Raw genomic sequence first — 57,671 nt, forward strand, 5'->3', positions numbered from 1 at the left:
TGGACATTTATTAAGGATTTTATAAGGAGTTAATTATGTATAAAAAATTTGAAGGCAAATTAGATGGGAAAGGCTTAAAGATTTCAATAGTCGTTTCCCGTTTTAACAGTTTTATTACTGAAAAATTATTAGACGGTGCAATTGATTGTCTCACAAGACATAATGTGGATCAAGAAAATGTTGAGGTCTTCTGGGTTCCTGGAGCTTATGAGATTCCTGCAATGGCTAAAAAGATTTCTTCTTTAAAAAAATCTGATGCAATAATTTGTCTTGGGTGCGTGATCAGAGGTGAAACTCCGCATTTTGATTATATAGCTGCAGAAGTTTCGAAAGGTGTTGCTCAAGTATCACTTGAATCTGGAGTACCGGTAATCTTCGGAGTTTTAACAACAGATACAATTGAACAAGCAATTGAGCGAGCTGGTACTAAAGCAGGTAATAAAGGTTTTGATGCTGCATTGAGTGCAATTGAAATGGCAAATTTGTTTAAGTTGGTTGAGCAAAAAAATTAATTTTAATTTGATAAAGAAAATCTAATCGATTAAATTTGTATCGCAATTTCTTTGAAATGCTGCCGGGGTGGCGGAATTGGTAGACGCACAGGACTTAAAATCCTGTGGCCCCTCGGGGCCGTGCCGGTTCGAGTCCGGCCCTCGGTACTTGAAATTCTGATGGGCTCGTGGCGCAGTTGGTTAGCGCGCTTCCTTGACATGGAAGAGGTCACAAGTTCGAATCTTGTCGAGCCCACTCCTTTTATTTTTGAAAGTTGAAGCAATTATTTAATAAAAAAATTGAATACCTCCCTTTAATTTTCTATTTTTGCAATGTTTTATAAGAATTAAAAATTTGAAATGGATAAGTATATTAAAATAAAATTTCCTGATGGCTCAGAAAAAGAATTTCCTTCCGGAATTACTGGAGAGGAAATTGCTAAGTCAATCAGTCACAAATTAGCTGATGAAGCACTTGCTATAAAAATTAACGGCAAAATTAAAGAATTATACACTCCAATTACCGAAGATGCCGAAATAAAAATTCTGACCTTTGATGATGAAGAAGGTAAAGAAGTTTACTGGCATTCTTCATCTCATTTAATGGCTCACGCAATTGAAAAATTATTTCCTGGGGCAAAGTTTGGTGTCGGTCCAGCAATTGAAAACGGTTTTTATTACGATGTTGATGTTGATAGAAAAATTACCCCCGAAGATTTAATTGAAATTGAAAAGAAGATGGCTGAGCTTGCAAAAGAAGCTAAGCCATTTCTCCGAAAAGAATGCTCAATTGATGAAGCTATTAGTTTCTTCAAGCAAAAAGGTGATGAATATAAACTTGAACTTCTTAACGATATTGATAGCCGTGATGAACAGGTAAGTATGTATGAGGAAGGTGATTTTGTTGATTTATGTCGAGGCCCTCATTTGCCTCATGCTGGTAAAATAAAATACTTTAAACTTCTATCAGTTGCTGGTTCTTTTTGGAAGGGCGACCCTAAAAATAAACCGATGCAAAGAGTTTATGGAATTTCTTTTCCTAAGAAAAAACTATTGGATGATTACCTCGTTCAACTTGAAGAAGCAAAGAAAAGAGATCATAGAAAATTAGGGAAAGAACTTGAACTTTTCTTCTTCCATGAAATTGCGCCGGCTGCACCTTTCTGGCTTCCAAAAGGAATGATTATTTTCCGTGAGCTCGAGAAATTTTTAAGAGAAACACTCGATAAACAAGGATATCAAGAAATTTCCACACCTATTCTTGTTAAGAAAACTTTATGGGAAAGATCTGGACACTGGGACCATTACAAAGAAAATATGTTTATCCTTGAAGTTGATGATGAAATTTACAGCTTAAAGCCAATGAATTGTCCTGAAAGTACCATTGTTTATAAGTCAAAGTTAAGAAGTTATAGAGATTTACCATTAAGACTTTCGGAAATTGGCAGGCTTCATCGGAATGAAATTTCTGGTGCCCTCGGTGGAATGTTAAGAGTTCGTCAAATTACAATGGACGATGCGCATCTTTTTGTTAGACCCGATCAGATTCTAGATGAAATTACGAAGTTATTAAAACTTATTAATGACTTTTACACTTTGTTTGGCTTCTCGCCAAGTTACAATCTTTCAACTCGTCCAGAGAAAGCAATGGGCAACTTAGAGTTATGGAATCAGGCTGAGAATTCTTTGAAACAAGCTCTGGAATCAAATGGAATTCAATATAAATTAAAAGAAGGCGAAGGTGCTTTCTACGGACCAAAGATTGACATTCAAATTAAAGATGCAATCGGTCGTTCCTGGCAAACAGCAACTATTCAATTAGATTTTCAAATGCCAGAAAGATTTGAGCTTGAGTATATCGATGAGAATGATGAACGTAAAAGACCTGTAATGATTCACCGAGCAATCTTTGGAAGTTTTGAAAGATTTATTGGAATTTTAACAGAACATTTTGCAGGATATTTCCCAACCTGGCTTTCTCCAATTCAGGTAGTAATATTACCGATTTCAGAAAATTATCTTGACTATGCATCAAAGGTCTATCAAATTTTATTTGATAACAATATCAGAGTTGAATTAGACAAGCGGAACGAAAAAGTTGGTTATAAGATTCGTGAGTGGGAAAATCAAAAAGTCCCCTATATGCTTATCGTTGGCGAAAAAGAAATGCAAAACAATTCAGTGAGTGTTCGAAAACATAAAAAAGGCGATCTGGGTTCATTTGATTTAAATCAATTCTTACAATTAATTTTAGACGAAATAACAACTAAAAAATTACACAACTAAATAGGAGATAGGTTATAAGCGCAAAAGATTCAAACCGTGAGTTAAGAATTAACGAGCAAATAAGAGTTCCCCAAATTAGAGTAATTGATACCGATGGAACTCAACTCGGAATTATGTCACCGAGAGAAGCTCTTAAAATTGCTGAGTCAAAAGGATTAGATTTAGTAGAAATAGTTCCACAAGCTAAGCCTCCAGTTTGTAAGATTATTGATTATGGTAAATATCGATACGAAGTACAAAAGAAAGAGAAAACTCAGAGAAAGAAACAGGCAGTTGTTGAAGTCAAAGAAATCAGGTTTCATCCAAATACTGATGAACATGATTTCGAATTTAAGGCAAGGCATTGTAGACAATTTCTACTTGATGGTTATAAGGTAAAAGCGACTGTGATTTATAAAGGACGTGAATTGATTTATCCTGAAAAAGGTGAAGAATTATTAAACAAATTAATTGAGAAAGTAAGCGACATTGCTCGAGTTGAAAGCCCTCCAAAATTCGAAGGGCGCTCAATGACGGCAATATTAATTCTTGATAAAAGTAAGGTTAAAAAATCAAATTGAGGTGATTTAAATGCCCAAGATGAAAACTAACAAAAGTGCAGCTAAATCATTTAGAAGAACTGCCACTGGTAAATTTAAAAGATCAAAAGCTTACAGAAGCCATATTCTAACAAAAAAATCTTCTAAGAGAAAAAGAAAACTTAGAAAACCGACATTGGTCTCAAAAGCTGATCAAAAACGTATCAAAGTTATGATCCAACAATAATTGATGAGGAAATAGACTATGCCAAGATCAAAAAATAAAGTTGCTTCGCATCGAAGAAGAAAGAAAATTTTAGAGCAAGCGAAAGGATATTGGGGAAGAAGAAGCAAAGTTTATACAATTGCAAAAAATTCAGTCGAAAAAGCTTTGCTTCATTCGTATGTTGGTCGAAAATTAAAGAAACGACAATTTCGTTCTCTCTGGATTACGAGAATTAATGCAGCTGCTCGGATGAATGGAACGACTTATTCAAAGTTAATTTCAGCCTTGAAAAAGAAACAGGTTGGAATAGATCGTAAACTCCTCGCAAGCATTGCATACGAAAATCCTCAAGCATTCTCTGAAATTGTAAAATTTGCAATGAATTAATTGGATTCCCTACCTATTGGTAGGGAATTTCATTTTAAAAAACTATGGAAAATCTGGAATCAATTAAATCGGTAGCAGAAGAAGCTCAAAAAGATTTTGAAAAAGTTTCTTCTTATCAGGATGTTGAAAATTTTAGAATTAAATATTTAGCCCGCAAAGGGTTAATTGCTAATCTATTTGATAAACTAAAAGAGATACCAAAAGAATTAAAACCACAATTTGGAAAAGAACTTAATCTTCTTAAAAAAGATCTGGAAGAAAAATACGAGCTTCTTCTTCAAAAATTTCCAAAGAAAAAAGAAGTCGAACTGAAAGAAGATCTTACCTTACCCGGTATTAAACCGAGAATTGGTGCAAAGCATATTATTACAAAAACTCTGGACGAGATTAAAGAAATTTTTAAATCGTTTGGCTTTGTAATTGCGGAAGGACCGGAGTTAGAAACTGACTACTACAATTTTTCTGCTCTTAATTTCCCTGAAGACCATCCCGCACGCGACATGCAGGATACATTTTTCATCTCTAAAGATTTACTCCTAAGAACTCATACTTCTCCAGTACAAATCAGGTATATGGAAAGTCATAAGCCACCAATTAGAATAATTGCACCTGGAAGAGTTTTTAGGAATGAAGCAATCTCAGCTCGAAGTCATTGTATCTTCCATCAGGTAGAAGGACTTTATGTTGATAAGAATGTAACATTTGCAGAGCTAAAAGGGACTTTGATCAATTTTGCAAAATTGTTTTATGGTTCTGATGTGGCAATTCGTTTCCGTCCAAGTTTTTTCCCTTTTACTGAACCAAGTGCAGAAATGGATGTAAGTTGTATTATTTGTAAAGGGAAAGGATGCAGATTATGTAAGTATACAGGTTGGCTTGAAATCCTCGGTTGTGGAATGGTCGATCCGAATGTTTTTAAGTCTGTGAATTATGATTCAGAACTCTACACCGGTTATGCTTTCGGAATGGGTATTGAACGAATTGCAATGTTAAAATATGGAATTGATGATATCCGAATTTTATTCGAAAATGATTTAAGATTTTTAAAACAGTTTAGAAGCTTATGAGAGTATCACTTAATTGGTTAAAAAATTACATCGATATTTCAAATTACTCGCCGATTGATTTAAAAAACATTCTTACAAACTCAGGCCTTGAAGTAGAGGCAATTGAGGAAATTGGTAAATCTTTGGAAGGTTTTGTTGTTGGTGAAGTCATTTCGAAAGAAAAACATCCCAATGCTGATAAACTTTCCGTTTGTAAGGTAAATGACGGAAAAGAAATTTATCAAGTAATTTGTGGTGCACCAAATGTTGAAGCTGGACAAAAAATTGTTTTTGCTCCTCTCGGTGTAATTATTCCAGGCACTGGTGAGAAGTTGAAGAAAGCAAAAATTCGAGGTGTCGAATCATTTGGAATGATTTGCAGCGAAATGGAACTCGGGCTCGGCGATGATCACACTGGTATTGTGGTTCTTGATAATAATGCCCCGATTGGTATGCCAATAAACGAATATCTAGGATTAAATGATTATGTCTTAGAAATTGGTATTACACCTAATAGACCTGATGCATTAAGTCATGTTGGTATTGCACGTGAGCTTTCTGCATTAACTAAAAAGAAATTTGTCTTTCCAAAAATTGATTTTGACGAAGTTGAGGATAGAATTGAAAAGTATTTGAAAGTCGAAATTGAAAATGAAATCGATTGTCCTCGATATTGTGCAAGGATGGTTAGAAATGTTAAAGTAAAAGAATCACCACAATGGTTAAAAAATTATCTAACCAATGTCGGTATAAGACCAATTAACAACATAGTTGATGTGTCCAATTTCGTTATGCTTGAACTTGGTCAACCGCTTCACACATTTGATGCTCGATTAATTGAAGGTGGTAAGATAATTGTTAAGAATGCAGATGAAAATGAAAAGTTTGTTACGCTTGATGGTAAAGAGCGTATTCTCGATTCTTCAATGCTGATGATTTGCGATGCTGTCAAAAAAATTGCAATCGCGGGTGTAATGGGTGGTGCAAATTCTGAAATTTCTGAAAATACTAAAGATGTAATAATTGAAAGTGCATATTTTAATCCTAAAAGCATTCGAAGAACGAGCAAAAAACTTGGATTGTCAACTGAATCATCATATAGATTTGAAAGAGGAGTAGATTATAAAAATACTTTAGTTGCTGCTAATCGAGCAGCACAATTGATTGCAGAACTGGCAGGAGGCGAAATAATTGGCGGATATATCGATGAAAATCCAGTTAAGTTTGATGATGTCGAAGTTGAGCTTCGTGTTTCTAGAACTAATAAGATTTTAGGTATAGAATTAACACGCGATGAAATAGTTGATATCCTTCAGAGATTAAATATTCAGGTGCAAAAATCAAATGGAGATATTTTAATTTGCACAATTCCATCCTTCAGACCAGATTTAACGAGGGAAATTGATTTAATTGAAGAAGTTGCACGGATTTACGGTTATGATAAAATCCCGGGCGACTCAAGAATAAATTTTGAGATATCAATTGAGAAGATTCAGCCTAGACTGGAAGATAAAATTAGAGAAATTTTAACTGGCTATGGGTTGTACGAAGTAATGAATAATACTTTATTAAGCGAAGATGAAGCTCATTTTGATAATTTAAAGAGTGTAAAAATTCTTAATCCAATCAGTCAGGAACTTTCTCATTTAAGAACAAGCTTAATTCCCGGTTTGTTGAAGACAGTTTCGTTGAATCATCGTTTTAGTGAATTTGACCTTCAACTTTATGAGATTGGCAGAGTAATGATTGCAAAAAAAGAAAATGTAGTTGGTGTTGATGATTATGTAGAGCTTGAAAAACTTGGAATTTGTTTAACTGGTAAATTAATCGATAAGAATTGGAAAGAAAACGCGATAGTTAGTGATATATTTTACTTGAAAGGAATAGTCGAAGCATTGCTGGAAAAACTTTCGCTTGACAATATTAATTTCACTTCTTATTATGCTTCCGAAAATGCGTTCTATTCTATTGAAATTAAAGTGTTTATTGGAAAAACTTATATTGGTTCTTTATATAAAATGACAGAAGATTATTTGAAAAAATTTGATATCGAAAAACCCGTTTACATCGCCGAGTTTGATCTTGGATTATTAAAGACTTTACCGAAATCTTCTATTGTATTCAAAAAGCTTTCAAATTACCCGAAGGTTGAAAGAGATATAAGTTTCTTTGTAGATAATGATATTGCTTACGAGAAAATTGAAAAAGTTATCTGGAGTGCTGCAGATAGACTTTTGGTGAATGTTTATTTGTTTGATTTATATTTTGACCCTAAAAAATCAGATAAGAAAAGTCTTGCCATAAGATTAGAATTTCAATCTTATGAAAAGACTTTGACAGCAGAAGAAGTTGAAGCAAGAGTTAACAAAATAACCTCATCTCTTGAAAAAGAATTAAACATTCAACTCAGGAAATTGAATTAATGAGCAACGAAAATCGGACAAAATTTTTTGAGGCACTTTCAAAACTTGAAGAAAATCTGCAAAAATTTATTGTCCGATTTAATGAGGTAAAAAAAGAGAATTCAGAATTAAAACTTGAATTGTTAAATTTGAAAGGACAGCTGGAAGAATTAAATAACGCTTTGGTTGAAAAAGATAAAGAAATTGAAAATTTGAAAATTCAGCTGGAAAAAGCCAGAAATACGGTAATTATTTCTGAAAAAGAAAGACAAAACCTGAAAAACCGTATTTCTGAAATTCTGGAGAGGATAGAAGTATACTTAAATAATTAACTTAATTAACTAAAGTTCTGGAAATGTCTTCAAACAAGAAATTGAAAATTAAAATATTTGACCGTGAATATTCATTAGTGGTGGATAACGAAGAGCGTGCACGGAATGTAAGTGAATATGTAAACTCGCTAATGAATGATCTGAATGTGGATATGAATGGTCAACCTCCACATACAATCGCAATAGTTGCAGCTCTGAATATCGCAAATGATTATTTTATTGAGAAAGAAAACTCGGCTAAAGATTTAAAGGAAGCAACTGATCGATTGAATAAGTTAAACCTCCTTCTTGAAGACATTTCCAGCTAAGTTTCACTTCTAACCGCTCCAGACTTCTAAAGAAAAAAATTGAGGACTAACACCCAAAACAAAGGGAGTTAGACTTCAAAAGCGTATTACAGGCCTCACTCGCTTTTAGCGAGATGCTAAGTGAAATTGTTGTGAAAACAATCACTTAGCACGGTGGAAGTAAAAAGCTTTTGAGCTAACACCCACTGTGCATAGATAGGTTCTCAATCCTATCTTGAAGTTCTGGAGCGGTAATTATTTATAACTAAAGAGAGATGATACTATGGAACTTTATATTTTAATACCTTTGATTGTGATTTTCAGCGTTGCGTTGTTTTTTATTGGATGGACTTTAAACTCGCAAGTCGGAAAACAAAGCATTGCATCTGCTGAAAAACAAGCTAAAAAAATTATTGAAGAAGCCGAACGAGAAGCAAACAACATAAAAAGAGAAAAGCTTCTTGAAGTTAAAGATGAGTGGTTCAAGAAAAAACAGGCTTTCGAACAGGAAGTCACCAACAAGAAAAATAATCTCCAAAATTATGAACGTCAGCTTAAAATTCGTGAAGAAGCAATTGATAAAAAGACCGAACTTTTAGAAAAGAAAGAAAAACAAATTCAGGATCTTGAGGCAAAATTAAATGAAAAGATTTCTGAATATGAGCAGAAAACTCAACAATTAAATGCGCTCATTGAAGAACAAACTCATCGCCTTGAAAAGATTGCAGGACTCACTCAAGATGAAGCTAAGAAAATGTTGGTTGAAAATTTAATTAATGAAGCCAAAACTGAAGCTGCTCAAATGATCAAGCAAATTCGTGATGAAGCAAAAGCAGAAGCGAAGAAAGAAGCTCGAAATATTATTGTTCAAGCAATTCAAAGATCTGCTGCTGATCATTCTGTTGAGACAACTGTTAGCGTCATTCAGATTCAAAATGAAGAGATGAAGGGTAGAATAATAGGCAAGGAAGGAAGAAACATCAGAGCATTTGAAGCCGCAACTGGTGTAGATGTGATAGTTGATGACACACCTGAAGCAGTCATCTTATCAGCATTTGATCCATTTAGAAGAGAAGTTGCGAAAGTAGCTCTTGAAAGATTAATTGCCGATGGAAGAATTCATCCAGCAAGAATTGAAGAAGTTGTTGAAAAAGTGAAAATAGATCTCGAAGATCAGATTATCGAAGATGGTGAAAATACATTAATCGAACTTGGGATTCATGGGATGCATCCTGAACTCGTTCGTTTAATTGGTAAAATGAAATATCGTCAAAGCTATGGACAGAATCTTTTGGTGCATAGTAAAGAAACAGCAATACTGGCTGGAATTATGGCAGCAGAACTTGGTTTAGATCCAGTATTAGCAAAGCGTGGTGCAATACTTCATGACATTGGAAAAGTTTTGGATAGAAACACCGAAGGTCCTCATGCGCTTATTGGTGCCGAAATTGCAAAAAAATATAATGAACATCCAATTGTTGTAAACGCTATTGCATCTCACCATGAGGATGTTGAAATGGAACATCCAATTGCAGCTATTGTCCAGGCTGCAGATGCAATAAGTGGAGCAAGACCAGGTGCCAGAAGAGAACCGCTTGAAACTTATATAAAGAGACTAGAAAAATTAGAAGCACTTGCAAAGTCTTTCGAAGGTGTTGCTAAAACTTACGCAATTCAAGCTGGACGAGAGGTTAGAGTTGTTGTTGAACATGAAAAAATTGATGATTTAAATGCTGAAAAATTAGCGCAAGAAATTGCTGCAAGAATTCAGGAAGAAATGGAATTTCCAGGACAAATCAAAGTTGTAGTTATTCGAGAAGTTCGCAAAATTGCATTTGCGAAATAACATTTTGATTTAATGCCGAAAAATAAATTTTTGATTGCTATAACTGGCGGACTTGGAACAGGTAAATCACTCTTTGCTAAATACCTGTTAGATAAAAATGAAGTCGTCATTAATTCTGATGCAATTGCAAAAAAATTAATGACGACTAAACCTTTAATTATTGATCAAATCAAAAAACTTCTTGGGAACGAAGCCTACCTTTCTGAAAATGAGCTGAATACTAAATTTATTGCCAATCAAATTTTCTCAAATCCTGATTTACACAAAAAGCTTACTAAGATAGTTCATCCACCAACAATTGTTGAAATTCAGAGGCTGGCTCAAAAAGAGTTTAATAAAAGAAATCGTAAAAGAGTTTTTGTTGAATCTGCACTTGTTTTTGAAGCAGGTATTGAAAAGAAATTTGATTACATAGTTTTGATTAAATCGGATTTGAATTTACGTCTCCAAAGAACAATCGAAAGAGATAAAATAACTCCTGATGAATTTTTTCAGAGGATTCAATACCAAATTGATCCCGATGAAGCAGAAGAACATTCTCATTTTGTAATTTATAATAATGGTTCGCTTGAAGAACTTTACTCAAAATTTGATTTCGTCTACAATTTGATAAAAACACTTACAGAACCAAAAAAGAAATAAGTTGGAGAGAACTTGTGAGATTTCTAAATTCAGCAATCATTAAATTAGTTGAGCTCTTCCCAAAATCTTTTATTTATCTTTTCGCATCTCGATACATTGCTGGTGAGCGCCTCGAAGATGCAGTAAAGTTAGTTCGAGAATTAAACTCTAAAAATATTTTAGCCACAATGGATGTGCTTGGTGAAGATACGACAAATGTGGAAGAAGCAAATGCAGCAGTTGAGGAAGCAATTAAAGTATTGGAAACGATTAATAAGGAAAAATTAAACTCAACTCTTTCCATAAAATTAACTCAAATTGGTTTGAAGTTAGATTATAATTTGTGTCTTGAGAATATGAAAAGAATTTTGACAAAAGCAAGAGAGCTGAATAATTATATAGAAATTGATATGGAAGATTCATCGTGTACAGTTGATACAATTAATCTTTTCAAACAACTTCGAAAAGAATTTTCGAATTGCGGTATGGTTATGCAGGCTTATTTGAGAAAAGGCGAAGAATATTTGAAAGATACAATCGATTATTTAAGAGGCAGCAGCGTCAGGCTTTGCAAAGGAATTTATAATGAACCTCCTGAAATTGCTTTTAAAGGAAAACAAGAAATTAGAGATAATTATCTGAAACTACTTGATTACCTTTTCAAAGAAAACATTTATGTTGGAATTGCTACTCACGATATAAAATTAATAAATGGTGCAAAAGAACTAATTAAAAAATACAACAAAACCAATAATGATTTTGAATTTCAAATGCTTCTGGGTGTAAAAGTAGATTTACGAGATAAATTAGCTCAAGAAGGATTTAAAGTTAGAGTTTATGTTCCTTACGGAACTCATTGGTATCGATATTCAATTCGAAGAATGAAAGAAAATCCGGAATTACCAATCGCAATAATTAAAAATATTTTTGCAAAAAGAGGATGATAGTTTTAGGAATTGAGACCTCGTGCGATGAAACTTCAATTGGGATAATTCAAGACAACAGGATCATCACCAATGAAATTTATTCACAAAAAATTCATTCTGAGTTTGGTGGTGTTGTTCCAGAAATTGCGAGCAGAGCTCATCTTCAAAAAATTCTACCACTATTAAAGGATGCATTAAAATCAGCATCTATAGATTTAAATGATATTGATTTAATTGCTGCTACAGCAGGTCCAGGTTTAATTGGTGCATTGATCGTTGGTTATTGCTTTGCAAATGGTTTGAGTCTTTCATTAAATATTCCTTTTGTGCCGGTTAATCACATTGATGGACATCTGTATTCAGTCTTTTTAGAAAATCCCGATATCAATTTTCCATACATTGCATTGCTTGTTTCGGGTGGAAATACAGCTTTATATTTGATTGAAGATTTTTATCAAGTAAAACTTTTAGGAAACACAATTGATGATGCAGCCGGTGAAGCTTTTGATAAAGTTGGTAAACTTCTTGGACTGAAATACCCAGCAGGTGCAGATATCGAAAAACTGGCAAATGAAGGGGATGAAAATTTTCACAATTTTCCAATTGCTGAACTAAATGGTAAATATGATTTTAGTTTTAGTGGTTTGAAAACATCGGTGTTGAGATTTATCGAAAAAAATTATCCTGGTGGAATAGGTGAAGTTTCAAAGAAAAATATCGCTGCATCTTTTCAAAAAGCAGTCATTGAAGCATTGGTGAAAAAAACAATCGCTGCAGTAGAAGAATTTAATGTTAAGAATGTTGCAGTTGTTGGAGGAGTTGCATCAAATAAATACCTTCAAAAACAATTAAGTGAAAAATTACCATCAGGTACAAATTTATTTGTGCCTTCGCCAAAACTTTGTACAGATAATGGTGCAATGATTGCATTTGCCGGCTTGAAGTCGTACCAGACCAATTATTATCTCCAGTCAAAAATTACTCAACCTTTTCCTAATTGATTAATATGCAAAAAGTTAAACTTATCAAAGTTCTTACCACAGAAGATTGGTTAATTGTTTTAGCTACATTCATATTAGTATTAATGTTTGGATTAAATTGGTTCTTTAACAACAATGATCTTGTTCAAAATGAACCAATTAAAATCTACATTAAGAAGGGGATGAATTTTTCACAGATTGCTGACACTTTGAAGAAGTATAAGATTATCAATTCTAAAATGGCTTTTATTGCGACTGGTAAATTTCTTGGTGCTGAAACAAAAATTAAAAGTGGTTACCATTTATTGAAATATGGACTATCTAATTATGATTATTTGAATTTACTGGTGACTGGTAAAAATTTGGTGAATGTTCGAGTAACTATTCCGGAAGGATTAACTCTGAAAGAAATTGCCCGAATATTTGAACAGACCTTTGATTTTAGTTCCGATGATTTTTTAAAAATTGCATCAAATCAAGAATTACTTAAAAGATACGAAGTTGAGCATACTTCATTCGAAGGGTATTTAATGCCTGATACTTATGAATTTGCTGAACTGGATAATCCCGAAATAGTATTAACAAGGTTAGCAGACGAATTCAAAAAATTTTATGATGAGAAGATTAAACCAAAAGAACGGGATGTTGGTTTATCTAAAAATCAAATTGTAACCTTGGCTTCTATTATTGAAGGAGAAACTAATTTTGTTGATGAGATGCCTCGTATTGCTGGGGTATATTTAAATCGATTGAAAAGAAATATGAAATTACAAGCTGATCCGACTGTAGCCTATGCCAGCGGAGATAAACCAAATAGAATTACTTATAATCATTTGAAGAATAATTCACCTTACAACACATATATTGTTTATGGGCTTCCTCCAGGTCCAATTAATTGTCCAGGTAAAGATGCATTGATTGCAGCTGTCAATCCTGAGAAGCATAACTTTTTATATTTTGTTGCATCAGGTGATGGTAAAAGTCATATTTTTGCCAGAACCTACTCAGAACATTTGAAAAATGTATCTAGATACAGAAGGTTGATGAGATGAGAAAATTGATCTTATTGTGCAGCACAGTTCTTTTAATATTTTCTGGTTGTGCAAATCAATTACCGCCGGGTGGTGGACCTGTTGATAGAGAAAGTCCAGAGGTTATTCGCACCTTCCCTGAAAATGGAACAATTAATTTTAATAAAAACTATGTTGAGTTTGAGTTTAGCGAATACATAAATAAAAGAAGTTTGATGAATTCTATTTTTATCTCACCTTACCTTAGCGATGAAGTTGAACAAAAATGGTCTGGCAGAAAATTAAGATTAATCTTCCCTGAAAAACTAAAAGAGAACCAAACTTATGTAATTTCTCTTGGCACTGATATAACAGATTTAAGGGGGAATAAACTAAATGAAACTTTTACTTTAACTTTTTCAACCGGCTTAAAGATTGATCAGGGGATTATTTCAGGGAGAGTCTACGACAAAAAACCCGACGGAATTATGATTTATTTTTATTTAATCGATACTTTGAAACAATTTGTGGACTATACTCAGAAAAAACCCGATTTTATTTGTCAAACTTCAAAAGATGGCAGCTTTATTCTCTCAGGATTGCCGAACGGTTTATATCGAATAATTGCTGTAAGAGAACAAATGAAAAATCTTATTTATGATATTAATGAAGATGAAATTGGATTACCTTATAAAGATTTTGAATTAAATGATACTTCAAGAATTATTCGAAATGTTCAATTTGAAATGATAAAGATTGATACTATTAAACCAACACTCAATTCAGTTCGCTTTATAGATTTAAATCATTTGTTATTAAATTTTAGTGAGCCTATTGATACTTCTTCATTTAATATTGAAAATTGTTTTATTTACGATTCACTGGAAAATGAAAAGTTTAATCCGCTTGGCTTTTTCTTAAGTGATAAAAATTCAATTATGTTAGTTACGCCAAAAATGAAGAGTAATTATGATTATGTCTTAAGTCTGAAAGGATTAAAAGATTTATCTGGCAATGAATTGGATTCGATCCAAAGTACTTTTTATTCAGAAATGATTTCTGACACAATACCTGTAACAATCAAATCAATACAAGGTAATTTTTCATCATCATCTTTGGAATTTTTTAATCCAGAAATTTCAATCAATTTTAATGATTTAGTTTATTATGACAATTTTTTAGAAGCCTTATTGATTTCGGATACAGCAGGTAATAAAATCAGATTTGAATTAACCCGTCAGGACAGCGCAAACTTTAAAATTAAATTAGAACCTCAGAAGCAAAAAGAGAGAGTTTTAATTAGAATCAATTTAAGCTTCTTAGAAGATTTCTCAGGCAAGAAGCTGGATTCAATTTACACTAAAATATTTGAGACAAATAGTGAAGCAGATTATGGTACTATTTCTGGACGTTTGGAAAACAGAAAAGAGCCTGATAGAAATCTACTAGTCGAAGCAAAATCAATAAATGACACTAAAATTTATTCAATTGAAACAAGAGAGGATAAATATCAAATAAAAAACATCCTACCAGGAAATTATTTTGTTAAAATTTCAATTCCATTTACCAAATCAAATCTCAGTTATAAAAGTTTTTCAAATCCATTCATTTATTATCCGGATACAATTAAAGTGAAATCGAGATGGCCCACTACAGATGTTGATTTTGATCTGGAAGAATTATTCAGGTGAGAGCTCAATTCTTCGAAGTTTATAACCTTTTTTTATTGGTTCCTTTTGCTCTTTGATGATTGCAAGTGAGAACCGATCCCCACGAATTTCAATAATCTCAATTTCACCAATTTTCTTATCTGTTATCCCTATAACTTCACCTGTACTTTCATCTTTAAGAGTATCTCCTGGTGCAAAAACAGGAAGTATAGAACCAGTTTCTAAATTATCTTTCCTACCAAGATTAATAAAAACTTCTTTTGTTTCTTCATCGACAAAGAGTATTTCACCAATAATAACTTTGCGTTTGAATTTTGATTTTAAACTAATTGAATCTTTCGTTGTGCTTACGGTATAAGTAGTGAGGTTTAGAATTGGTTCAATTTTGCTGGAAAATTTATCGCAAAGTTTAATTAAGTTTTTTCCAACAAGTGTTTTTAAAAATTCATTTGATCCAAATTCAATTTGATTTAATTGGCTGAATTCTTTTTTTGTGTCTGTTTCTCTTCCAAAAATTGTAACGCCAACGCTAAGATCGGAGCTTTTCTGTTCGATTTTTTCACTGAAGACTATTTTATTTGATTTGATATCTGTAATCGTGAAATCAATTACAATTTCATTTGAGTAAGTTTCATATTGAGCAACTTTAGGTTCGCCTGCGATTAACCGATTTATTGAAAAAGTCTGTATAACTCCTGTTACTATATATGATACATTCTTTGAAAGTAAAATTTCTGATTGTGAAAGTTCAGGATTTTCATTTAAGATATTTTGAGTAATTAAAGGTGCAAAAACATTTATTCCATATTTTTCTCTTAAGTAATCGGCAATAAAATCAGGTATATCTCGAGATAAATTCCAATTACCTTCATAAGTAGATTTATCAGTGAAGTTTAAGAAAGCAATCTGGCCAAAAGTTAAAGAATGAAATAACAGACTAATAAATAAAATATTTCCGAGCTTTTGTCTTAAACTCATCTGCTTCTTTTTCCCAAAATTCTTTAATTGAATTGTAATTAAAATTCTGACTGAAAATTTTTCTGATATTATCCCATCCAGTTGCAAGATCGAACATTCTGATTCTTTCTGGTTTCGCTAACTCGAAAACATCTTTGTCGGGATAAAGTTTTTTCAATTCTTGCAAAAAATAAAATTGAATTGATGTTAAATTACATTTTTGAAAATCTGTTATGTGAACTTGAACACCATGCAATACTTTCCCCTGAAAGTTGCCATAAAATGGACGCCAGACAACAGGTCTGAAAGTTACGCCATCTAATTTAAGATTGTTCAAATTTTTTGAAATCTCATTTTCATCAATCCATTCAGCACCAAGCAATTGAAATGGGAGAGTATAACCAACACCTTCGGAAATTACGCCGAGTTCTCCTAAAATTCCTGTTGCTGCATAAAATTGAGCTGAATAGTAATGTGGAATATGTGGTGAAGTCGGAACCCATTGTAATCCTGTATCTTCCCATCTCATTGATCTATTCCATCCTTGCATTTTTACAATTTTCAGATCACATTTCATTTTATTCGATAACCAACCCTCTTCATTAATCATAGTTGCAAGCTCGCCGCAAGTTAAACCATAAATGTATGGAATTGGAAATTGACCGATGAAAGAAATGAAATCTTCTCTGACTATTGAACCTTCAAACTTTTCACCAGACAGTGGGTTTGGTCTATCGAGAACGACGAATTGAATATTGTTCTCTGCAGCTGCTTCCATTGCCAATCCCATTGTGCTAATGTAGGTATATGATCTAACCCCGATATCTTGAATGTCATAGACTAAAACATCAATTCCTTTCAACATTTCTTTTGTTGGTTTTCTTGTCTTTCCGTAAAGCGAATAAAAAGGTAATCCAGTTTTGGAATCCACATAGCTTTCAATTTTTTCACCGGCTGATATATCTCCACGAACTCCATGTTCTGGACCAAATAGAGCAACTAATTTTACTCCGGGTAGATTGTAAATTATATCGATGGTTGAATTTAATTTTGAGTCAACACCAGTTGAATTAGTGATTAAACCAACTCTTTTGCCGACTAAAAACTTGTAATCTTCTTTTAGAACATCAATGCCCAATTTTACTTTCGGCTGGGAAAAACAAATTAATGGAAAAATCAAAATCAGGGATAAAATAACTTTATTTTTCATAGTTCTAATTTTTTCTTAATGTTTTTTAATGCTTCATCTATTTTAGTTTCTAATTCAGTTAATTTCTGTGCGGCTGAAAGAACGAGATTCATAGCTCTATCCCGATCATTGAGTGATTTGGTATTGATCATTACATTTAACATTGCTCCTTCTGCACTCGATTTAATTAAAATCAATGCGACACCTGCATCGCTCAACGAGTTTTGATTCCCAATTTCACAAAGACGAATTAAATCATTTGTTACTTCGGAGCAAGCTTGAATTACATTAATTGGAATTTCGGTCGCATAAACTGTTGCATCTTCAATTGCATGAGTTCTTTTTATTTTGTCTTCTTCACTTTCCTTTGGAAGTTTTATGGCTTCCATAACTTTGTCAAATGCTTTTGAATCTTCATCATAAAGTTCAAGGAATTTTTCCCTGAAGTTTTGTAAACGATTCTTGATTTCTAAAACTTCTGCTTCAACGCTTTCATATTTTTTCTTGCCGATAGTCAGATTGCAAACCATCAAACCAAGTGATGTTCCTAATACTCCGTTGAAAGCCGATACACTTCCACCACCAGGAGTAGGAGAAGATGATGAAATTTCTTCGATAAAATTTTCAAGTGATTTCTTTAAATCCATTTTTACTCCTCTATTAAATATTCAATAATTTTTTCTTTTGGATTGAATGGTGCAAGGTTACTCAATCCAAGTTTTTCAATAGCAGTTTGGATTAAATCTTCTTCATTATTAAGAGATGGATTATAAAATTTACCGCTCTCAAGGATCGCTTCTAAAGGAACAAGTCCGACAATTTCACTTCCCCAAACTTCAACTCCAAATTTTTGAGCTTCTTCCTTAACAGCTTCAAAAACTTGGTGCATATTTGTTATTTTGTAATTTACAAGATTAATCGAAACCTGTGTAATTCCAAATTTTTCGAGGGAGACACCCATAGCTTTTACTGCTTTGAATTTTCCAGGCACTCGAACGGTTTTTCCATCTTTTTTTACGACGTTCCCGTTCTCATCTCTTAATGGTTTCCCTGATTCCCTGATTATTCCAGCTATTTCATCAGCCACTTTCACATCCTGGGTTTTTAGATTTACATTATAAGCTATAAGAAAGAATCTACATCCAGTTACTGTTGCACCAAGCTTAGGATTAAATTCCGCTTTACCAAAATCCGGATACCATTCAGGATCTTTTAATTTTTCTGGTAATCCTTCGTATTCGCCCTTCCTTATATCAGATAAGTTTTTTCTTTCAGGCTTTGTTGCTGAGTATTCATATAAATAAACTGGAATGTTTAACTTTTCTGAAATAATTTTCCCATACTCTTTTGAAATTTCAACGCAATCGTCAATTGAAACATTGCGTATTGGAATAAACGGAACAACATCAATTGCACCAATTCGTGGATGCTCACCTTTATGTTTTGTCATATCAATTTTTTCTGCAGCAGCTAAGGATGCATTAATTGCACCTTCTAGAACTCCTCTTTTTGTTCCAACAAAAGTTACAACCACACGATTGTAATCACGGTCTGGTTCAACATTTAATAATTTGCATTCCTTTGTATTTCTGACCGCTTCAGCAATCGCATTGATCGTTTCTTCGTTTTTGCCTTCACTGAAATTTGGAACGCATTCAATTATTTCTTTCATAAACAACTTTCCCTTTTTTGATTACAGTTTTTACAAAATTTTTACCAAAGTAATAAACAAGATTTTTATAATCATCGGTGTCCAGAATTAAAATGTCTGCTTGCTTGCCAACTTCAAGGCTTCCAACTTTATCTTCTATTCCTAAAGAATAAGCAGCATTAATAGTCACTGCATTAATGGTTTCGTTTAGTTTCATTCCATTATATAGAGCTGCCATATTCATCATTAAAGGAAGATTCTGGGAGGTACAAGAGCCTGGATTGAAATCGGTCGCAATTGAAACAATGCAGCCTTCATCAATCATCTTCCTTGCTGGAGAAAATGGAATTTTTAGGAAATAAGAAACTCCTGGTAAGATGGTTGCAACAATATCAGTTTGTGATAAACTTTTTAAATCCTGATCAGTAATCATTTCAAGATGATCTATGCTCTTTGCACCAAATTCTATTCCCAATCCAACTCCACCCATTGAATTAAATTGATCACAGTGAAGCTTAAGATCAAAATTGTATTGCTTTGCTTTTTCAAAGATTGTTCTTGTTTCATCTAAAGTAAACGCACTCTTTTCAAGAAACACATCACAGAATTTTGCAAGGTTTCTTTGTGAAATTTCTGGAAGAAGTCTGTTAATAATCAAATCAATATAAGCCGAACGATTATTTATATATTCTTTTGGTACGGTGTGAGCACCTAAAAAAGTAGAAGTAATTTCAACAGGTTGAAGTTTTTGAAGTTCATTCGCACATTCAAGAATTTTTATTTCAGTGTCGTAATCCAAGCCGTAACCACTTTTTATCTCGGTGGTTGTAATTCCCCGAGAAAGAGTCTCCGCAAGTCTCTTTAATGATAGCTCGATTAAGTGTTCTTTTGAAGAATTACGAGTAGCTTGAACTGTTCGAATAATTCCTCCGCCTTTTTCTGCAATTTCCTCATAGGTTTTTCCGGCGACTCGCATTTCGAATTCATCACTTCTTGAACCTGCGAAAATTAAGTGTGTATGTGAGTCAATTAAACCTGGCATTACTACCTTATTTCTACAATCCAGAACAAGATCAAATTTAGTGAAATCAAATTCATTTGTTAGACTAATATCTGCAATTTTATCATCTTGGATAGTTAATGAAGCGTTTTCAAGAATATCAATTTCGTTTAATTCACTCTTACGTTTGTATTTTCTATTTGCGGGTTTGCAGGTAAGAAGTTGCTTAGCTCGATAAAGAAGAATTTTCATTTCATTTTGGATTTTCGGTTCGAATTCTCAGAGACGGAAAATTTTTTCTTTCTAATATACTAAAAATTTCATTTGCCTCTGAGCGAGATGCATAAGGTCCAATTTTGAGTCTGTAAAACGGAGTATCGTATTCAATTGAAATTTTTTCATCAGGTAAAAGGTTTGTAATCTGTGATCTCAGGTTTACAATTTCATCATACACATCAGTTAATCCAACATGAACATAATAAAGTAAATTTAATTGATTATTCTTTTTAAGCAGAAGATTGGAATTTTGTTTAGAGTTGTCCACTTCAAATTCAATAAAAGTCTCAAAAAGATTTAAACTATCCTCTTTTAAAATAAATTGAGCAAGTGGAGAAAACTTTACAATATCCACTTGCTCTTTAGAAATTACACCTTGCTTTTTCTCAACTTTGGTTGAGCAGCCAAAACAAAAAATTATAAAAAATAAAAAATAAAATAATCTTCTGAACACTTTACTGTTTAACTTCAGTTACTATAAAACTATCAGTGTACCCTAAATTATATAAAGCATCTTTTATTCCTTTTGCGTGTTCCCACTTTGAATATATTCCAAGCCTGACTTTGTATAGGTTATCTTGGAACTCTACATAAACTTTTTGATCAGGCATTCTTTTTCTGATTTTTTGTGCTTCAGATTCTGCATTAAGTCTACTCTTAAAAGCGAAAACCTGAACTTTGTATAAATACTGTGGTGAAGTTTCAACTGGCTTGCTTTCGATAGTTGGTTGTTCTTTAGGACTTTCTGAACTCAGATTAACCTTTAGAGGCGGAGGTGGTGGTGTTGGTGGTCCCTGTGGAATATATTCAGGTTGAGTTGTCGGCGTTACTTCTGTAGCGGTCGGCTGAGGAGTGGCTGTTTCTGTTTGTTGTGTTTGAGCTGGTTTTTCAGTCTGATACACAACATCTTTTTGGCCGCCTTCATATTCTTCAGTTACTTCAGAAGCTGAACAACCAAAAAATACAAATGCCAGAGCAGCGAAGAGAACGATGGATTTTTTTAATTGATTTTTCATAATAACCTCGTTTTTATAGTGTAATAATAATTTTTTTGTATGATAATATCAAGTAGTACAATAAATTATAAATTTCTTTTAAAGTATAATACTAAATCAATATTAAAAATTTATTTACTTATTAAAAGTATGTGTTTTGCTGATTTCTAATATAAAAATAAAGTAATTGTAAATACTTTAGAAATTCTTTAATTTTGTGGAAAATTTTTTTGAATAAGATGAAGAATAAAAACCTTAAAATACTTTTCATTACCTCAGAAGCTTCACCATTTGTAAAAACTGGTGGTCTGGCTGATGTTTCCTCTGCATTGCCTCAAACTTTAATGGAACTTGGAAATGAAGTTAGATTAGTACTTCCTAAATATGGGGCAGTGGATGAGAGAAAATTTAAAATCCACGAAATTGTAAGATTGAAGGAAATACCAATTCATCTCGGCAATGAGATAGAGTTGGTTAGTATGCGTTCTTGTTTCCTGGTTGGCTCAAAAGTTAAAGTCCAGATCTATTTCTTCGACAACCAAAAATATTTTGGGTCAAGAAAAGGTCTTTATCAGGATATAAATACAAAAAAGGATTATCCTGATAATCACGAGCGTTTTATTCTTTATGCTAAAGGCATCATGGAGATGCTCAAAAAATTAGGCTGGACACCAGATATAATTCATTGTAATGATTGGCAAACTGGTTTAATTCCCGCATATCTTAAAACTGTTTATGCAGATCTGGATATCTTAAAAGATACGAAAGTTGTTTTCACTATCCATAATGTTGACTTCCCTGGTGTATTTCCGAAAGAAGTATTTAAATTAACCGGGCTTCCAGATTCAGTCTTAAATGAAATAACAGTTGAAGACGGAAGTAAAATCAGTTTTCTAAAAGCTGGGGTTGTTTATGCAGATGCAGTAACAACAGTTAGTGAGAAATATGCTGATGAACTTTGTACAATCGATGAACTTGGTGGAATAATTAAAAACACACTTAAGAAAAGAAAAAATGACTTCTATGGTATAATTAATGGAGTAGACTATTCGGTCTGGAATCCAGAAACGGATAAGTATATTCCAGCAAAATATAATATTAAAGACCTTTCAGGAAAACTTGATAATAAAAAAGCTTTGCTAGAATACCTCAAGCTTCCAGTTGAATTAGAAGTTCCAGTAATTGGCACTATTTCTCGTTTCGCAGAACAGAAAGGTATCGATTTAATTCAAGATGCGATTGAAGAAATTTTGAAACTTGATGTTAAATATGTACTTCTTGGCCAGGGTGATAAAAAGTATCAACAATTTTTTGAAAAAGTTCAGAAAAAATATCCAAAGAAATTTGGTTTCTTTGCAGGTTTTAATGAGGAATTAGCTCATTTGATTGAAGCTGGCGCAGATATGTATTTAATGCCTTCCAAATACGAGCCTTGTGGACTAACACAATTATATGCTTTGAAGTATGGAACAATTCCAATTGTCAGATATACAGGTGGTCTTGCAGACACTATTGTAAGATTGAATGGAAACTTTGATGAAGGAACAGGCTTTGTCTTTAAAAAGTATGAAGTCGAAGATATGATGAAAGAAATTAAAAGAGCATTGAAATTATATCAGGACAAAGAAAGCTGGGTTAAACTAATGAAGAATGCGATGTCTCAAGATTTTAGCTGGCATGCATCTGCAAAGAAATATGTTGAATTGTATAAAAAATTATTGAAGGACACTAAGTAAAATTGAAAAGACTGATCATCAATTTCCTTAAATTAAATCTTATCGGCATCATCATCTTTTCTCTTTCATCCTGTTCTGAAAATCCCTCAATCACAGGATACAATTTGCTTAATCCGATTGATTCGCTCCTAGTTAAACGTTTTGACTCTACGAGTGACTCCGCATTTTCGTATCACAAGGAACTTATTCAACCTGATATTTTAGGTGGAACTAGAAGAATTCTTGTCGGGAAATATGATGACTTAAAAGCTTATTCATTAATTAGATTCATAATCGGTCTTTCTTCTGAAATGAAAGATGCAGTTAAAAATTCTAATATCGTTATTAATTCTGCTCGCATTAAAATGAATCCTGTTTATAAATTCGGAGATACAACTTCGAATGTGTTTAATTTTCAGGTGAAAGAAATTTTTACTTTTTTCGATGAATATAAATTTAATATTGATAGTTTGAAAAGCGGCAGATATGAGATTGAGAGTGAAAATATTGTAATCAGGAATATAGACGATGATACGCTTTATTACTCTGAATTAAATCCAGAAAAAGTGTTGAACTGGTTTAAGTTAATTGCAGCGGATTCATCGAGAAAACTTCAAGGAATTTTACTCGAACCTGATCCATCAACAACTTATATCAGAGGATTTGCTTCATCAAATGCTTATTACCTGGGTGATCCAATTGTGCTTGAAGTGGTTGCAACTTACAACAATAAAACAGATTCTTTAAAATATTTTGTAGATGCTGATCTGCATGTTGTAGAAAAAACTTCACCAATTAATTTTGATGAGACAAAGTTAGTACTTCAATCAGGATTAAAACAAAAATCATTTATTTTTTTCGATATCAGTTTGGTTCCGAAGTCAGCGATTGTTAATTCGGCTTATTTGAGACTTTATCCTGATACACTTCAGTCAAAATTTGGAACGAGTTATCAAGATTCATTGTTTGTCCAATACATTACAGATTCTTCAAATATTTCAATTGATAGTGCAGTAACTTTTGTGCTTACGAAGAAAAATCAAGGTTATTACGAAGGACAAATAAATTATTTTGTTCAGAAGTGGATTGATAATAATTCAAACAGAGGATTGTTACTGAGTACAAGAGACCCCGATGGTGGAGTTGAACAATTTGTCTTTTATGGACCAAAATCAGCAATTATTTCGAAAAGACCCCAATTAATTATTAATTATACATTTAAGAAATGAAGAAAATTATATTCTTTACTTTTGCATTGGTAAATTTGGTATTAGGACAGGCAGCCTCCGTTTATTCGAATTTTGGAGTTGGAGAATTAAATATTAATCCTTCAGCGAGAAGAAGCGGTTTAGGACTCTCAATTGCAGGGAATGAAAATTTCGATCTCAACCCTTTTAATCCAGCGAGTACAACTAAAATCCGTTTTGTGAAATTTTTGGCAGCTTTCAATTATTCATCTAATAATTACAAAGATTTTAGTTCAAGCAATCGATACACATCGGGGTCATTTGAAAATTTATTATTTGCTGTTCCTATACAAAGAGATTATGGGATTGTTTTATCAGGCGGGATTTTACCATTCACTCGCTTGAATTATAAAGTTCTCTCTCCGAACAATTTGTTTGATTCTATTCCTTATCAGGTCAAATATGAAGGTTTGGGCGGTTTAACAAATTATTTTGTTGGTCTTTCTTATTATCAAAAGAATATTGGTTCGTTCGGAATTTCGTCAAATTTTTTAATTGGAACTATTAACAGAAAACTTTCAACAGAATTCTTAAATCAAGATTATGTTAAGCCTGAATTTACAAGTCAAATAAAATTCAAAGGTGCAGCTTTTCGAATTGGTTTTATTTCTGAAAACATAAAAACTTATTTCTCAGAATTTCCTCTAAATGATTTGAGAATTGGAATTTCTTATCTTAGCTCCGCAAGTTTAAAGACTGAATTAATCGATCTTAAACAAGGGATTTTTATTGATACAATCAGTATGTCTGATTTTTCTTCAAAAATTCCTTCGCAGCTTGCAATTGGATTATCTTCAAGACTTACACAAAGATTAACGGCAAGTGTAGATTTTTTGAATCAGAACTGGACAAATTTAAATACAAATACATTCTCAAATTTTTCTCCGGTAAATCAAAATGTGTTCTCTGTTGGTTTTGAATACCTTCCACTTGAAAGGCCAGAAAAATTTATTGATGCATTAACATTTAGAGTTGGATTTTTTGTAAAAGATGTAGGCGTAAAAATAAATAATGAAAAAATAATAGAATACGGAATTAAAGTCGGAAGCTCATTCCCGATTGATCAGTTAAATCTAATAGATATTGGTTTTCAATACTCAGTGCGCGGTAAAAGTTCAAATAATCTGGTTAAAGAATCTATCTTAAACTTTTGGTGTGGAATAAATCTTGCTGAAATCTGGTTTGTAAGAAACGAGGAATAAAAAAGAGGTTCAAAATGAAAACAAGATTTTTAATTTTTGTTAGTTTAATCTTCGTTGTCAGTTTTACTGAAATTTATTCACAACCTTCACCCCAGCCTGATACTTTAAAAATTTACAGGAAGTGGAGTTTGTTTTCTGAATATCATAAAAACGGTGATTATGAAACAGCTCTGCCTTATGGCTTTGAAATCTTAGAAATTAATCCTGGTAAATTCAAAACTATCTTTCTTAAGCTTGAAGATTGTTTAATTTATTTACATGATTCGACCAATGTTGATGAAGCTACAAAGAAAATGTATGCTGATACTTTGATGTATGTCTATGACCTTGCCATAAAGACACAACCAGAAAATGCAGCCTATTATTATAAAAAGATGGGTTACTATCTTGAAACCTGGTATTCAGGAAAAGAAGAGGAAGCAATTAAAGCTTACGAAAAAGCATATGAATTAGATAAAGATTTGGATTTTTATTATGTGGACAGATTAGGTTTACTCTATGTTAAAATGGCAAACGATGAGAATAATTACAGACTAAAAGCTTTTGAAATTTATCAAGAAGCGTCGAGTAAAGATCCAAATAATCCAATTCCACTTGAAAGAATGAAATCTCTTGCAGAGAACATAGAACAATTAATTGAAATCACCTATAATGCCTGGAAACTTGATCCAGAAAATTTACAAAAAGCTTGGCAATATGCTTCTATAACTTATCAAACTGGAGAATACGAAAAAGCTATCGAGCCACTCGAATTTTTAGTTAAGAAAGATCCAAGTTCAGAAACTTATTGGTCAAGACTTGCAACCTGTTATCAAAAAACAGAAAAATTTTCCAAAGCAATCGATGCTTATAAAAAAGCTATGGAAATAAATAAGCAGGTCAGAGAGTATCCTTTGAATATGGGAATCTGCTATAAAGAACTTGGTCAGTTTGCCACAGCAAGAAATTATTTCTATAGAGCTGCTGAGATTGATAAGAATTGGGGATTGCCTTATATCTATGAGGCGACACTTTACCAAGCTGCAGTACAGAAATGTGGTTCATTTGAATTTATGGATAAAGTAGTTTTACAACTGGCAGTGGATACATATCGAAAAGCTAAATCAGTTGATCCTAGTGTTGCAAATATTGCTGATGATGCAATTAAGTCACTCGCAAATTCAGTTCCAACTAAAGAAGAATATTTCTTTAGAAGATTAAAATCTGGTACTGTTATTAAAATTGAAGGACCTTGCTATAACTGGATTGGAAAAAGTATAACCGTTCCATAATTATTATGAAAGTCGCAATTGGTTCTGACCACGCAGGTTTTAAATTAAAAGAGCAACTCAAAGCCTTTCTAATTCAGAAAGGCTTTGAAGTTTTAGATAAAGGATGTTTCTCCGAAGAAAGCACAGATTATCCTGATTATGGTGAAGCTGTTGCTGTTGAAGTAAAAAATCAGAACTGTGATTTTGGCTGTATAATTTGTGGAACTGGAATCGGAATTTCCATTGCTGCAAACAAAGTTCCGGGAATTAGAGCAGCATTGTGCACTTCAAAAGAAATGGCTCATTTTGCGAAAGCACATAATGATGCAAACATTATTGCAATTGGTGCAAGAATTAAACTTCAAGATCCTCCAGAAGAAATACTTGACGCTTTCATAAATTCAAAATTTGAAGGTGGTCGTCACGAAAAAAGAATTAACAAAATCAAAAATATTGAAGAGAGATACAAATGCTAAACATCAAAATTAATGACGTCGAAGCACATGAAATCTTAATTAAAGAAATTCTCCGTCAGGAAGAAGGACTTGAACTTATTGCATCTGAGAATTATGTCAGTCTTGATGTTTTGAATGCTCTCGGATCAGTTTTAACCAATAAATATGCCGAAGGTTACCCTGGTAAGAGATATTACGGCGGTTGTGAATTTGTTGATATGGCTGAAGACCTTGCAAGAGAACGCGTAAAGAAATTATTTGGTTGTGAATATGTAAATGTTCAGCCTCATTCAGGCTCACAAGCAAATATGGCTGTCTATTTCTCGATCTTAAAGCCCGGCGATAAAATAATGGGTTTAAATTTAGCTCACGGTGGACATTTAACGCATGGATCACCTGTAAATTTCAGTGGAAAATTTTTTGAAGTCATTTCTTATAATGTTCGAGAAGACAATCAACTAATAGATTTTGATCAAGTTGAAACTCTGGCTAAACAGCATAAACCAAAAGCAATTGTTATTGGTGCAAGTGCTTATCCAAGAGACTGGGATTATAAAAAATTTAGAGAGATTGCTGACTCTATTAATGCATATTTAATTGCAGATATTGCACATCCTGCAGGTTTGATTGCATCAAAATTATTAAGTGATCCAATGCCATATTGTGATTTTGTAACTACAACAACGCACAAAACTTTGCGTGGTCCTCGCGGTGGTATGATAATGATTGGTAAAGATTTTGAAAATAGAGAAGGAATTCGTGCTCCTAAAAGTGGTCGACTTAAAATGATGTCTGAGATCGTTGATTCTAACGTGATGCCTGGTATTCAAGGTGGACCCTTAATGCATGTAATACTGGCAAAAGCTGTTGCTTTCGGTGAAGCACTTCAACCTCAGTTTGTGGAATATTCAAAACAAGTAATTAAAAATGCAAAAAGATTAGCTCAAAGATTTTTAGAGAAAGGATATAAAGTTACAACAGGAGGGACAGACAATCATTTAATTTTAATTGATTTAAGATCAAAGGGAATTACAGGTAAACAAGCTGAAGATGCACTTGGAATTGCCGGCATTACCGTTAACAAGAATATGGTACCGTTCGATACCCAAAGTCCAATGATTACTAGTGGAATTAGAATCGGTACACCTGCCGTCACAAGTCGCGGAATGAAAGAAGAAGAAATGGATACAATCTTTGATTTTATTGACAGGGCTTTATCTAATTTTAATGATGAGAATTATCTTAAATCAATTCGAGAAGAAGTAAGACAATTTTGCTCAAAATTTCCTATTTATAAAGAACTCCTCAACTCACTAAAATAATGTCTCGGAAAGAAGTTATAGACAAAGAAGAAACCACTGAAGAATTCAAGGAGATGACCTTCCTTGAACATCTTGAAGAATTAAGATGGACTATTATTAAGTCCTTAATAGGTATTGTTATTGCATCAATCATCTCGTGGATTTTTATAGAACAGATTATAAATGATGTTCTTCTTTATCCAGCAATTAAAAGTGGAATTAAGCTTCAAAACTTAAAGCCATTTGGACAATTATTTTTATACTTTCAAGTAGCAATGATGAGTGGTGTAATTCTGAGTTTGCCCTGGATAGTCTATCAAATCTGGAAGTTTATTGAGCCGGCATTGCATAAGCATGAAAAAAAATATGTTTCATTAATCGTCATATTTACTTCTTTGTCTTTTATTGTTGGTGTTCTGTTTGCCTATTTTGTAATGTTACCTTATTCATTGAATTTTGCCTTTACATTTGGAACCTCAGAAATTGAGAACAGGTTTGCAATTGATGAATATCTTTCAATTGTTATCAGTATGATAATTTTATCCGGCATTGTATTCGAATTACCAATGCTTTCGTTCTTTTTGACTAAAATAGGTTTATTGAATCCAACTATCTTAAGAAAATACTGGCGATTTGCAGTGGTGATAATTTTGATCGTTGCTGCGATCATTACACCAACAGTTGATCCAGTTAGTCAATCTTTATTGGCAATTCCGTTATTTCTTTTGTATGAAATAAGTATTTGGGTTTCAAAAATTTCAATGAGAAAGAAAAGTGAAGGATAAAGATTTAAAGAATTTTACAGAACCAATTAAAGAAGAGCTTCAACAGTTTCAATCTTTTTTTTCGAACCAAATGCGTTCGAAGGTGGGATTAGTTGAACTTATTGTACGATACATTTTAAGACAAAAGGGGAAAAGAATCAGGCCTACGCTTGTTCTTCTTTCAGCTAAAACTTTAGGTGATGTGAATGAGCACACTTATCGAGGAGCTGTTCTCGTTGAATTATTACACACAGCTACACTAGTTCATGATGATGTTGTTGATAATTCCGATACAAGAAGGGGATTGCCATCAATTAATGCAATCTGGAAAAATCGAATAGCTGTTTTAATGGGCGATTATCTTCTAGCTCGGGGACTTCAAATAGCAGTCGATAATGATGAATTTAGTTTTCTCAAAGTTATTACAAATACAGTTAAGCGAATGAGTGAAGGGGAATTACTTCAAATTCAAAAAATCAGAAAATTAAACAATGATGAGGAAACCTATTACAGAATTATCTCTGACAAAACGGCTTCTCTGTTTTCAACCTGTACAACAATCGGTGCAATGAGCATTACAGATGATCAAAGCGTAATTAATGATTTTAAGCAGTTCGGTGAATTACTGGGGATCGCATTTCAAATTAAAGATGATATTTTAGATTTTGAAGGTAGTTCAAGTATTTTGGGTAAACCAACAGGCAATGATCTGAGAGATAAAAAATTAACTCTTCCTATTATTTATGCGCTTGCTCAAGCTGAGAAATATGAAGTAAAAAACATTAAAAATTTAATTAAAGGAAAGCTAACCACTAAAGACATAAACTCAATCTTTGAGTTTGTTGAGAAATATGATGGGCTTGGTTACGCAAGGAAAAAAGCTCGAGAGTTTGCTGACAACGCGATTGGAATTATAAACAAATATCCTGATTCACAGAGTCGACAAGCGTTGATTGATCTTGTTAATTTTATCCTTGAAAGAAAAAATTAATCTTTTTTCTTCTTCTCCCTTACAGTTAAAACAGATATAGGTGATTTTCGCACAACTTTTTCGGCTGTACTTCCGAAAAGAATATGCTCAATTCCAGTATGACCGTGAGAGGCAATGATGATTAAATCACAATTGCATTCCTTAGCAGTGTTTATAATTTCTAAGAAAGGTTTTCCAGTTTTAACTACATACGAAGCTTTAATCTCTGACGGGACTTTTTCTTCAATTAATTTTTTTAATTCTTCCTCAGCTCTTGATTGAATTTCAAAATCAACCTGATTAATTGGAATCTGACCAAGTCCAAAATCACTTGGATAAACGATCGGTTCGATTACATAAATTAGGGTTAACTCTGAATTAAATTTTTTGGCGAACTGAACCGCATAATCAAGAGCCATTTTTGAATATTCAGAGAAATCGATTGGGATTAAAATCTTAGAGATTGTCAGTTCCATAGTTACCTCACTTTTCAATTTGTTTTTCAATATTTAAAAGTTCGTAAAGGTTAAGATAGTCTCGATTTAAATTTCTAAGTTTCTCAACAAAAATTTTTGAGAAGCCGAGCAGAATTTTAACTCCAAGAGAAGGTTCTTTATGAATTAATTCAAGTAAATCAGGTCTAAAGATTATAAGTAGCCTTGTATTCGTTAAAGCAGTAGCAGTTGCTGTTCTGTAACCTTCAACAATTGCGCTAAACTCTCCCATAAAATCACCAGCAAAAAGCAGAGCAAGTTCTTGTTTAATACCCGATTTAAAGGTGTGAGAAATCTCTACTTTACCGCTTTCAATTATAAACATTGAAACACCTGGATCACCCTCAAAAAAAATAATCTCATTAGGTAAATACTCTCTTACATGAACAAGTTTTCTAATCATTTTTAATTCCCGCTTTTTGAGATCTGAGAAGGCAGGAAATTTTTTTAGCAAATCCAAGATTTTTTGTTCATCGCTTTCTGCTTTGAAAATATTTGACCAGAGACTACTGCGAACCTGGATATTTTCGTTTTCTTCTTTCATAGCTTTTCTCAAATTATTGATCCATATTCTGCAATACGCCAGAGTTCCTGGCAGGGGAATTTATTTTCATAAAGAGCTCTTCCAATAATTACCGAATCAACACCAATCGGAGTTAACTCAAGAAGAGAGATTAAATCTTTATAACCTGAAATTCCACCAGAAGCGGTAATTTTTAAACCAACTTTTTCAGCCATTAATTTTAATAAATCTAAATTTGGACCGAGCAATAAACCGTTTCTCTCAACATCAGTGACAATCAATCTTTTCACTCCAAGTGTCTTCATATTTAATCCAAGACTAACAGGGTTTAAAGCTGATGTTTCTTTTCTTCCGTAAATCATCACAGAATTTTGAATTACATCAAGTGAAACAATTATTTTCTCGGGACCAAATTCGTCAAGAGCTTGTTGAAGTATTTCAGGATTTGTAACCGCAATTGTACCGAGAACAACTCGTGATGCACCGATTTTAAAAGCTTCGCGTATCTTTTCAATTGTTCTCAAACCACCGCCGACTTGAACAGGAATAACAACTGATTGGATTAATTTTTCAATCACAGGTAAATTTTTATTTGAACCATACCAGGCACCATCGAAGTCGACAACATGAAGACATTTTGCATTTTCAGCTCTCCAGATTTTTGCCATTTCGATTGGGTCATCCGGATATACCGATGGGACAACCTCAGGTATTCCCTGAACTATTCTTACAAGTTTACCATCTTTTATGTCGATTGAAGGAATAACAAGCAATGGAGATTGAAATACTTTTTGAGCCATTTTTGATCTCTTAATTCATAAGTAAATTAAAAAAAATTTTAGTGTGTAAAAAGAAGAGAAAAACTTTTTTAAAATTAAGTGAAAAAACTTTGATTAATGTTTTTTGAAAAGTGCGGGTAAAACTTTGAGTCCTGAAAGCATTCTCCTTAGTAAATTATCTCCAAATAAAAATTCTGTTGCGGCTTTAATCTTTTCGGTAGAATGTTTATCGTACTTAAACCACCACATTTTTTTCTGCCAGGTAAGTTTATCATAGTTGTAATATTTTTCATAGACCATTTCCATCAATCCACTTTTGCTATGGACTCTTCCAGTTCCGCTCATTTTGATACCGCCGATAACAGCTTCACCGGCTCCAAAGTGACTTATGCAGTCATTAATCAAAACAGAACCTGCCTGAATTTTCTTTGCAATCGATTTTCCAAGAGAAATATTTTTAGTCCAAATTGAAGCAGAAAGTCCATAGTCTGAATCATTTGCAAGTTCGATTGCTTCATCGATTGTTTTGAATTTCATAATTGGAATGACAGGACCGAATGTTTCTTCTCTCATAACTTTCATTGAGTGATTAACTTCAATCAAAATCGTTGGTTGAACAAAATTATTTTCAATTTTCCCTCCGTAAAGAATTTTTGCTCCTTTTGAAAGTGCATCTTCAATATGCTCTTTTATTATCTCAACTTGCTTGGTGAGTTTGATGTTTGAATAATCGTAGAATTCGGAATTTGAGTAAGGAGTTAATTTTTTTATTTCATCAATAAGTCTTGAAAGAAAATTGTCATAAATTTTTTCATCGACATAAACTCTTTCAATTGAAACACAAGTTTGACCTGCGTTCATTAAACTTCCCCAAAGAATTCCATAAACTGCTCTATCAAGATCTGCATCGGCAAGAACTATCGCCGGATCTTTTCCACCAAGTTCAAGTGAAACAGGAAGTAATTTTTCTGAAGCAGCTTTGGAAATGATCTTTCCAACTTTTGTGCTTCCGGTGAAAAATAGTTTATCGATTGAACTTTCGACAAGTGCCTTACCAATTTCAGCCTCACCAAAAATTATATTAAAAACATTTTCAGGAAGACCAGCTTCATCAAAAATTTCTTTGATTTTCTGTCCAACTAATGGTGTCCACTCGGATGGTTTAAATACAACAGAATTTCCTGCAATCAGTGCTGGAATAATCTGACCCATTGGAAGAAGCAATGGATAATTCCAGGGACTAATTATGCCAACAACTCCAAAGGGAACATATTCAATCCAGCTTTTCTTGTGTATCATCACTGGCAGCTTAATTCTTTCATAATGCGGTCTTAAGAATTTCTTTGAATTTTTAATGTAGTAATCAAATAGACTTAGTGTCGGGATAATTTCAGTTGAGTAACTTTCAAAAATTGGTTTTCCATTTTCTTCGGTGATAAGCTTCGCAATTTTTTCTCGGTTACGATAAAGAATTGATTTAGCCTTTTTCAAAAAATCAATTCGTTTGTCAATTGTAAGTGAATTCCATTTCAAATGAGCTTGCCTTGCTTTCTGTACAATCTCTTCAACTCTTGAAGGATCAGTCTTTTCAAATTCACCAATTTTTTGCTTCGAGTTTGGATTGTAAGATTCGATTTTCACTTAGTCCTCCAACAATAGTAATCGAAGTTTTTCAGGTAGTGTTTCTTTATCCAGTGAAGATGTGTAAAGTATTTTATACTTCGCTTTTTGATTTACAAGAAAATTAGCAATGATCTTAATTTTTTCTATGTTGATTGCCAGATCGAATTCCATATTGATATGATTAAAATATTCTTCAGCCACATTAATTAAAAATTCAGGTTCATCCTCAAACTTTTTGATAAAAATTAGAATCCCATTTCGAAGACCGATTAATTCAATTGGTTTTTGTTTATCATAAATTATGATAATTGCATTTATTGTATTGATTGGTTCTTTCAATACCTTTATCCTACCAATATTATTCACAATCATTTGAATCGAGTCACGGATTTTTGCCGCATCCTCAAATTTCTCGCGAGCAGAATACTCTTTCATCTTTTCAATTAATCGATTTAGAATTAGTAGATTATCTCCAGTCAAAAATGATTTTACAAATTCAAGCTCTTTTTGATATTCTTCAAATAGATTTGCGTTAACACACGGTCCAAGACATCTATTAATTTCAAGTAAATAACAAGGGCGATTTTTTTCAAGCGTTTTATCATCGCATTCTCGCAATAAGGTTGATTTTGAGATAATATCAAGAACCTGTTCAGCCGTTTCTCGTCGTTGGAATGGTCCAAAGAAATGAGCTCCATTGGATGAAATTTTTGATGTAACTTCTAATCTTGGAAATGGATGATCATTCTGAAGTGCAATGAAGGAATATCTTCTAATAATCTTTAAAGCTTTATTATGCTGTGGCTTATATTTCTTGATTAACTCTGACTCAAGCAGAAAAGCTGAAAGTTCACTTGATGTTTCTATAAAATCTAAATAATGAGACGAACGAACAATTTTTCTAACTCTAGCATCATCATTTCTAAAGTAACTTAGAACTCGGTTTCTCAAATTCTTTGCTTTGCCGACATAAACAATATTATTTTTTTTGTTCTTAAAAATGTAAACACCTGGTTTTTGTGGAAGTTTGGAGAGTTGTTCGGCAATTGTTTCTCTTACATTTATCTCTAAAATATTTTTGACAGGTTGAAATTGAAGTGATAAAAGACTGTCGATATCAGAAAACAGATATTGTTTTGAACCTTCAGAAAGCAATTGCAAAAGCAGATGTGTGGTTGCTAATGCATCACCATAAGCTCTATGTGCATTTAGATTTTGAATTTTGAAATATCTTGTCAGTGAGCTTAATCCATAACTTTCAAGTCCTGTCACAACCCTTCTTGCTAATAGTTTTGTACAAAGAACTGGATTTTCAGGTGGGTAAATATTCTCTCTTAAAAAACTATGAAGTAAGAATTTGTGATCAAAAGAGGCATTATGCGCGACAAAAATTGCATCTTTTAAAAAGTCTCTGACTCTCAAAACTATGTCAGAAAATTTTGGTGCATCGAAAACATCTTCGTTTCTAATTCCAGTCAGCCTTGTGATGAAAGGAGGAATAAAAATTTCAGGATTGACAAGAGTAGAGAACTTATCAACAATTTTAAGATTTTCAATTTTAACAAGAGCAATTTCAATGATACGATCAGTGACTGGATTTAAACCAGTTGTTTCCACATCACATACAACAAATTTTGCATTATCAATTGGTTGACTCATATTTCAAATTATAATTTCTAAAGTTATTAATCAAAGTCGCTGTAAAATCTTTTGTTTCTTTGAAAAATGTTTTCAGTGTTTAAAATACTTTCCTTGTTTAAAACTCATCATCTCAATAACTTTGTAAAAATTAAAGGAGCAATTCAATGAAGTTCGAAGGAGTAGATTACTATCACATTGATGATCTTCTAACTGAAGAGGAAAAACTAATTCGTTCTACAATCAGAGAGTTTGTAGAAGATAAAGTCATACCAATAATCGAAAAGCATTATCGCGAAGGAACTTTTCCAATGCATTTGATTCCCGAGATGGCAGAACTCGGAATCTTTGGTGCGACTCTTCCCGAAAAATATGGCTGTGCAAATCTAAATAATGTAGCTTATGGATTGATGATGCAGGAACTTGAAAGGGGCGATAGCGGAATTAGAAGTTTTGCATCAGTTCAAAGTGCATTGGTAATGTATCCGATTTATACTTTTGGGAGTGAAGAGCAAAGAGATTACTGGCTTCCAAAACTTGCAAGGGGTGAGAAAATTGGATGCTTTGGTTTAACTGAGCCAGATTTCGGTTCAAATCCTGGTGGGATGTTAACTCGTGCAGAAAAAGTTGATGGTGGTTTTATTTTGAATGGAACCAAAATGTGGATTACAAACGGAACAATTGCAGATGTTGCTGTTGTGTGGGCAAAATGGGATGGTGTTGTTCATGGATTTTTAGTCGAGAAAGATTTTAAAGGATTTTCTGCACCTGAAATGAAAAACAAGCATTCACTGCGTGCATCAGTTACTTCAGAACTTGTACTTGATAATGTCTTTGTTCCAGAAAGTCACTGGCTTCCAAATACACAGGGTTTGAAATCAGCTTTAATGTGTCTGAGTCAAGCACGATATGGAATAGCATGGGGAGTTATTGGCTCAATGATGGTTGCTTATACAACCGCTCTTGAATATGCAAAATCAAGAGTTCAATTTTCAAAGCCTATTGCGGCATACCAGCTTACTCAAGCTAAACTTGTCTGGATGTTAACAGAAATAACTAAAGCACAATTGTTAGTCCTTCAACTTGGCAGATTAAAGGATCAAGGCAAAGCTCGATTTACACACATTTCATTAGCTAAAAGAAATAATTGTGAAGTCGCTTTGGATATCTGTCGTGTGGCCAGAGAAATTTTAGGAGCAAACGGAATATTGGATGAATACCCGATTATGCGTCATATGAATAATCTTGAATCAGTTAAGACATATGAAGGGACTCATGAAATGCACACTTTAATTGTTGGTGAAGATATAACTGGTTATCCAGCATTTGACTAATTATATTTTATGTGTTTGAACTTGGAAGTTATGGCTCATATTAAATTTATAAACTAAGATTTAGGTTTAATCAAGTCAGGTTTATAGATAGATAATAAATTTTACTCAAACAAATTTTGACCTCAAATGAAAGATAAAATAAAATATGAAGCTTTGACATTTGATGATGTTCTGTTAATTCCTGCAAGGTCAAATGTTTTACCAAGAGATGTCGATGTTTCAACTCGATTGACAAATAAAATTCGTCTTAACATTCCGCTTATTTCAGCAGCGATGGATACGGTTACAGAATGGCAGACGGCTGTTGCAATTGCCCGTGAAGGTGGAATAGGAATTATCCACAAAAATATGTCGATCGAAGAACAGTGCGAGATGGTTGATAAAGTTAAAAGAAGCGAAAGCGGAATGATAAAAGATCCAATAACTTTATTTCCAAATCAAACTGTTGCAGAAGCGCTTGAGTTAATGCAAAAGTATCGCATCTCGGGAATTCCTGTAATTGATGAAAATAGAAAGCTTGTAGGAATTCTGACAAATCGTGATTTAAGATTCGAACCTGATCTCAATCAACCGGTCGAAAAGTTAATGACTAAAGAAAATTTGATTACTGCTAAAGGTAAAGTCACTCTCGAACAGGCAGAGAAGATTCTTCAAAAACATAAGATAGAGAAACTTCCAGTTGTTGATAGACAAAATAGATTAATCGGTTTAATTACTTTCAAAGACATCCAGAAAAAGAAAAGTTTTCCTAATGCATGCAAAGACGAATTAGGAAGATTGAGAGTAGGTGCAGCAGTAGGAATTCAAAAAGATACACTTGAAAGAGTTGAAGAATTAATAAAATCAAACGTAGATGTTGTAGTGATTGATACAGCCCATGCTCATTCGGAAGGTGTGCTTCAGATGATTAAAAAAATAAAAAAGAAATTTCCAGAGCTTGAGTTGATTGCAGGAAATGTTGGAACTGCTGAAGCCACTATTGATGTGATTAAAGCAGGTGCTGATTGTGTAAAAGTTGGAATTGGTCCTGGATCAATTTGCACAACAAGAGTAGTTGCAGGAGTTGGAGTTCCACAAATTAGTGCGATAATGGAATGTGCTAAAGCTGCGAAAAAATACAATATTCCAATAATTGCTGATGGTGGGATCAAACAAACTGGTGATATTGCAAAAGCAATTGCAGCTGGTGCTGATTCTGTAATGATTGGCAGCTTGTTTGCTGGAACTGATGAAAGTCCAGGTGAACAAGTTTTGTATGAAGGAAGAAGTTACAAAGTTTATCGTGGAATGGGTTCAATTGAAGCAATGAAAAAAGGAAGTAAAGATAGATACTTTCAGGATGTTGAAGATGATATAAAAAAACTGGTGCCGGAAGGAATAGAAGGCAGAGTACCATACAAAGGACCGCTTTCAGAAACTGTTTACCAGATGATTGGTGGTTTAAGAGCTGCAATGGGTTACTGCGGAGTGAAAAATATTAGAGAGTTGCAGACAAAAACAAAATTTGTGAAAATGACAGAAGCCGGTCTTAGAGAAAGTCACCCGCACGATGTAATAATTACCAAAGAAGCTCCAAATTATAGAGTAAAAGGCAATTAAAATTTTATGGGCAATCATTTCTTAGATCGAATTAACCGCCTTAGAGAAACACTTGCGCTCAAAAAGTCGGAATGTTTCTTCACTTTGAAAACTGAAGATGTCAGATATCTTACAGGTTTTAATTCTTCAAATGGAAATCTTTTTGTTACTTCAGATAGAGTTAAAATTCTTACTGATCGAAGATACACTCATGAAGTAAAAAAACTTCCTGATTTTGTTGAGTTTGAATTTATTGAACCGAATTTTTTTGAAACATATAAAAGAAACATTACAGAATTAAAAATAAAGAAGTTCTATTACGAACATTCAAAACTAACTCTTGCTCAAGGACTCGAACTGAGAAGAGTACAAGGATTATTCTGGACAGGATTAAAAGATCAACTCAGTTATTTTTATGCCTTTCAGGATGAAGATGCAATTCAAAAATCAAAGAAAGCAGTGAAACTAACTGAGAAAATTTTTAATGAGCTGCTCAATGAAATAAAAGAAGGAATTTCTGAGATTGACCTCCGTGCTGAGTTAATTTATAAACTTTCAAAAGTTGTTGATGGAAAAATGTCTTTTGAACCAATTGTCCTGTTTGGAAAAAATTCTGCCTATCCTCATGGAGTTTCATCTACTTCCAAATTAAAGAAAAATTCTACTGTCTTGATTGACTTCGGCTTAAGTATTGATGGGTTTACTTCGGATTTTACACGGACACTTTACTTTGGAAAACCAAATCAAGAGTTTTTGAATTTCTATTCGATAGTTAAAGATGCTCTTCATCTTGCAATTGAAAAATTACAATTGAATACCAAAGCAAAAAATTTGTATCAAGTCGTAATAGATCATTTCGCAAAGTATAATGTGGAAAAGTTTTTTACTCACGGACTTGGACATGGAATTGGAATTTATCTTCATAATTATCCACACATTTCTAAAGAGTCAAAGGATGTGATAAAAGAAAATCTAGTTTTAGCCCTCGAGCCCGCACTTTATTTTGAAAATAAGTTTGGAATTAGGATTGAGCAGAATGTTTTAATTACAAAAGACAAAAAAGAAGTTCTAAACAAATTCACGGATGAATTGATAATTCTATGAAGAGAAAAGTTTTAGTGATCGCTTATTATTTCCCGCCGATGGGATTTAGTGGAGTTCAACGAACAGCCAAGTTTGTTAAGTATCTTGTTGATTTTAATTGGGAACCAACAGTTCTAACAATTAAACCAAAATATTATTACGCATTTGATGATGTTTTATTAAAGGAAATTGAAGAAAGGGGAATAAGGATAATTCGGACAGGTTCAAAAGATCCTACTCAGAAAGTTTTCAATCAGAAAAAAATAAAAAGTGACTTTTTGCGAAAAGTTTTAAATAGAATTAGTCAAACATTTTTTCTTCCAGATAATAAAAGAAGCTGGACTAAACCTGCACTGAAAGAAGCTCGAAAACTTCTTTCTTCAGAATCATTTGACATTATCTTTGCAACTGCTCCACCTTATACTGATTTTTTAATCGGTGCAAAGCTTAAAAAAGAATTTAATATCCCTTTAATTCTAGATTATCGCGATGCCTGGCTTGATGATGGACTCTCTTTTTATCCAACACCGGTTCACAGATGGATTGTTAAAGGAATGGAAAGAAAGGTTCTTAATCTCAGTGATAAAATCATTGCTTATACGAGGCAGATAAAAGAACATATTCTAAAAAATTATCCATTCATTAAACCAGATGAGATTTCAATAATTCCCCACGGATACGATGAAGAAGATTTTGATTTAAATTTTGTCCCGTCTAAATCTCCAAATAAAATGAGAATTACTTATAGCGGTGCTTTTTACGATGAACGTACACCAAAATTTTTCTTAAAAGCCGTTGAAAAATTATTTGTAGAACGACCCGATTTAGAAAGTCAAATTGAATTTTATTTCGTTGGAAACTTACCTAAAAAATATTACAGAAAAATTCAGAAGAGTAAATATAAAAGCAATTTCCACTTTACAGGTTATGTTGATCACAAAACGAATATTCAGTATCTGCTAAATTCAGATGTTTTGTGGCTAATGATTCGTCATTCAAAAAATCCTCATCTCTATGCAACAAGCAAACTATTTGAGTATATCGGAACAGGGAAACCAATTTTAGCATGTGTCCCTCGAAATGGTGCAGCTGCTATGATATTGAAAGATTACGAAGCTTCATTCATAATTGAACCAGATGATGTTGATGGAATAAAAAATTATTTAATAGAATTATTTGACTTGTTTAAGAAAAATCAATTGCCGGTTGGTGATAAAAAATTCATTCAGCAATTTGAAAGAAAAAAACTAACACAAGAATTAGTTAAAATATTTCAATTTACAATGAAAGATGAAGCTTAGAGTTCTAGTAATTGGTTCAGGTGGTCGAGAAGACGCACTTTGTCATAAAATTTCTCAAAGCACCTTACTGGAAAAATTATATTGTATTCCAGGTAATCCAGGTACAGCAAGATGGGCTGAAAATATTTCTATTAAAATTTCAGACTTTTCATTGATCAAAAATTTCTGCGTTGAAAAGAAAATCGATTTAGTAGTTGTAGGACCAGAAGCTCCTCTCGTAGATGGAATTGTGGATTATCTCTCCGATGCTGGAATCAAAGTTTTTGGTCCCGATAAATTCGCAGCTCAGATTGAGGGGAGTAAATCATTTGCAAAAGATTTGATGAAAAAGAAAAATGTGCCCACAGCATCATTCCGAAAATTTTCAATTGTTCAAAAAGAAGAAGTTCTGAAATATCTGCAACATCTAAAGTATCCAGTAGTTATTAAAGTTGATGGACTTGCTGCAGGGAAAGGAGTAACCATTTGTTATAGATTTAATTCTGCTGAAAAGACAATTAAAGAAATTTTTGATGAGAAAAAATTTGGTGATGCTGGAAATACAATCATTGTGGAAGAATTTCTTGAAGGGGAAGAGTTTTCTGTCTTCGCATTAACAGATGGAAAAAATTATAAGGTTTTAACTCCTGCACAGGATTATAAAAGAGTTGGTGATAACGATACAGGAAAAAATACAGGTGGAATGGGTTCATATAGTTTCAGTGAGCTTCTGACTAATGATGAAATTGATGTAATTAAAAAAAGTATAATTGAACCAATTCTTGAGAGTTTAAGAGAACTTAATCATCCTTATAAAGGTTGTCTTTATTGTGGTTTGATTAAAACAAATGATGGAATTAAAGTAATCGAGTTTAATTGTCGTTTTGGTGATCCAGAAACTCAAGCAGTTCTACAAACAATAAAATCAGATTTTCTTGAGCTGTTGTGGCTGGCTGTAAATAATGATTTAAGTAATTACGAATTAAAAACTGAAGGCAAAGCTGTCTGTCTTGTCCTTGCTTCAAATGGTTATCCTGAAAAATTTAAAGTTGGATTTGAAATATCTGGACTGGATGAAATTGATGACGATGAATTAATCATCTACCATGCAGGCACAAAATACTTTGACAATAAAATCATAACGAATGGTGGCAGAGTATTAAACATTGTTGCACATTCATCAAAAACAACATTTTATGATCTGATTAAAAAAGTCTATTCAGCTGCCAGTAAAATTGATTTTGAAAACAAATATTTCCGTAAAGACATTGGATTAAGAGGACTTAAAAAACTGAGAATTGAATAAAGAATTTCTGAAATTAACTTTCCAAAAATCTTTTTACTTCTTCAAAGATTTTTTCTGCATTTATTTTTTGACTTCCAACATATTGACATTTCTTTGGATCAATTGGACATTTTGTTTGGCAGTATTTTTCTTCGGGCATTAAGATTAAAGATTTGTTCCCAAGCGGACCCCACAATTTTGGTGAACAAGCTGGCAGAGGACAAAACAAAGAAATTGTTGGAACTTTCAGTGCTGCACAAATGTGCATCGGTCCAGTACTTGACGAAATCAAAACATCGAGGGCTGAGAATTTTATAATTGATTCCCGCAAGGTGTTGTTAGTCATTGGATAAAATACATTTTCAATATTTTGAATTTCATCAGGTGGATTGAGGTCGGTAACTATAACTCTGAAATTTTCCGCCTTAGAAAGTTTTTGAATGAGCTTTTTATATTCATTGAGGGAAAGATTGGGGGATGAGTTTCCGCTTGTTGTGTTTACACCAATTAATTTCTCTCCATTTGGAGTATAGAAGTTTTTAAAACTTGACGCAATTTTTTTCTCTTCATCAGTCAAATAAATTTCAGGTTCGATTGATTCTGGATCAATTCCGATTTTTCTTAACATATCAAGGCAATAATCAGCTTCGTGACGCAAAGGAATATACTTTTTACGATCAACATATTTTGTAAAGGTGAGGAATTGAAAAAGTTTGTGACCAACTCCTATTCTTGTTTTTATTCCAGCAAGAAATAAAATGTAATTCAACCTTTCATCTGGTAAAAGCATAAATGCATAATTAAACTTGAAAGAGCGAATCATTCTGAGATTTCCGAAAAAAGCTTTCCAGGTTTTTTCTTCATTATAAATTAATAACTCATCAACAAATGGATTATTGAGATAAATGTCTCTGGTGTATTTCCTGACAAGGACTGCTACAAAACTATCTGGGTATTTCTTTTTTATTTCTCTCGGAAGAGGAGTTGATAAAACAACATCGCCAATTCTATCTATTCGACAAATTAAAAATCTTTTCTGACTATCTTTCTTCATAAGTTTTGTGTTGAAGTTCCCAGATTTTTATCTGCACAAGCATTTTTGTCCATGCATGAAGCAATGAAACAAAGAAACCATAAATGCCATCTATAAATCCATAACGAAAAATAAAATGCTGAGTGAAATAAAGAATTGGATAAAAAATTATGGTAAATAAATTGGATTTGTGTTTAGTGCTTTTTTCAAGAGCCTCGAGAGTTGAGTAGTGATTGATTTTATCAATCGCATCTTTGAAGCTTTTATAACTGAGATGAATTATTGGCTCTTTAATAATTCCAATGCTTCCAGAGACTTCAAAACCTTCATGAACAAGCCGATTTGTTAATTTTGTGTGAGATTTTTTAAAAAGCCTTATTTGATAATCTTTATTCCAGCCGCAGCTATTCATTTTATGCCCGAGAAAATAATTATCTCTTTTGATTTTATAACCAGAAAATTTCTGGATTTCACTTAAATCAGAAAGCAAATTCAATAATTTTGATTTTAATGATTCAGAAACTCTTTCATCAGCATCTAAGCTTAATATCCATTCATTTGAAGCAAGATTTAGAGCATAACTTTTTTGATCAGCAAAGCCTATCCATTCTTTTTGAAAAACTTTTTCGGTGTATTTCTTAGCAATTTCTATTGTTCTATCGGTGCTGAAAGCATCAACTACAATAATTTCATCTGCCCAATTAACTGATTCTAAACAATCAGTAAGATTTTTCTCTTCATTCTTTGTTATTATAATAACGCTCAGCTTTTCTCTCATTTCACAAAAATTTTTTTTGAATTTAAATAATTTGAAAGTAAGAAATTGTATTGTAGAAATTTTGAAGTCGAATTGAAAATCAAAGGCAAACTTGATGTAGCCTTCTTAAGCTTAAGACTAAAAATAAAATTGATTTTCGATAAAATATTAGAGCTGGTTGTTTGATCATTGTTTAATTTTGTATTAAGAAGATGGATAATTGGAAAAGTAACTTATACATAATCTGGTTGGGTCAATTTATTGCAATGCTTGGAATGAGCATGGTTGTTCCTTTCCTTCCACTTTACATTCGTGAACTTGGATTAACTGATAATCAGGAAATTGCAAAATGGAGCGGATTTGTTTTCTCTGGACCATTTTTGTTTTCTTTTCTGCTTGTTCCATTATGGGGATTTTTAGGAGATAAGTACGGCAGAAAATTGATGGTTATTCGTGCTTTGTTCGGGCTTGCTATTGCACAAATTTTTATTGGGTTTTCTCAAAATGTTTATCATTTATTGATTGGCAGATTAATCCAAGGAATGGTGAGCGGTTTTGTCCCAGCAGCGATGGCTCTTGTCGCTTCAACTACTCCAAAAGAAAAAACTGGATATGCGCTTGGATTATTGCAGACGGCAACTTCAGGAGGAACCGTTCTTGGTCCTTTTGTTGGAGGACTTTTAGCTGATCACATTGGAATTAGACCAATATTTTTTATTACTGCATCATTATGCTTTCTAAGTGCTTTGCTTGTTATTATTAGAGTTAAGGAAGACAGAAGTAAAACCACATCAAGTGATGGAAGCCTTAAAAATAATTACATTTTCGTTTTTCGATCTTCTCAGCTCAGATTAATCATTTTAATGATTGTCTTTGTACAGATTTCAATTGCATTTAATCAACCGCTTTTTACACTTTATGCAGAAACTCTACACATCGACAAAAGATTTATCGCATCAATCGCTGGACTGCTTTATGGTATAATGGGAGTATTCACAATGATTGGTTCACCATTTTGGGGAAAGTATAATGAAAAGCATCTTGTGAACAAATCATTTGCAATTGCATCATTTGCAGCGGCATTCAGTTATAGTTTACACTATTTTATTTACAATCCATTTTTACTTGGATTTGTGAGATCAATCCTTGGAATTGCGCTTGGTGGATTGCTTCCAGTTCTTTACACACTTGTGAGTTTAAATTCTCCCATACAGAGACGAGGCGGTATTATGGGAATTGCAAGCAGTGCGCAAGTTTTAGGGAATCTTTTGGGTCCAACTTTGAGCGGGATGATTGCATCTCAAATTGGAATTCGTCCTGTTTTTTTAGTTTCTGCGTTTATACTCTTTTGTGTAGGAGCAGTTGGAAATAGAAAAATAGTAGTTGATTAAAAGATAACTTCGTTAGATTTAGATTTTATATACAATCTGTTTCATCCATTTTGAGTATTGTCTACCTTTCACTCATTAAAAATATCCAATGAAAAATTGAAATGTTTTTATTTAACCTTAATGAGGAGAATGGTTAAGTCATCAAGTTCGCTTTTGTTGGAAGAAAAAGTGAGGACATCGTCAATTAATTTGTTTGTAATAATTTCGGGAGGGTAATTGTTATATTTAATCAAACTTTCGATGAACCGTTCTTCTGAAAATTCATTTTCATTTTGATCGGTTGCCTCAATAAATCCATCAGTGTAAAGACAAATCAAATCTCCAGTCTGTAGTTTGACGATTTCACTTTCGTATGGTGAAAGGGCTTCTAATATTCCTAAGATTATTCCTCCTTTATCAAGTTTTTTAATATGATTTTGTCTGATTAGAAATGGAGGATTATGTCCTGCGTTTACATACTCAAGTGTTCTCTTTTGTTCATCCAAAATTCCCCAGAAGAAAGTGATGAAGTTTCCAGTGGTCAAATTTTTTTTCATTAAGTTGTTTATATCTTGTGTGGCTTCTTTGATTTCAAAATTTTTACTCGCTATAGTTTTTATCATTGCTTGAAGATTTGACATTATAAGAGAAGCAGGAATTCCTTTTCCAACCACATCAGAAATCAGAATTAATAATTTATCATCACTGATTCTGAAACAATCAAAGTAATCGCCCCCAACTTTTTTTGAAGGCAAATTCATTCCAAACAATTCAAAAGCATTTGATTGAGGAAATGATTTTGGAAAAAGGTTTTTCTGGATTTCACGAGCAATTCTTATGTCTTCTTCTATTTTTTGTTTTTCAATCATTTCCCTGAAAAGTTTAATGTTTTCAAGTGAAATTGCGGCTATACTGCCTAAGGATTGTAAAAACTCAATTTCATCTTCTGTAAAAGGAGTTTTTGTAAGTCGGTCACCGCAGATCATCAAGCCGGTTATTTTATTCTTTATTTCAAGCGGGATAATCAATGAAATACCTAACTCTTGAGTTGAGTCTATTAATTGAGTGTTTTCTTTCGTTATGATCAGACTAATAGCTTCGTAACTTAATTTCTCAATCAAGTTTAATAATTTTTCGTTTTCAAAATTCGAACCTATTATTTCTTTTTTGTTTCCATCAATACCAATTAAAGCAAAACGAGTAATCATAAAGTTGCCCATAACCGTGTAGCTCAAAAACTTATAGACATCACTTTCATTCAAAAGCAATGAAAATTCTTTGCTCAATTCGAACAGAGATCTAGTTTGAGAAATTTTTTGCTGAAGTTTTCGATTCGCAGCATCTAATCTGTTAATCATCATCACATTTTCAATTACAACAGCAGTTAGCGAGATAATGCTTTCAAAAAGATCAGATTCCTCTTTAGTTAAGTTTGATTTAGAATTATGAAATTGGTAGAAAATAATTCCCAGAAGTTTTTCATTAAGTCTTAATTCTTTGATGTGTTTGAGATTATAGAGTTCTAATAGTTCTAAGACTTTCGGATTATCTGAAATTCCCTTTTCGTTAATTTCAATTTTAGAAAATTCACTGTCAACTATAATTCCTTTGCTCTTTACGAGAGAAAATTCATTTTCGTTAACAATAAACAAAGCTATTCTTGAGATAAGAAACTTCCCCATCAAAGTTAAAAGAAGATGGTTTGCAATGTGATCGATGTCTTTGAATGAGTTTATCGTAAGAGTGTAATCGATTAAAGTCTCAAGGTTGTGTTTGTAGATTGATGAATTTTGATTAGTAAGATTTTCAGGCATTGGAGGATTTAAGTTTTTTAGTTAGAATGATCTTGTTTTCGCCGTTGGGATTGAATTCATAATCAACACTATCCATTAATTGACGCATTAGGAATATTCCGTATCCGCCAGATTTTTTGTTGATATAATTTTCTTTCAAGTTTGGAACTGGTATTTCTCCCGGATTAAATGGTAAGCCAAAGTCAGAAATTTCTGCAATGAATTTATCATCAATAAATTTCAATTTTAGTATTATGTCCTGGGTTTCGTCGAATTTATATGCGTGTTTAATTTTATTCGTGCAAGCTTCATCAATTGCAAGAATGATTTTCTCCATATCTTCTTTTGATACATTATTTGAAGACAAAAAGTCCATTACAAATTCTCGAATGAGAATTAAATTTTTTGTCTGGCTTTTAAATGTTTTGGTTTTGGCGTTTACCAATTTATTTCTCACTTAAAGCAAATTTTTGAATAGCTTCTTCATCTGTTTTATGAAATTCATAAATCTTAGTAAATCCAATCAAGTCGAATATGTTGTAAATTTTTTCATTCATAGAAGAAAATTTTATGTCTCCACCTTTACTTCTAATTGTTTCAATGTACGCCATAAAAACACCGAGTCCCGCACTGCTTATGTAATCGAGATTAGAAAAGTTTACGATTATTTTATAGCGATTGTTATTTACAAGATTTGAGATTGCTTCTTCAAGTTTTGGAGCTGTATGTGCATCTAAATAACCCTTGAGTTCAATAATGTTGACATCTTCAAAACTTCGGTGAATTAAATCAAATTCGTTCATTTTTATCTCCAAGATATTTTATTGCTAATAAGGTTATATCGTCGTGTTGCGGATAATCTTTTGAGAATATTGTTAATTTTTCAATGATTTTTTGAATGACCATATAACTTGTTTCGTTAACTGATTGACTAACAATTAGGTTTAATTGTTCAGTTCCAAACTCTTCTAATCGATTATTTCGTGCCTCAGTCACTCCGTCAGTATAAAAAAGTAAAAGATCATTTTTTTGAAGCTGAAAAGAAATTTCTTCAAGATAATTTTCATATAAGTTTCCAACATCAAGTCCGATTGCAATTCCTGAAGGTTTTAACTCAATTAATTTTGAATTGTTTAAAAACAAAATTGGGCAATGTCCAGCTCTCGCAATCTTTACTAAACCAGATTTTGAATTAATTGTAGCGTAAACTGCGCTTACAAAACTTTTTTTGTCCAGACTTTTACTTAAAATTTTATTGGCTTGAATTAAAATGTCTTTCGGGTTGATTAAGATTTTCGAAAGTGATTCAAAAATCCCTTTAACTTCTGCCATATAAAAAGCAGCAGAAATTCCTTTACCACTTACATCTGCAACGATAAACCCAAAATTATCTTCGTCAAGCTTAAAATAATCAATGTAATCACCACCGACTTCGAATGCAGGAATAAAAGCAAATGAGACATCCAGAGATTCAATTAATGGCGTTTTTTCTGGTATTAACTTTTTTTGAACTTCTCGAGCAACTTCGAGTTCTCGTTCGAGTCTTTCTTTCTCAATTGATTTTTGAAGAAGTCTGTAATTTTGAATTGCCACAACTGAATACTCGCCAATGCTTTTTAGCGTGTTCAAGTCATCTTCATCTAAAATTGAGTTTTTATCTTTACCAATTAAAATGTAACCCAGCGTATCTTGATTATAAACCAGAGGAATGCTTATAAGTTTATCAATCTTGGGATTAAATTCAGTAAAGAAATCAGTCACATCAATCTCAAGACTCCTCTTTGTGACCTGGCTCTGGATCAATGAAAAAACTTTATTTTTCAAAATATCTATTAGGTCTTTACTATTTTGATCGGCTGTATAAAAATTACAATCATTCTTTGAGTCCATTAAACAAATATAAACATCCCTTGACCCTGTGATTTTTTCTATGGTTTGAATAATAAAAGCAATTAATTCATCGATATCCAGAACTTTTGAAATCATTTGCGATAAATTTTGGAGTGATTCGATTTCAGATGTTTTCTTTTCCAAGACTTCAGTTGCAGGTAGCTGAAAGATTGTAAGTATAAGAAGTATTATTGAATAAACTAACGCCATTGCAAAAATCATATTGTATGCGGTTACTGTTGCATTAGAAAAAATTACAATCAGATCATTAATTTGATTATCTTTTTCAGATATGATAAGAGAAAAGATTACAATAAAAAGCAGGGCAATACAAAGACCAATGACTTTTAGTTTATCTTGCTTATTGAGATAGATTACCCATTTATTCTGGTAGGACATCCAGATAAAAAAGATTACAGTTAATGTAATCAGAGTGTATTTTATAAAATCTAAGTTATAATACTTTTCAAGATTACTGCTGAGTGCTGATAGAATGAAAAAGATGATCGTTATCCTGTAATTTCTATCAATATTTTTTCTTCGTTTGGTGAAAAAAAGAATTGTTATAATGGCGAGAATTATAGAAACAAAAATAAGATACAGAATTGTGTAAGCTCCTGAAATTAACCCGATGAATATTGTTGGTTTTATGATAATATTTTTGAGGTCTTTCAGGATTGGGCTTAAAATGTAAAGAGATGTTTCTGAGATGAGAATAAAAAGGATTTCAAAAATTATAAAACCAAATAAGATTTGTATCTGAGAAAAATTTTTTTTCTCCTGAAACTTTAAAAGATACTTTACAAGAGAATAGACCAATGGAATTAAAATTAAGTCACTGAGAAATGAAATCAAGAAATTTTCTTTGAATAAGAAAAATGATCTTAAAAGAATGTAAAGGATAAATAATACGATTAATATGGTATAAGAATACCTGCTGACGAAAAATAAATTTTTTATTCTACTTGTAAGTAGTCTCATAAATTAACCTGGTCTTCCAGCTTCCGTTTCGAAATTTATAATACAGGATCAAAGTGTAAATAAAGATATATATTGGTAAGCTTAACCATGTAATGATAAAATTGAGTTTAAAAACTACAGCAGATAAGTAAGCAAGAGGGAGAAAGATAAACCAATTAGTTAAGACTTCGGCTTTCATCACAAAAAATGATTGATTGGCAGCTTGCAAAACATAGGCAAGGACAATTGCAATTCCATAAAATATTTGTGAAATGCCTGCAATTTTCAAAATAGGTGAAGCTGTTTGAATTATTAATCTGTCATTTGTAATGATAAGCAAAACAGTTTCAGGTATAAATATATAAATTAATGCAAGTGAATAAGTAAAAATTGTCAGTAATTTAATCGATTCTTTCCCGTAAATCTCCGCTAATTTAAATTTATTTATTCCAAGACTATTCCCAACCAGAGTTTGTGCTGCAATACCAAATGCAAAGCAAGGAAGCAACGACAAAAAAACCATTGAAATAACTGCTTGCGTTGCTGCTTGTTGTAGTGTACCATAAAATCCAATCAAAGCAATGAAAACTAAAAATCCAACTAAAATAAAAATATTTTGGAAAGACACTGGTAAAGATAATTTAATTATTGATTTCACAATTTCTTTATCGAGCTCAAAGAATTTTTTTGTTCGATACCTTTTTCGATAGTAATTCAAAGTTGTTACAAAAAGATAGAAGAAAAAATCGACAACCGTTGAGATTGAGGAAGCTAAAGCAGCACCTTTCAATCCAAGCTTAGGTGCACCAAGATTTCCAAAAATCAGGACCCAATTAAAAAAGATGTTAACAACATTCAGAATAATTCCGGATATCATGAAAATTTTAGTATGTCCAATTCCAAAAAAGAATCCACGAAAAGCAACAATCATTAAAAAGAACGGTAATCCCAAAAATCTAAAGCCTATGTAATCGCTTGTTAATTTTTCTACAACTGGATCTTTAGCAATTAAATAAGAAAAATGAGGAGCTATCAAAAAAATTAATGATCCAAAAACCAGCCCTGTGAAAAATCCAAGAATTAATGAATTATTTAATATTCTTTTACAGGTTGAATAATCATGTTCACCTTCTTTTTTTGCGACCAGAATGTGTGTTCCTGTACTGAAACTTGAAAAAAAGCTTACAATTGCCCAGGTTGCAAGAACACCTAACCCCATAGCAGCAAGATTTTCTTTTGCATTTTCAAGTCGCCCTACCATCGCTGTATCGACAAGCGAGATAAGTATATGACTAGAAAGTCCAGCTAATGCGGGTAAAGCAATCTCTAAAATTTTATTTGCAAAAAATTTTTTTGGCAAAAGACTCATTATCAGAACTAAGTTAATTAGCGAGATGATGAAACTCAATAATAAAACAATCAAATAATAGCAAAATCAACTTTAGAAAGTAAAAATAAAATTAGATTGATTTTTTGTGAGAATTATGTAATTTAAAATTAAGAATGAATAAGAATTCATTACATACAAATCAAAGTAATAAGAGAGGGGCACTATGAAAAAATTTTTACTACTTTATTCAATTCTTCTATTAATTAGTTTTAACTTGAAAGCACAGGTAGTCTGGGATTCATCCTGGTATTGTGCTTACGCAACCTGGGACCATCCAGATGCTAATGCGACGGGTTATAATACAGCCAGTGTTGCAGTTTTTGCACCTAATACTTTTGTCGCTGTTATAAACAGACCTTCAAACAATACAGCATATCTGGTAGGATATAGAAATGCCGATTCTTCCAATGGACGTTTAGGAACATATGGTTATGGAACAACAGGTGTTGGTGGTTTTCGAATGCAATGGATTAGTGGATTTGATGTTGTAGAAATGTTGCGTCCATGGGATATTGCTGGAAAATGGGGCGACACTTTGATTTATGTTGCTAATAATGATACAGTTGAAAGAAATATTTTGGTTTTCTCGCTTGGGCAGGATTCGGTTTATTCAACTGATTTTAGAATGGCAACATTAGACAACAAACCAATTTTTGGAATTGATGTAGATGCAGCTGGAAGAGTATATGTAACTAAAGAAGGAAATGAAACAAATGAATATGGCAGAGTTTTAATTTATAATTCGATTCAAGATGATCCAGGCTGGAGTGGATTGCACTATTCTCAACCGCTTCAAATTATTACGGTTCCAGAATTGGGCTACATCCGTGGTGTTGCGGTTTCACCAGATGGCAAGTTGATTTATGTCTCCAATTACTCACAAAGAAAAGTTTATTGTTATGTTGGAAGTCCAACTCAAGGATATACACTTTACAACGGATTTAATTTTACAATTACCGATACCATTCCAAATGCTGCTGGTAAAAGACCTGGTCCACTTAATCTTAAATTTATGCCTGAGAAAAATATTTTGCTTGTAGCTGTTGATTCATTATTAGGAGGAAGCAGCTCATATCCTTATGGAAGAGTTTATTTCGTTAATCCAAATACGGGTGAAGTAATTGATACCATAGATGCTGCAGCCTGGAATTTCTACATAACAGGTGCTTATAATAATCGTGGTGCTGATGGTAAACAAGGAAATGTATCAGGTTATACTTCTCTTTATGGTGTCGATTGTGATAATGAATTTAATGTTTATACAGTTTCTTATTATGGTTGGACAGTTGATAAATGGATTCATACATTCGATTTACCAACAATTCCAATCACAATTTTGAATGTCGAAAAAACAGATGTTATTCCAGAGAACTTTGACCTAAAACAGAATTATCCAAATCCATTCAATCCACAAACTACTATTGAATTTTCACTGGTTGAAAGATCAAAGGTCTCTTTAGTCGTTTATAATGCTATTGGAGAAGTTGTTGCAGAATTAATTTCAAATTCTGAATTCGATGCAGGCACTTACAAATTTACCTTTGATGCATCTAAACTTTCTTCAGGCACTTATTTCTATTCATTGATTAATGGGTCTAATAAGATCACAAAGAAAATGACTTTAATCAAATAATAAAAACAAAATAAAGGAGAGCTCTATGCGTAAAATAACAACACTTTTCTTATCGATTTTTCTTGTAATTGCGGTTAATTTACTTTTTGCGCAGCAAGAAAAATTTGTTCGTCAAACAACCATTGCTGTTCCAGCAATAGAAGTAGCAGGATTTGGTAATGCTGTTTCAGGAGTAGATCTTGATGGTGATCAAAAAGTAGAGATTTACGCTGTTAATAATAACTGGGATAATTCAGGTCCCGGCGAATTAGTTCCAAGAATTTATAAATTCGAATTTGATGGAACTAAATGGGATACAGTATGGCGTGCCCAATTGAATATTCCACTTCAAAATACCTGGCCCACACTTGCTATCGGTGATCTGGATGGTGATGGAAAAAAAGAAGTAATTTGGGGACCTGTTAATTTCACAGATGCAACCCAGAATCCAAATCCACCAAGAATTGTCGTATTTGAAGTAAAAGGCGATGGCAGTGATGTTCTTGGTGTTCCAGATGGTTCTGGAAATTATCTTCCAAATGCAAAATGGAATATGGGTGTTGCTGACAATTACAACTTGAGACCTTTCAGGTGGTATGTGCAAGATATTGATAATGATGGTAAGCAAGAAGTTATTTTTGCTAGCCGTGTTGCGGGTGAAAGATTTGGTGTAATTTCTGTTAGTGATGTTCCAGACCTGGGTGGTGGAACAGAAACATGGGTGTGGGAAGGTCACGGTTTAGGACAAAATATTAACTCATCAACACTTTATGATTTATTTATTCTTGATGGAAATATTTATTTAATTCATCAAAATGGTACAGTTACACCAGTACTTTATCAGGGTGGTCAATGGCTTGCAAAAACTGGTCAGGCTAATGTTGTTCCTGGTGGTTCCTGGAAATCTGCCTGTGTAGTTGATTTAGATAATAATGGAACAAAAGAAGTAGTAGTCGCCGGTTGGTCGGTTGGACAGGCAAAAGCATTTCTTTTGCAAAAAACTTCAGATACTACATTTTCTACTACAATGATTGCTGATTTTACTCCACTTATTGGTGCAAATGGTAGACTTTACGGTGGTGATTTCGGTGATTTGGATAATGATGGTTATCTAGATTTTGTATTTGGAACTCGCGATGCAATTCCCGATGGAGCCATCTTAAGATTGAAATATAAAGGCGGTGCAATTGATAATCCAGCTAATTATGAAACTTCAATAATTGATAGTCAAATTGATCCAACACAAATAGGTTTGAGATACGACATCATTAATATCGCTGATGTTGACAAAGATGGAAAGAAAGAAGTTGTTTATTCAAATGGAATTGGTGGTAGAATACCATTAGTTATTCTTGATAGGGTAATGTATTATACAATTGCTCAAGCAAGAGTCGATGCAAACAATGATGGAATTCCAGATTTGAAAGTCTCAGGTGATACTGTAACTGTTACTGGTGTAGTTACAACTCCAAATTATATTTTAAGTGCAACTACACCTGGAACATCTTATTACATTCAAGACCAAACAGGTGGTATAAATCTTTATAAAGCCGCAGTTGTTGTAAATTTAGATTTAGGTGATTCAGTTATCGTTACAGGAAAACTTGATCAATTTAGAGGATTAACTGAACTTGTTCCTTTAACTGTCAATTTACCTGATTTAAGAGTTATTAAGAAGAATGCATGGTTACCCGAACCTGAAGTTGTAACAGCTGCTCAGTTGAATTCTAATGGTGAGCAATACGAAGGCAAACTCATCAAAATGCTCAACCTTACCAAGTCACCATATTCAGTGAATTGGCCAGCAGCAAATCAAGATGCAAATATGACCATGTATCAAGATGCTGACTCTGTCACGATGAGAATTGATAGAGATACAGATATTGACGGTCAACCTGAACCAACTTATCCAGTAAATGTGATCGGTGTTGCTACACAATATTCATCAGGTTCTACAGTTTATTTTGGCGGATATCAGTTACAACCAAGATATTATTCAACAGATTTTCAATCATCTCAAGCTCAGGTTACATTCAATATCAACATGCGTGTAGCAATTCTGAAAGGTAAATTCACTCCATCGAGTGATTTGGTTGTAATTCGCGGCAGTTTCAACGGATGGGGTGGAAATGCTGATCAATTAAGCGATCCAGATGGTGACTCAGTCTACTCAATTACAAAGACATTCAATGTTGGTGATAATCTTGAATTCAAGTTTGTCATTGTAAGAGGTGGACAGGATTTCTGGGAAGATCAAATTCCAAACAGAACTTACACAGTTCAGGCAGGAACAAATGTTTATGATGGCGGCTACTTCAATAATGACAGTGTGTATGTTCCACAATTTCCAATTCAGTTTACCTTCTCCTGCAATATGGAATTAGAGCGATTAAGCGGAAGATTTAATCCAGCCACAGACACAGTTTCCGTAAATGGAACATTCAATGGCTGGACATCGAAGGCATGGATACTTACACCAAATCCATTAAATCCAGATTTGTATGAAGGAACCTGGACAATTAATGCAGGAGTAGGTGAGAGCATTGAATTTAAGTTCTGGTATACACCGAATAACTGGGAAAGCCGACCAAACAGAGTATATACATTTACACAGGATGATATCAATGCAGGAGCGGTGTTTTACAGTGGTTCATTTAACGATGCAAGCTTGGCGACTGTATTAAATCAGCCTGCAACGATAAGTTTACAGTTAATACCAATGGAGCGATATCGATAATCAATGGACAGCCATTCCCAGTAGTTAATACAGTACACATAGCAGGAAGTGCATTGCCATTGCAATGGCCACAGGGTGGATGGCCCAATGGTGATTCGACTGTAGTTATAAGATTGTATGATGATGGGACAAATGGAGATTTGGTAGCAGGCGATAAGATATTCTCAAGAGATATTACATTCCCGCAGTACACAGTATTGAGAGTTGAGTACAAATATTCAATCAACTGGGGAGATGCTGTAAATAATGGTGGAGGAAATGATAATGAAGCTGGCTTTGCCCAGAATCACATTTTGAATATGACGAGATTTATGACAGGAGCGACAACGGTTGATACATTTGGAAGGATGGGGGATTCATATTTGACAAACATTACAGGAGTTAATGATCAGTCAGTAACAAAGCCGACGACATATTCATTATCACAGAACTATCCAAATCCATTCAACCCATCGACAAGGATTAAATTCACACTTCCAGAGATGACAAGAGTTACATTGAAAGTTTACAATGTTCTTGGTCAGGAAGTAGCGACAATACTTGAGAACAAGGAGTTGCCGGCAGGATATTATGATTATGAATTTAATGCTGGTAATTTGACAAGTGGAACCTATATTTATCGAATAGTTGCTGGCAATTTTGTTCAGACTAAGAAGATGATTTTGATGAAGTAAAGTGATTTGATGAACAACGAAAAAGCCCTCTGATTTTCAGAGGGCTTTTTTGTTTTAAATGTATTATTGCTTTACAGATTTAATAATTAGAAGATTTTCAAATTTTTGTTTTAATTTTTAAATAAATTTTCAACAACTGCATAAAGCTATTCATTATTATTTCCTTCATTAAATTCTTTTAATTCAATTTTATCATTAAGATTACCAGCATCAGTGAGCTATATTCAAAATTAGTTGAACTTTAAGAGAGAAGAGTTTCCTTTCATTGATTAAATTGAAATAAAAGGAAACAAAGATGAAAGGAAACTCCAATGAAAGATGAAAAACAATATTTAACTATTTCAAATATAGAAGAAATGCTTGAAAAATTTTACAAGAATAGAGATCAACTTTTATTAGAGTTTATGTTTTTTCCATTTTTTGAAGCTTTGAAAAAAGAGATCGAAGAGAAAGCTGGTAAGAAATACAAACATGATGGTCAATACTATAGATGGAGTAGTAATCCTGGTAGTATATCAGTAAACGGGGAGAAAGTAAGAGTAAAAGTTCCGCGAATAAAGGATAAGCAGAGTGGTAAAGTAGAAACGCCGGAGATATATAACAGAGTAAAAAAGAATATTCATATAAGTGAGAGGATAATGAAGAAATTATTGGCAGGAATAAGTCAAAAGAGATATAAGGAAACTGCACAGGAATTAGCTAATAGTTTTGGATTAAGCCAGAGTAGTGTAAGCAGGATATTTACAGAGGAAGCAGAGAAATACTTAAAAGAGTTTGAGGGTCGGAAGTTAAATAACTACGATATATTGGCAATAATCATAGATGGGAAGTATTTAAAGAAAGATCAGATAGTATATGCAATAGGATTAACAAATACAGGATATAAGATAATATTAGGTTTTATACAGACAAATACAGAGAATACAGAAGCAATCAAAGGATTGCTTAAGGATTTAATAAACCGAGGATTAAAGTATGAGAGAGGGATATTATTTGTAACAGATGGTTCAAAAGGGATAATCAAAGCGATAGGAGAAGTATTTGGGAAATATGCTGCAATACAACGATGTCAATGGCATAAAAGAGAGAATGTAGTAAGTTACCTGACAGAGGAATTAAAAGAAAAGTATAGGAATAAACTTCAGAGAGCTTATCTTGAACCTGAATATGTGATTGCAAAATCCAGATTATTAGAAATCCACAAAGAGCTTCAGATGATAAATAGGACTGCATCAAATTCATTACTTGAGGGTTTAGAGGAGACATTGACGATACACAAGCTTGGAGTAAGGGACGAGCTTGGAAGGAGTTTAGGTACGACAAACATAATTGAGAGTACAAATTCACAACTTGCAAGTAGGTTAAGAAGAATAAAGTTCTGGAAGAGTTCGCAAATGATAGCCAACTGGATAGCAATAAATTTATTGGATATAGAAAAGAGGATGAAACGTATACATAATTATCAAAGGCTCAAATTATTAGAGCTTGCTTTAATTGATTATGTTAGTTCAAACAAACATATGGTAGCGTAGCAATGAAGGAAACTCTTCAACTTCAACTAAACTTGAATAATTCCCGCATCAGTTTTTGTCAAGAAGAATTTATAATTATTTTTTTATAACTATTAATTCTCTTTAATATCCTTCACAAATAAATCTTAATGGTTTAATGAAACTTCCACAAATTTAGAGTTTTGTCTATGATTAAGGATTTAAAAATCAATTTTTAATTATTATTATCATCATTTGAAATTTATTGATGAAAATATTAAAGTTGCAATAAGAATTTTAATGGGAGGCAGTATGAAAACTAAATTATTTGCATTCTTTTTTTTGTTT

General features: G+C 32.9%; 53 protein-coding genes and 2 tRNA genes (1 of these 55 cut by a window edge). 36 read left to right on the top strand and 19 right to left on the bottom strand.

The features are described 5' to 3' along the window. The 18 genes from HPY57_00490 to HPY57_00575 all read left to right on the top strand — a co-directional run. On the top strand, positions 1-25 hold the final stretch of the coding sequence (locus tag HPY57_00490) for a bifunctional 3,4-dihydroxy-2-butanone-4-phosphate synthase/GTP cyclohydrolase II (protein NPV10258.1). The gene continues 1,175 nt to the left of window position 1, outside the view; the window shows 25 of its 1,200 coding nt (coding positions 1,176-1,200); its start codon lies beyond the left edge, outside the window; the stop codon is at positions 23-25. 10 nt (positions 26-35) lie between these two features. Beyond that, positions 36-512 (top strand): 6,7-dimethyl-8-ribityllumazine synthase, encoded by a 477-nt coding sequence (locus HPY57_00495; GenBank protein ID NPV10259.1) that lies wholly within the window; start codon positions 36-38, stop codon positions 510-512. Positions 513-573: 61 nt separating this feature from the next. Next, a tRNA-Leu gene (locus HPY57_00500) sits at positions 574-659 on the top strand. A gap of 14 nt (positions 660-673) precedes the next feature. Next, a tRNA-Val gene (locus tag HPY57_00505) sits at positions 674-747 on the top strand. A gap of 104 nt (positions 748-851) precedes the next feature. Continuing rightward, the gene (gene thrS, locus HPY57_00510) at positions 852-2,777 is read left to right on the top strand and encodes a threonine--tRNA ligase (protein ID NPV10260.1); all 1,926 of its coding nucleotides are present in this window, start codon (positions 852-854) and stop codon (positions 2,775-2,777) included. A gap of 14 nt (positions 2,778-2,791) precedes the next feature. Continuing rightward, complete coding sequence (locus tag HPY57_00515) at positions 2,792-3,337, top strand: translation initiation factor IF-3 (protein ID NPV10261.1); 546 nt, start codon at positions 2,792-2,794, stop codon at positions 3,335-3,337. Positions 3,338-3,347: 10 nt separating this feature from the next. Next, a complete protein-coding gene (rpmI, locus tag HPY57_00520) occupies positions 3,348-3,542 on the top strand; it encodes a 50S ribosomal protein L35 (GenBank protein NPV10262.1) in 195 nt (64 codons plus the stop codon). An 18-nt stretch (positions 3,543-3,560) separates the two neighbouring features. After that, a complete protein-coding gene (rplT, locus tag HPY57_00525; protein NPV10263.1) occupies positions 3,561-3,908 on the top strand; it encodes a 50S ribosomal protein L20 in 348 nt (115 codons plus the stop codon). 44 nt (positions 3,909-3,952) lie between these two features. Continuing rightward, positions 3,953-4,975: a phenylalanine--tRNA ligase subunit alpha gene (gene pheS, locus HPY57_00530; protein NPV10264.1), complete on the top strand. Its 1,023-nt coding sequence runs from the start codon at positions 3,953-3,955 to the stop codon at positions 4,973-4,975. Beyond that, entirely contained in the window at positions 4,972-7,377 is a 2,406-nt protein-coding gene (locus tag HPY57_00535; GenBank protein ID NPV10265.1) for a phenylalanine--tRNA ligase subunit beta, read from the top strand. The genes pheS and HPY57_00535 overlap by 4 nt, the downstream gene beginning before the upstream one ends. Then, positions 7,377-7,688 (top strand): hypothetical protein, encoded by a 312-nt coding sequence (locus tag HPY57_00540; GenBank protein ID NPV10266.1) that lies wholly within the window; start codon positions 7,377-7,379, stop codon positions 7,686-7,688. Before HPY57_00535 ends, HPY57_00540 begins: the two co-directional genes overlap by 1 nt. A 41-nt stretch (positions 7,689-7,729) precedes the next feature. Beyond that, positions 7,730-7,996 (top strand): cell division protein ZapA, encoded by a 267-nt coding sequence (locus HPY57_00545; protein ID NPV10267.1) that lies wholly within the window; start codon positions 7,730-7,732, stop codon positions 7,994-7,996. 262 nt (positions 7,997-8,258) lie between these two features. Beyond that, positions 8,259-9,821, top strand: a complete 1,563-nt coding sequence (gene rny / locus HPY57_00550; protein NPV10268.1) for a ribonuclease Y — start codon at positions 8,259-8,261, stop codon at positions 9,819-9,821. Between the two features lie 12 nt (positions 9,822-9,833). After that, positions 9,834-10,463: a dephospho-CoA kinase gene (locus HPY57_00555; GenBank protein NPV10269.1), complete on the top strand. Its 630-nt coding sequence runs from the start codon at positions 9,834-9,836 to the stop codon at positions 10,461-10,463. A gap of 14 nt (positions 10,464-10,477) precedes the next feature. Next, positions 10,478-11,386 carry a proline dehydrogenase gene (locus tag HPY57_00560; GenBank protein ID NPV10270.1) on the top strand — a complete coding sequence of 303 codons (909 nt, stop codon included), beginning with the start codon at positions 10,478-10,480 and terminating at the stop codon, positions 11,384-11,386. After that, on the top strand, positions 11,383-12,369 hold the full coding sequence (gene tsaD / locus HPY57_00565) for a tRNA (adenosine(37)-N6)-threonylcarbamoyltransferase complex transferase subunit TsaD (protein ID NPV10271.1): 987 nt from the start codon (positions 11,383-11,385) through the stop codon (positions 12,367-12,369). The genes HPY57_00560 and tsaD overlap by 4 nt, the downstream gene beginning before the upstream one ends. A 5-nt stretch (positions 12,370-12,374) precedes the next feature. Beyond that, positions 12,375-13,400 (top strand): endolytic transglycosylase MltG, encoded by a 1,026-nt coding sequence (gene mltG / locus HPY57_00570; GenBank protein ID NPV10272.1) that lies wholly within the window; start codon positions 12,375-12,377, stop codon positions 13,398-13,400. Beyond that, on the top strand, positions 13,397-15,049 hold the full coding sequence (locus tag HPY57_00575; GenBank protein ID NPV10273.1) for an Ig-like domain-containing protein: 1,653 nt from the start codon (positions 13,397-13,399) through the stop codon (positions 15,047-15,049). The genes mltG and HPY57_00575 overlap by 4 nt, the downstream gene beginning before the upstream one ends. Here HPY57_00575 and HPY57_00580 read toward each other — a convergent pair. Genes HPY57_00580 through HPY57_00610 form a run of 7 tightly spaced genes read right to left on the bottom strand, consistent with a single transcriptional unit; the run spans position 15,038 to position 21,117 of the window. Then, the gene (locus HPY57_00580) at positions 15,038-16,006 is read right to left on the bottom strand and encodes a hypothetical protein (GenBank protein ID NPV10274.1); all 969 of its coding nucleotides are present in this window, start codon (positions 16,004-16,006) and stop codon (positions 15,038-15,040) included. The genes HPY57_00575 and HPY57_00580 overlap by 12 nt on opposite strands. Continuing rightward, a complete protein-coding gene (locus HPY57_00585) occupies positions 15,966-17,195 on the bottom strand; it encodes a DUF1343 domain-containing protein (protein ID NPV10275.1) in 1,230 nt (409 codons plus the stop codon). The genes HPY57_00580 and HPY57_00585 overlap by 41 nt, the downstream gene beginning before the upstream one ends. After that, positions 17,192-17,821: a cyclodeaminase/cyclohydrolase family protein gene (locus HPY57_00590; protein ID NPV10276.1), complete on the bottom strand. Its 630-nt coding sequence runs from the start codon at positions 17,819-17,821 to the stop codon at positions 17,192-17,194. The genes HPY57_00585 and HPY57_00590 overlap by 4 nt, the downstream gene beginning before the upstream one ends. Positions 17,822-17,823: 2 nt before the next feature. Then, entirely contained in the window at positions 17,824-18,846 is a 1,023-nt protein-coding gene (gene ftcD / locus HPY57_00595) for a glutamate formimidoyltransferase (GenBank protein NPV10277.1), read from the bottom strand. Further along, positions 18,830-20,077, bottom strand: a complete 1,248-nt coding sequence (locus tag HPY57_00600; protein NPV10278.1) for an imidazolonepropionase — start codon at positions 20,075-20,077, stop codon at positions 18,830-18,832. Before HPY57_00600 ends, ftcD begins: the two co-directional genes overlap by 17 nt. Position 20,078: 1 nt before the next feature. Then, positions 20,079-20,555, bottom strand: a complete 477-nt coding sequence (locus HPY57_00605) for an SPOR domain-containing protein (GenBank protein NPV10279.1) — start codon at positions 20,553-20,555, stop codon at positions 20,079-20,081. Position 20,556: 1 nt separating this feature from the next. Then, positions 20,557-21,117: an SPOR domain-containing protein gene (locus HPY57_00610; GenBank protein ID NPV10280.1), complete on the bottom strand. Its 561-nt coding sequence runs from the start codon at positions 21,115-21,117 to the stop codon at positions 20,557-20,559. 218 nt (positions 21,118-21,335) lie between these two features. Between HPY57_00610 and glgA the strand changes: the two genes are divergently transcribed. From glgA to HPY57_00650, 8 genes are all read left to right on the top strand, one after another. Then, positions 21,336-22,832: a glycogen synthase GlgA gene (gene glgA / locus HPY57_00615; protein ID NPV10281.1), complete on the top strand. Its 1,497-nt coding sequence runs from the start codon at positions 21,336-21,338 to the stop codon at positions 22,830-22,832. Between the two features lie 2 nt (positions 22,833-22,834). After that, a complete protein-coding gene (locus HPY57_00620) occupies positions 22,835-24,040 on the top strand; it encodes a DNRLRE domain-containing protein (GenBank protein ID NPV10282.1) in 1,206 nt (401 codons plus the stop codon). Further along, positions 24,037-25,260, top strand: a complete 1,224-nt coding sequence (locus HPY57_00625; protein NPV10283.1) for a hypothetical protein — start codon at positions 24,037-24,039, stop codon at positions 25,258-25,260. Before HPY57_00620 ends, HPY57_00625 begins: the two co-directional genes overlap by 4 nt. A 14-nt stretch (positions 25,261-25,274) precedes the next feature. Then, the gene (locus HPY57_00630; GenBank protein ID NPV10284.1) at positions 25,275-26,531 is read left to right on the top strand and encodes a tetratricopeptide repeat protein; all 1,257 of its coding nucleotides are present in this window, start codon (positions 25,275-25,277) and stop codon (positions 26,529-26,531) included. A 5-nt stretch (positions 26,532-26,536) separates the two neighbouring features. Next, positions 26,537-26,986, top strand: coding sequence for a ribose 5-phosphate isomerase B (gene rpiB, locus HPY57_00635; GenBank protein NPV10285.1), 450 nt, complete (start codon positions 26,537-26,539; stop codon positions 26,984-26,986). Next, positions 26,980-28,287, top strand: coding sequence for a serine hydroxymethyltransferase (locus HPY57_00640; GenBank protein ID NPV10286.1), 1,308 nt, complete (start codon positions 26,980-26,982; stop codon positions 28,285-28,287). The genes rpiB and HPY57_00640 overlap by 7 nt, the downstream gene beginning before the upstream one ends. Beyond that, positions 28,287-29,051, top strand: coding sequence for a twin-arginine translocase subunit TatC (gene tatC / locus HPY57_00645; GenBank protein NPV10287.1), 765 nt, complete (start codon positions 28,287-28,289; stop codon positions 29,049-29,051). Before HPY57_00640 ends, tatC begins: the two co-directional genes overlap by 1 nt. A 70-nt stretch (positions 29,052-29,121) precedes the next feature. Next, positions 29,122-30,021, top strand: a complete 900-nt coding sequence (locus HPY57_00650; GenBank protein NPV10288.1) for a polyprenyl synthetase family protein — start codon at positions 29,122-29,124, stop codon at positions 30,019-30,021. Here the strand turns inward: HPY57_00650 and HPY57_00655 are convergent. The 5 genes from HPY57_00655 to HPY57_00675 form a co-directional block, all read right to left on the bottom strand. Then, positions 30,018-30,476 carry a universal stress protein gene (locus HPY57_00655; GenBank protein NPV10289.1) on the bottom strand — a complete coding sequence of 153 codons (459 nt, stop codon included), beginning with the start codon at positions 30,474-30,476 and terminating at the stop codon, positions 30,018-30,020. The two genes, HPY57_00650 and HPY57_00655, sit on opposite strands and share 4 nt — an antisense overlap. A gap of 7 nt (positions 30,477-30,483) precedes the next feature. Further along, positions 30,484-31,038: a cyclic nucleotide-binding domain-containing protein gene (locus HPY57_00660; protein NPV10290.1), complete on the bottom strand. Its 555-nt coding sequence runs from the start codon at positions 31,036-31,038 to the stop codon at positions 30,484-30,486. 8 nt (positions 31,039-31,046) lie between these two features. Next, positions 31,047-31,817, bottom strand: a complete 771-nt coding sequence (gene hisA / locus HPY57_00665) for a 1-(5-phosphoribosyl)-5-[(5-phosphoribosylamino)methylideneamino]imidazole-4-carboxamide isomerase (GenBank protein NPV10291.1) — start codon at positions 31,815-31,817, stop codon at positions 31,047-31,049. Positions 31,818-31,910: 93 nt separating this feature from the next. Beyond that, positions 31,911-33,437 (bottom strand): aldehyde dehydrogenase family protein, encoded by a 1,527-nt coding sequence (locus HPY57_00670; protein NPV10292.1) that lies wholly within the window; start codon positions 33,435-33,437, stop codon positions 31,911-31,913. Further along, positions 33,438-35,078: a GIY-YIG nuclease family protein gene (locus HPY57_00675; GenBank protein ID NPV10293.1), complete on the bottom strand. Its 1,641-nt coding sequence runs from the start codon at positions 35,076-35,078 to the stop codon at positions 33,438-33,440. Between the two features lie 146 nt (positions 35,079-35,224). Here HPY57_00675 and HPY57_00680 point away from each other — a divergent pair, with 146 nt between their 5' ends. The 5 genes from HPY57_00680 (at position 35,225) to purD (ending at position 41,638) form a co-directional block, all read left to right on the top strand. Continuing rightward, on the top strand, positions 35,225-36,391 hold the full coding sequence (locus HPY57_00680) for an acyl-CoA dehydrogenase (GenBank protein ID NPV10294.1): 1,167 nt from the start codon (positions 35,225-35,227) through the stop codon (positions 36,389-36,391). Positions 36,392-36,517: 126 nt separating this feature from the next. After that, positions 36,518-37,990, top strand: coding sequence for an IMP dehydrogenase (guaB, locus tag HPY57_00685; protein NPV10295.1), 1,473 nt, complete (start codon positions 36,518-36,520; stop codon positions 37,988-37,990). A 6-nt stretch (positions 37,991-37,996) separates the two neighbouring features. Then, entirely contained in the window at positions 37,997-39,073 is a 1,077-nt protein-coding gene (locus HPY57_00690; GenBank protein ID NPV10296.1) for a M24 family metallopeptidase, read from the top strand. Further along, positions 39,070-40,353, top strand: a complete 1,284-nt coding sequence (locus HPY57_00695) for a glycosyltransferase family 4 protein (protein ID NPV10297.1) — start codon at positions 39,070-39,072, stop codon at positions 40,351-40,353. The genes HPY57_00690 and HPY57_00695 overlap by 4 nt, the downstream gene beginning before the upstream one ends. Further along, a complete protein-coding gene (purD, locus tag HPY57_00700; protein ID NPV10298.1) occupies positions 40,343-41,638 on the top strand; it encodes a phosphoribosylamine--glycine ligase in 1,296 nt (431 codons plus the stop codon). Before HPY57_00695 ends, purD begins: the two co-directional genes overlap by 11 nt. Positions 41,639-41,651: 13 nt before the next feature. Here purD and HPY57_00705 read toward each other — a convergent pair whose 3' ends face one another. Both HPY57_00705 and HPY57_00710 read right to left on the bottom strand, forming a co-directional pair. Then, a complete protein-coding gene (locus HPY57_00705; protein NPV10299.1) occupies positions 41,652-42,671 on the bottom strand; it encodes a glycosyltransferase family 9 protein in 1,020 nt (339 codons plus the stop codon). After that, on the bottom strand, positions 42,658-43,428 hold the full coding sequence (locus tag HPY57_00710; GenBank protein NPV10300.1) for a glycosyltransferase family 2 protein: 771 nt from the start codon (positions 43,426-43,428) through the stop codon (positions 42,658-42,660). The genes HPY57_00705 and HPY57_00710 overlap by 14 nt, the downstream gene beginning before the upstream one ends. A 191-nt stretch (positions 43,429-43,619) precedes the next feature. Between HPY57_00710 and HPY57_00715 the strand changes: the two genes are divergently transcribed. Continuing rightward, entirely contained in the window at positions 43,620-44,798 is a 1,179-nt protein-coding gene (locus HPY57_00715) for an MFS transporter (protein ID NPV10301.1), read from the top strand. A 107-nt stretch (positions 44,799-44,905) separates the two neighbouring features. Here the strand turns inward: HPY57_00715 and HPY57_00720 are convergent, their stop codons facing one another. The 5 genes from HPY57_00720 to HPY57_00740 are packed head-to-tail and all read right to left on the bottom strand — an operon-like array spanning position 44,906 to position 50,792. Next, a complete protein-coding gene (locus HPY57_00720) occupies positions 44,906-46,591 on the bottom strand; it encodes a SpoIIE family protein phosphatase (GenBank protein NPV10302.1) in 1,686 nt (561 codons plus the stop codon). Beyond that, the gene (locus HPY57_00725) at positions 46,584-47,015 is read right to left on the bottom strand and encodes an ATP-binding protein (GenBank protein NPV10303.1); all 432 of its coding nucleotides are present in this window, start codon (positions 47,013-47,015) and stop codon (positions 46,584-46,586) included. Before HPY57_00725 ends, HPY57_00720 begins: the two co-directional genes overlap by 8 nt. 1 nt (position 47,016) lies before the next feature. Beyond that, on the bottom strand, positions 47,017-47,373 hold the full coding sequence (locus tag HPY57_00730; protein ID NPV10304.1) for an STAS domain-containing protein: 357 nt from the start codon (positions 47,371-47,373) through the stop codon (positions 47,017-47,019). Then, positions 47,360-49,441 carry a SpoIIE family protein phosphatase gene (locus HPY57_00735; protein NPV10305.1) on the bottom strand — a complete coding sequence of 694 codons (2,082 nt, stop codon included), beginning with the start codon at positions 49,439-49,441 and terminating at the stop codon, positions 47,360-47,362. Before HPY57_00735 ends, HPY57_00730 begins: the two co-directional genes overlap by 14 nt. Next, a complete protein-coding gene (locus tag HPY57_00740) occupies positions 49,422-50,792 on the bottom strand; it encodes an MATE family efflux transporter (protein NPV10306.1) in 1,371 nt (456 codons plus the stop codon). Before HPY57_00740 ends, HPY57_00735 begins: the two co-directional genes overlap by 20 nt. 181 nt (positions 50,793-50,973) lie before the next feature. Here HPY57_00740 and HPY57_00745 point away from each other — a divergent pair, with 181 nt between their 5' ends. The 4 genes from HPY57_00745 to HPY57_00760 all read left to right on the top strand — a co-directional run bounded on the left by HPY57_00745 (position 50,974) and on the right by HPY57_00760 (position 57,365). After that, a complete protein-coding gene (locus HPY57_00745) occupies positions 50,974-52,443 on the top strand; it encodes a T9SS type A sorting domain-containing protein (protein NPV10307.1) in 1,470 nt (489 codons plus the stop codon). Between the two features lie 25 nt (positions 52,444-52,468). After that, the gene (locus HPY57_00750) at positions 52,469-55,159 is read left to right on the top strand and encodes a hypothetical protein (GenBank protein NPV10308.1); all 2,691 of its coding nucleotides are present in this window, start codon (positions 52,469-52,471) and stop codon (positions 55,157-55,159) included. A 53-nt stretch (positions 55,160-55,212) separates the two neighbouring features. Beyond that, positions 55,213-55,833 (top strand): T9SS type A sorting domain-containing protein, encoded by a 621-nt coding sequence (locus tag HPY57_00755; GenBank protein NPV10309.1) that lies wholly within the window; start codon positions 55,213-55,215, stop codon positions 55,831-55,833. Between the two features lie 311 nt (positions 55,834-56,144). Further along, on the top strand, positions 56,145-57,365 hold the full coding sequence (locus tag HPY57_00760; protein NPV10310.1) for a hypothetical protein: 1,221 nt from the start codon (positions 56,145-56,147) through the stop codon (positions 57,363-57,365). Positions 57,366-57,671: the final 306 nt, after the last annotated feature.

This window comes from Ignavibacteria bacterium, assembly GCA_013177855.1.
Lineage (GTDB): Bacteria > Bacteroidota > Ignavibacteria > Ch128b > Ch128b > Ch128b.

Bases quoted from the DNA above. Each gene is read 5' to 3' on its own strand.
- HPY57_00495 (NPV10259.1), top strand. From the start codon at position 36: ATGTATAAAAAATTTGAAGGCAAATTAGATGGGAAAGGCTTAAAGATT.
- thrS (NPV10260.1), top strand. From the start codon at position 852: ATGGATAAGTATATTAAAATAAAATTTCCTGATGGCTCAGAAAAAGAA.
- rpmI (NPV10262.1), top strand. From the start codon at position 3,348: ATGCCCAAGATGAAAACTAACAAAAGTGCAGCTAAATCATTTAGAAGA.
- rplT (NPV10263.1), top strand. From the start codon at position 3,561: ATGCCAAGATCAAAAAATAAAGTTGCTTCGCATCGAAGAAGAAAGAAA.
- pheS (NPV10264.1), top strand. From the start codon at position 3,953: ATGGAAAATCTGGAATCAATTAAATCGGTAGCAGAAGAAGCTCAAAAA.
- HPY57_00535 (NPV10265.1), top strand. From the start codon at position 4,972: ATGAGAGTATCACTTAATTGGTTAAAAAATTACATCGATATTTCAAAT.
- HPY57_00540 (NPV10266.1), top strand. From the start codon at position 7,377: ATGAGCAACGAAAATCGGACAAAATTTTTTGAGGCACTTTCAAAACTT.
- rny (NPV10268.1), top strand. From the start codon at position 8,259: ATGGAACTTTATATTTTAATACCTTTGATTGTGATTTTCAGCGTTGCG.
- HPY57_00555 (NPV10269.1), top strand. From the start codon at position 9,834: ATGCCGAAAAATAAATTTTTGATTGCTATAACTGGCGGACTTGGAACA.
- tsaD (NPV10271.1), top strand. From the start codon at position 11,383: ATGATAGTTTTAGGAATTGAGACCTCGTGCGATGAAACTTCAATTGGG.
- mltG (NPV10272.1), top strand. From the start codon at position 12,375: ATGCAAAAAGTTAAACTTATCAAAGTTCTTACCACAGAAGATTGGTTA.
- HPY57_00575 (NPV10273.1), top strand. From the start codon at position 13,397: ATGAGAAAATTGATCTTATTGTGCAGCACAGTTCTTTTAATATTTTCT.
- HPY57_00580 (NPV10274.1), bottom strand. From the start codon at position 16,006: ATGAGTTTAAGACAAAAGCTCGGAAATATTTTATTTATTAGTCTGTTA.
- HPY57_00585 (NPV10275.1), bottom strand. From the start codon at position 17,195: ATGAAAAATAAAGTTATTTTATCCCTGATTTTGATTTTTCCATTAATT.
- HPY57_00590 (NPV10276.1), bottom strand. From the start codon at position 17,821: ATGGATTTAAAGAAATCACTTGAAAATTTTATCGAAGAAATTTCATCA.
- ftcD (NPV10277.1), bottom strand. From the start codon at position 18,846: ATGAAAGAAATAATTGAATGCGTTCCAAATTTCAGTGAAGGCAAAAAC.
- HPY57_00600 (NPV10278.1), bottom strand. From the start codon at position 20,077: ATGAAAATTCTTCTTTATCGAGCTAAGCAACTTCTTACCTGCAAACCC.
- HPY57_00610 (NPV10280.1), bottom strand. From the start codon at position 21,117: ATGAAAAATCAATTAAAAAAATCCATCGTTCTCTTCGCTGCTCTGGCA.
- glgA (NPV10281.1), top strand. From the start codon at position 21,336: ATGAAGAATAAAAACCTTAAAATACTTTTCATTACCTCAGAAGCTTCA.
- HPY57_00625 (NPV10283.1), top strand. From the start codon at position 24,037: ATGAAGAAAATTATATTCTTTACTTTTGCATTGGTAAATTTGGTATTA.
- HPY57_00630 (NPV10284.1), top strand. From the start codon at position 25,275: ATGAAAACAAGATTTTTAATTTTTGTTAGTTTAATCTTCGTTGTCAGT.
- rpiB (NPV10285.1), top strand. From the start codon at position 26,537: ATGAAAGTCGCAATTGGTTCTGACCACGCAGGTTTTAAATTAAAAGAG.
- HPY57_00640 (NPV10286.1), top strand. From the start codon at position 26,980: ATGCTAAACATCAAAATTAATGACGTCGAAGCACATGAAATCTTAATT.
- tatC (NPV10287.1), top strand. From the start codon at position 28,287: ATGTCTCGGAAAGAAGTTATAGACAAAGAAGAAACCACTGAAGAATTC.
- HPY57_00650 (NPV10288.1), top strand. From the start codon at position 29,122: ATGCGTTCGAAGGTGGGATTAGTTGAACTTATTGTACGATACATTTTA.
- HPY57_00655 (NPV10289.1), bottom strand. From the start codon at position 30,476: ATGGAACTGACAATCTCTAAGATTTTAATCCCAATCGATTTCTCTGAA.
- HPY57_00660 (NPV10290.1), bottom strand. From the start codon at position 31,038: ATGAAAGAAGAAAACGAAAATATCCAGGTTCGCAGTAGTCTCTGGTCA.
- hisA (NPV10291.1), bottom strand. From the start codon at position 31,817: ATGGCTCAAAAAGTATTTCAATCTCCATTGCTTGTTATTCCTTCAATC.
- HPY57_00675 (NPV10293.1), bottom strand. From the start codon at position 35,078: ATGAGTCAACCAATTGATAATGCAAAATTTGTTGTATGTGATGTGGAA.
- HPY57_00680 (NPV10294.1), top strand. From the start codon at position 35,225: ATGAAGTTCGAAGGAGTAGATTACTATCACATTGATGATCTTCTAACT.
- guaB (NPV10295.1), top strand. From the start codon at position 36,518: ATGAAAGATAAAATAAAATATGAAGCTTTGACATTTGATGATGTTCTG.
- HPY57_00690 (NPV10296.1), top strand. From the start codon at position 37,997: ATGGGCAATCATTTCTTAGATCGAATTAACCGCCTTAGAGAAACACTT.
- HPY57_00695 (NPV10297.1), top strand. From the start codon at position 39,070: ATGAAGAGAAAAGTTTTAGTGATCGCTTATTATTTCCCGCCGATGGGA.
- purD (NPV10298.1), top strand. From the start codon at position 40,343: ATGAAGCTTAGAGTTCTAGTAATTGGTTCAGGTGGTCGAGAAGACGCA.
- HPY57_00705 (NPV10299.1), bottom strand. From the start codon at position 42,671: ATGAAGAAAGATAGTCAGAAAAGATTTTTAATTTGTCGAATAGATAGA.
- HPY57_00710 (NPV10300.1), bottom strand. From the start codon at position 43,428: ATGAGAGAAAAGCTGAGCGTTATTATAATAACAAAGAATGAAGAGAAA.
- HPY57_00715 (NPV10301.1), top strand. From the start codon at position 43,620: ATGGATAATTGGAAAAGTAACTTATACATAATCTGGTTGGGTCAATTT.
- HPY57_00720 (NPV10302.1), bottom strand. From the start codon at position 46,591: ATGCCTGAAAATCTTACTAATCAAAATTCATCAATCTACAAACACAAC.
- HPY57_00730 (NPV10304.1), bottom strand. From the start codon at position 47,373: ATGAACGAATTTGATTTAATTCACCGAAGTTTTGAAGATGTCAACATT.
- HPY57_00735 (NPV10305.1), bottom strand. From the start codon at position 49,441: ATGAGACTACTTACAAGTAGAATAAAAAATTTATTTTTCGTCAGCAGG.
- HPY57_00745 (NPV10307.1), top strand. From the start codon at position 50,974: ATGAAAAAATTTTTACTACTTTATTCAATTCTTCTATTAATTAGTTTT.
- HPY57_00750 (NPV10308.1), top strand. From the start codon at position 52,469: ATGCGTAAAATAACAACACTTTTCTTATCGATTTTTCTTGTAATTGCG.
- HPY57_00760 (NPV10310.1), top strand. From the start codon at position 56,145: ATGAAAGATGAAAAACAATATTTAACTATTTCAAATATAGAAGAAATG.